The 57,447-nt window shown below is 70.0% G+C and carries 48 protein-coding genes (1 of these 48 only partly in view); 28 read left to right on the forward strand and 20 right to left on the reverse strand.

The window, feature by feature from the left end; all coding sequences use genetic code 11:
• A protein-coding gene (locus tag QIT00_RS17905; protein ID WP_282536337.1) for a WhiB family transcriptional regulator crosses the window boundary here: on the forward strand, positions 1-47 show its final stretch. Its footprint begins 325 nt before the window's first position; the window shows 47 of its 372 coding nt (coding positions 326-372); its start codon lies beyond the left edge, outside the window; its stop codon occupies positions 45-47.
• A gap of 29 nt (positions 48-76) precedes the next feature.
• Here the strand turns inward: QIT00_RS17905 and QIT00_RS17910 are convergent, their stop codons facing one another.
• Positions 77-1,453: an ArsA family ATPase gene (locus QIT00_RS17910; RefSeq protein ID WP_282536289.1), complete on the reverse strand. Its 1,377-nt coding sequence runs from the start codon at positions 1,451-1,453 to the stop codon at positions 77-79.
• On the reverse strand, positions 1,450-2,418 hold the full coding sequence (locus tag QIT00_RS17915) for an ArsA-related P-loop ATPase (protein WP_282536290.1): 969 nt from the start codon (positions 2,416-2,418) through the stop codon (positions 1,450-1,452). Before QIT00_RS17915 ends, QIT00_RS17910 begins: the two co-directional genes overlap by 4 nt.
• A gap of 142 nt (positions 2,419-2,560) precedes the next feature.
• On the opposite strand from QIT00_RS17915, the gene QIT00_RS17920 reads away from it, so the two are divergent.
• The 4 genes from QIT00_RS17920 (at position 2,561) to QIT00_RS17935 (ending at position 5,015) form a co-directional block, all read left to right on the forward strand.
• Positions 2,561-2,722, forward strand: coding sequence for a DUF4177 domain-containing protein (locus QIT00_RS17920; RefSeq protein WP_003975360.1), 162 nt, complete (start codon positions 2,561-2,563; stop codon positions 2,720-2,722).
• Positions 2,719-3,186, forward strand: coding sequence for a RidA family protein (locus QIT00_RS17925; protein ID WP_282536291.1), 468 nt, complete (start codon positions 2,719-2,721; stop codon positions 3,184-3,186). The genes QIT00_RS17920 and QIT00_RS17925 overlap by 4 nt, the downstream gene beginning before the upstream one ends.
• An 84-nt stretch (positions 3,187-3,270) precedes the next feature.
• Positions 3,271-4,188 carry an NUDIX hydrolase gene (locus QIT00_RS17930; protein ID WP_282536292.1) on the forward strand — a complete coding sequence of 306 codons (918 nt, stop codon included), beginning with the start codon at positions 3,271-3,273 and terminating at the stop codon, positions 4,186-4,188.
• Positions 4,185-5,015 (forward strand): MBL fold metallo-hydrolase, encoded by an 831-nt coding sequence (locus QIT00_RS17935; protein WP_282536293.1) that lies wholly within the window; start codon positions 4,185-4,187, stop codon positions 5,013-5,015. Before QIT00_RS17930 ends, QIT00_RS17935 begins: the two co-directional genes overlap by 4 nt.
• A 353-nt stretch (positions 5,016-5,368) precedes the next feature.
• On the opposite strand, the gene QIT00_RS17940 is transcribed toward QIT00_RS17935, so the two are convergent.
• Positions 5,369-6,043 (reverse strand): Crp/Fnr family transcriptional regulator, encoded by a 675-nt coding sequence (locus tag QIT00_RS17940; protein ID WP_282516665.1) that lies wholly within the window; start codon positions 6,041-6,043, stop codon positions 5,369-5,371.
• A 336-nt stretch (positions 6,044-6,379) separates the two neighbouring features.
• Between QIT00_RS17940 and nth the strand changes: the two genes are divergently transcribed.
• The 3 genes from nth to QIT00_RS17955 all read left to right on the forward strand — a co-directional run bounded on the left by nth (position 6,380) and on the right by QIT00_RS17955 (position 9,533).
• Entirely contained in the window at positions 6,380-7,396 is a 1,017-nt protein-coding gene (gene nth / locus QIT00_RS17945; protein WP_282536294.1) for an endonuclease III, read from the forward strand.
• A gap of 112 nt (positions 7,397-7,508) precedes the next feature.
• Positions 7,509-8,219 (forward strand): NUDIX hydrolase, encoded by a 711-nt coding sequence (locus QIT00_RS17950; RefSeq protein WP_282536295.1) that lies wholly within the window; start codon positions 7,509-7,511, stop codon positions 8,217-8,219.
• 114 nt (positions 8,220-8,333) lie between these two features.
• A complete protein-coding gene (locus QIT00_RS17955; protein ID WP_282536296.1) occupies positions 8,334-9,533 on the forward strand; it encodes a MarP family serine protease in 1,200 nt (399 codons plus the stop codon).
• A 36-nt stretch (positions 9,534-9,569) separates the two neighbouring features.
• Here the strand turns inward: QIT00_RS17955 and QIT00_RS17960 are convergent, their stop codons facing one another.
• The 6 genes from QIT00_RS17960 to QIT00_RS17985 form a co-directional block, all read right to left on the reverse strand.
• On the reverse strand, positions 9,570-9,761 hold the full coding sequence (locus QIT00_RS17960; RefSeq protein WP_282536297.1) for a hypothetical protein: 192 nt from the start codon (positions 9,759-9,761) through the stop codon (positions 9,570-9,572).
• A 162-nt stretch (positions 9,762-9,923) separates the two neighbouring features.
• Positions 9,924-10,880: an alpha/beta fold hydrolase gene (locus tag QIT00_RS17965; protein WP_282536298.1), complete on the reverse strand. Its 957-nt coding sequence runs from the start codon at positions 10,878-10,880 to the stop codon at positions 9,924-9,926.
• Positions 10,877-11,368: a phage holin family protein gene (locus QIT00_RS17970; protein ID WP_282536299.1), complete on the reverse strand. Its 492-nt coding sequence runs from the start codon at positions 11,366-11,368 to the stop codon at positions 10,877-10,879. Before QIT00_RS17970 ends, QIT00_RS17965 begins: the two co-directional genes overlap by 4 nt.
• Before the next feature lie 74 nt (positions 11,369-11,442).
• Positions 11,443-12,849 (reverse strand): Na+/H+ antiporter NhaA, encoded by a 1,407-nt coding sequence (gene nhaA, locus QIT00_RS17975; protein ID WP_282536300.1) that lies wholly within the window; start codon positions 12,847-12,849, stop codon positions 11,443-11,445.
• Positions 12,850-13,135: 286 nt separating this feature from the next.
• On the reverse strand, positions 13,136-15,151 hold the full coding sequence (acs, locus tag QIT00_RS17980) for an acetate--CoA ligase (RefSeq protein ID WP_282536301.1): 2,016 nt from the start codon (positions 15,149-15,151) through the stop codon (positions 13,136-13,138).
• A gap of 134 nt (positions 15,152-15,285) precedes the next feature.
• A complete protein-coding gene (locus QIT00_RS17985; RefSeq protein ID WP_282536302.1) occupies positions 15,286-17,613 on the reverse strand; it encodes a SulP family inorganic anion transporter in 2,328 nt (775 codons plus the stop codon).
• A gap of 388 nt (positions 17,614-18,001) precedes the next feature.
• Between QIT00_RS17985 and QIT00_RS17990 the strand changes: the two genes are divergently transcribed.
• Positions 18,002-19,291, forward strand: a complete 1,290-nt coding sequence (locus QIT00_RS17990) for a polysaccharide deacetylase family protein (protein ID WP_282536338.1) — start codon at positions 18,002-18,004, stop codon at positions 19,289-19,291.
• Here QIT00_RS17990 and QIT00_RS17995 read toward each other — a convergent pair.
• Positions 19,260-20,270, reverse strand: coding sequence for an ATP-binding protein (locus tag QIT00_RS17995; protein WP_282536303.1), 1,011 nt, complete (start codon positions 20,268-20,270; stop codon positions 19,260-19,262). The two genes, QIT00_RS17990 and QIT00_RS17995, sit on opposite strands and share 32 nt — an antisense overlap.
• A gap of 102 nt (positions 20,271-20,372) precedes the next feature.
• On the opposite strand from QIT00_RS17995, the gene QIT00_RS18000 reads away from it, so the two are divergent.
• Positions 20,373-21,188: a Fic family protein gene (locus tag QIT00_RS18000; RefSeq protein WP_282536304.1), complete on the forward strand. Its 816-nt coding sequence runs from the start codon at positions 20,373-20,375 to the stop codon at positions 21,186-21,188.
• Positions 21,189-21,601: 413 nt separating this feature from the next.
• Here the strand turns inward: QIT00_RS18000 and QIT00_RS18005 are convergent, their stop codons facing one another.
• A complete protein-coding gene (locus QIT00_RS18005; RefSeq protein ID WP_282536305.1) occupies positions 21,602-22,435 on the reverse strand; it encodes an HAD family hydrolase in 834 nt (277 codons plus the stop codon).
• Positions 22,436-22,933: 498 nt separating this feature from the next.
• On the opposite strand from QIT00_RS18005, the gene ssd reads away from it, so the two are divergent.
• The 4 genes from ssd to QIT00_RS18025 are packed head-to-tail and all read left to right on the forward strand — an operon-like array spanning position 22,934 to position 26,936.
• Entirely contained in the window at positions 22,934-24,025 is a 1,092-nt protein-coding gene (ssd, locus tag QIT00_RS18010) for a septum site-determining protein Ssd (RefSeq protein ID WP_282536306.1), read from the forward strand.
• Positions 24,022-25,170, forward strand: coding sequence for a TadA family conjugal transfer-associated ATPase (locus QIT00_RS18015; RefSeq protein ID WP_282536307.1), 1,149 nt, complete (start codon positions 24,022-24,024; stop codon positions 25,168-25,170). Before ssd ends, QIT00_RS18015 begins: the two co-directional genes overlap by 4 nt.
• The gene (locus QIT00_RS18020; protein ID WP_282536308.1) at positions 25,167-26,066 is read left to right on the forward strand and encodes a type II secretion system F family protein; all 900 of its coding nucleotides are present in this window, start codon (positions 25,167-25,169) and stop codon (positions 26,064-26,066) included. Before QIT00_RS18015 ends, QIT00_RS18020 begins: the two co-directional genes overlap by 4 nt.
• 42 nt (positions 26,067-26,108) lie before the next feature.
• Positions 26,109-26,936, forward strand: a complete 828-nt coding sequence (locus tag QIT00_RS18025; protein ID WP_282536309.1) for a type II secretion system F family protein — start codon at positions 26,109-26,111, stop codon at positions 26,934-26,936.
• Between the two features lie 378 nt (positions 26,937-27,314).
• On the opposite strand, the gene QIT00_RS18030 is transcribed toward QIT00_RS18025, so the two are convergent.
• From QIT00_RS18030 to QIT00_RS18050, 5 genes are read right to left on the reverse strand one after another with little or no spacing between them, the layout of a single operon-like run.
• A complete protein-coding gene (locus QIT00_RS18030) occupies positions 27,315-28,574 on the reverse strand; it encodes an MFS transporter (RefSeq protein ID WP_282536310.1) in 1,260 nt (419 codons plus the stop codon).
• A 28-nt stretch (positions 28,575-28,602) separates the two neighbouring features.
• Positions 28,603-29,508 carry a class I SAM-dependent methyltransferase gene (locus QIT00_RS18035; RefSeq protein WP_282536311.1) on the reverse strand — a complete coding sequence of 302 codons (906 nt, stop codon included), beginning with the start codon at positions 29,506-29,508 and terminating at the stop codon, positions 28,603-28,605.
• A gap of 43 nt (positions 29,509-29,551) precedes the next feature.
• Positions 29,552-30,493, reverse strand: a complete 942-nt coding sequence (locus tag QIT00_RS18040) for a hypothetical protein (RefSeq protein ID WP_282536312.1) — start codon at positions 30,491-30,493, stop codon at positions 29,552-29,554.
• Positions 30,477-31,502, reverse strand: coding sequence for an aKG-HExxH-type peptide beta-hydroxylase (locus QIT00_RS18045; protein WP_282536313.1), 1,026 nt, complete (start codon positions 31,500-31,502; stop codon positions 30,477-30,479). Before QIT00_RS18045 ends, QIT00_RS18040 begins: the two co-directional genes overlap by 17 nt.
• Before the next feature lie 50 nt (positions 31,503-31,552).
• Positions 31,553-32,572 carry an aKG-HExxH-type peptide beta-hydroxylase gene (locus QIT00_RS18050; protein ID WP_282536314.1) on the reverse strand — a complete coding sequence of 340 codons (1,020 nt, stop codon included), beginning with the start codon at positions 32,570-32,572 and terminating at the stop codon, positions 31,553-31,555.
• A gap of 730 nt (positions 32,573-33,302) precedes the next feature.
• Between QIT00_RS18050 and QIT00_RS18055 the strand changes: the two genes are divergently transcribed.
• From QIT00_RS18055 to QIT00_RS18065, 3 genes are read left to right on the forward strand one after another with little or no spacing between them, the layout of a single operon-like run.
• Complete coding sequence (locus tag QIT00_RS18055; RefSeq protein ID WP_282536315.1) at positions 33,303-34,139, forward strand: hypothetical protein; 837 nt, start codon at positions 33,303-33,305, stop codon at positions 34,137-34,139.
• Positions 34,139-35,110 carry a hypothetical protein gene (locus tag QIT00_RS18060; protein ID WP_282536339.1) on the forward strand — a complete coding sequence of 324 codons (972 nt, stop codon included), beginning with the start codon at positions 34,139-34,141 and terminating at the stop codon, positions 35,108-35,110. The genes QIT00_RS18055 and QIT00_RS18060 overlap by 1 nt, the downstream gene beginning before the upstream one ends.
• Positions 35,107-35,679, forward strand: coding sequence for a hypothetical protein (locus tag QIT00_RS18065; protein WP_282536316.1), 573 nt, complete (start codon positions 35,107-35,109; stop codon positions 35,677-35,679). Before QIT00_RS18060 ends, QIT00_RS18065 begins: the two co-directional genes overlap by 4 nt.
• A 58-nt stretch (positions 35,680-35,737) precedes the next feature.
• Here the strand turns inward: QIT00_RS18065 and QIT00_RS18070 are convergent, their stop codons facing one another.
• Genes QIT00_RS18070 through QIT00_RS18080 form a run of 3 tightly spaced genes read right to left on the reverse strand, consistent with a single transcriptional unit; the run spans position 35,738 to position 39,869 of the window.
• Complete coding sequence (locus QIT00_RS18070) at positions 35,738-36,304, reverse strand: DUF6262 family protein (RefSeq protein ID WP_282536317.1); 567 nt, start codon at positions 36,302-36,304, stop codon at positions 35,738-35,740.
• The gene (locus QIT00_RS18075; RefSeq protein ID WP_282536318.1) at positions 36,301-38,832 is read right to left on the reverse strand and encodes a tyrosine-type recombinase/integrase; all 2,532 of its coding nucleotides are present in this window, start codon (positions 38,830-38,832) and stop codon (positions 36,301-36,303) included. Before QIT00_RS18075 ends, QIT00_RS18070 begins: the two co-directional genes overlap by 4 nt.
• A complete protein-coding gene (locus QIT00_RS18080; RefSeq protein ID WP_282536340.1) occupies positions 38,829-39,869 on the reverse strand; it encodes a tyrosine-type recombinase/integrase in 1,041 nt (346 codons plus the stop codon). Before QIT00_RS18080 ends, QIT00_RS18075 begins: the two co-directional genes overlap by 4 nt.
• 183 nt (positions 39,870-40,052) lie before the next feature.
• Here QIT00_RS18080 and QIT00_RS18085 point away from each other — a divergent pair, with 183 nt between their 5' ends.
• From QIT00_RS18085 to QIT00_RS38745, 3 genes are all read left to right on the forward strand, one after another.
• A complete protein-coding gene (locus QIT00_RS18085) occupies positions 40,053-40,193 on the forward strand; it encodes a DUF4244 domain-containing protein (RefSeq protein WP_282536319.1) in 141 nt (46 codons plus the stop codon).
• Positions 40,194-40,359: 166 nt separating this feature from the next.
• Positions 40,360-40,731 (forward strand): TadE family type IV pilus minor pilin, encoded by a 372-nt coding sequence (locus QIT00_RS18090; protein WP_282536320.1) that lies wholly within the window; start codon positions 40,360-40,362, stop codon positions 40,729-40,731.
• Positions 40,683-41,318 (forward strand): Rv3654c family TadE-like protein, encoded by a 636-nt coding sequence (locus tag QIT00_RS38745; protein WP_349017188.1) that lies wholly within the window; start codon positions 40,683-40,685, stop codon positions 41,316-41,318. Before QIT00_RS18090 ends, QIT00_RS38745 begins: the two co-directional genes overlap by 49 nt.
• Here QIT00_RS38745 and QIT00_RS18100 read toward each other — a convergent pair.
• Positions 41,287-43,749, reverse strand: coding sequence for a DEAD/DEAH box helicase (locus QIT00_RS18100; RefSeq protein ID WP_282536321.1), 2,463 nt, complete (start codon positions 43,747-43,749; stop codon positions 41,287-41,289). The genes QIT00_RS38745 and QIT00_RS18100 overlap by 32 nt on opposite strands.
• A 77-nt stretch (positions 43,750-43,826) precedes the next feature.
• On the opposite strand from QIT00_RS18100, the gene bldG reads away from it, so the two are divergent.
• The 8 genes from bldG to tmk all read left to right on the forward strand — a co-directional run bounded on the left by bldG (position 43,827) and on the right by tmk (position 57,289).
• A complete protein-coding gene (gene bldG / locus QIT00_RS18105; protein WP_005475923.1) occupies positions 43,827-44,168 on the forward strand; it encodes an anti-sigma factor antagonist BldG in 342 nt (113 codons plus the stop codon).
• Positions 44,169-44,272: 104 nt separating this feature from the next.
• On the forward strand, positions 44,273-44,716 hold the full coding sequence (locus QIT00_RS18110; RefSeq protein ID WP_282536322.1) for an ATP-binding protein: 444 nt from the start codon (positions 44,273-44,275) through the stop codon (positions 44,714-44,716).
• Positions 44,717-45,249: 533 nt separating this feature from the next.
• Positions 45,250-47,652: a sodium-translocating pyrophosphatase gene (locus tag QIT00_RS18115; RefSeq protein ID WP_282536323.1), complete on the forward strand. Its 2,403-nt coding sequence runs from the start codon at positions 45,250-45,252 to the stop codon at positions 47,650-47,652.
• Positions 47,653-47,869: 217 nt separating this feature from the next.
• On the forward strand, positions 47,870-48,445 hold the full coding sequence (locus QIT00_RS18120; protein ID WP_282536324.1) for a small secreted protein: 576 nt from the start codon (positions 47,870-47,872) through the stop codon (positions 48,443-48,445).
• 196 nt (positions 48,446-48,641) lie between these two features.
• Positions 48,642-50,168 (forward strand): DUF7059 domain-containing protein, encoded by a 1,527-nt coding sequence (locus QIT00_RS18125; RefSeq protein ID WP_282536325.1) that lies wholly within the window; start codon positions 48,642-48,644, stop codon positions 50,166-50,168.
• Between the two features lie 169 nt (positions 50,169-50,337).
• Positions 50,338-50,535 (forward strand): hypothetical protein, encoded by a 198-nt coding sequence (locus tag QIT00_RS18130; protein WP_282536326.1) that lies wholly within the window; start codon positions 50,338-50,340, stop codon positions 50,533-50,535.
• 368 nt (positions 50,536-50,903) lie between these two features.
• Positions 50,904-53,777, forward strand: a complete 2,874-nt coding sequence (gene topA / locus QIT00_RS18135; protein WP_282536327.1) for a type I DNA topoisomerase — start codon at positions 50,904-50,906, stop codon at positions 53,775-53,777.
• 188 nt (positions 53,778-53,965) lie between these two features.
• Complete coding sequence (gene tmk / locus QIT00_RS18140) at positions 53,966-57,289, forward strand: dTMP kinase (RefSeq protein WP_282536328.1); 3,324 nt, start codon at positions 53,966-53,968, stop codon at positions 57,287-57,289.
• Positions 57,290-57,447 lie beyond the last annotated feature (158 nt).

Here is a 57,447-nt window from a genome sequence, read left to right on the forward strand (position 1 = left end):
AGGTCCACGAGCAGGAGCACTACGAGACGTACGCCGCCGTGGGATAACCGGGCCGGGGGAAGGCCTGGGCCCCGGCTCAGGCGGCCCCGGCCGGGCGGTCGCCGGATGCCAGGCGATCGCCGATGTCACGCAGGCCGGCGAGGTCATGGACGTCGCCGGGCAGAGCGGCCACTTCGGTCACCGGGACTTCCGGGTGCAGCGCGGTGAAGCGATCGCGCGTGCGCTGCTCACGAGCGAGCAGCTGCATGCGTTCCGCGTGCAACCGCAGGAGCCCGGCGGCGAGTTGCTGGGCCTCGGACGGCTGCGTGGAGTTCAGGGGGTCCGTGGAATCCGTGGAATCCGTGGGATCCGTCGTAGGGGTCGAGGGAGCCCTGGAGGAGCTCGAAGGAGCCGTGGGAGAGCTCGAAGGAGCTGTGGAAGGGCTCGAAGGAGCCGTTGAGGAGCTCGAAGTGGCCGTGGATTCGGGGGAGTTACGCAGTTCTTCCTTCCCGTCCTCCTGATCCACAATGCGAGGCTCGTCAAGATTTTCCGCAGCGGCGAGCGCCCGCTCGGCCGACAGCCGGGCGGCGCCGCTGCCGTGCACACGGTTCAGCACCAGCCCCGCCAGCGGCATCTCCTCCGCGGCGAGCCGCTCTACGAAGTACGCGGCCTCCCGCAGCGCGTCCCGCTCCGGCGCCGCCACCACGAGAAACGCCGTGCCCGGAGCCTGCAACAGGCGGTACGTGGCGTCCGCGCGCGTGCGGAACCCGCCGAACATCGTGTCCATCGCGGCCACGAACGTCTGCACGTCCCGCAGGAACTGACCGCCGAGCAGCTTGCCGAGCGTGCCCGTCATCACGGACATGCCGACGTTCAGGAACTTCATCCCGGCCCGCCCGCCGACCTTCGCCGGAGCCATCAGCACGCGGATGAACTTCCCGTCGAGGAACGAGCCCAGGTTCTTCGGCGCGTCCAGGAAGTCCAGCGCCGAACGCGACGGCGGAGTGTCGACGACGATCAGGTCCCACTCGTCCCGGGCCCGCAGCTGGCCCAGCTTCTCCATCGCCATGTACTCCTGCGTGCCCGCGAAGCCCGCCGAAAGCGACTGGTAGAAGGGGTTGCTGAGGATGGCCTCGGCCCGCTCCGGGTCCGCGTGCGCCTCGACGATCTCGTCGAAGGTGCGCTTCATGTCCAGCATCATGGCGTGCAGCTCGCCGGCGCCGTCTCCGTCGAGGTCCTTCACCCGCCGAGGCGTGTTGTCCAGCGAGTCGATGCCCATGGACTGGGCCAGCCTGCGCGCCGGGTCGATGGTGAGCACCACGACCTTCCGGCCGCGCTCCGCCGCCCGCAGGCCGAGGGCCGCCGCCGTCGTGGTCTTGCCGACGCCGCCCGCGCCGCAGCACACGATGATCCGGGTCGTGGGGTCGTCGATCAGCGGATCGACATCGAGCACCGGTACCGGATCCAACGTCATGCGACCCCCTGCTTGCGCAAGTCCGTGGCCAGGCGGTAGAGCCCGGCCAGATCGATGCCCTCGGTGAGCAGCTCCAACTCGTGCACGGGCAGGTCCAGTTCGGTGAGCAGCCCGCGCTGCCCCCGCTCCAGGGCGACCCGCTCCTCGTACTCCGCGGCCTGCGCGAGCAGCGGATCGACCAGCTGCTCCGCGTGCCCGCCCTTGCGCGCCCCGCCGAGCCCGGCGCTCGACAGCGCCTTCGCCAGATCCGTACGACGCACATCCGTCCGGACCGGAACGTCGACCACCGAGGGGCGCACCATGTTGACCAGGATCCGGCCCACCGGAAGCCCCGCGGCCCGCAGTTCGGCGAAGCCGTCGACGGTCTCCTGGACCGGCATCTCCTCAAGGAGCGTCACCAGGTGCACCGCCGTCTCGGGGGACTTGAGGACCCGCATCACGGCCTGTGCCTGATTGTGTATCGGGCCGATCTTGGCGAGGCCCGCCACCTCGTCGTTGACGTTCAGGAAGCGCGTGATGCGGCCCGTCGGGGGCGCGTCCATCACCACGTAGTCGTAGATGTACCGCCCCTTCTTGTCCTTGCGGCGGACCGCCTCGCAGGCCTTGCCGGTCAGCAGGACGTCCCGTACGCCCGGGGCTATGGTCGTCGCGAAGTCGACCGCGCCGAGCTTCTTCAGGGCGCGGCCCGCGCTGCCCAGGCGGTAGAACATCTGGAGGTAGTCGAGCAGGGCCAGCTCGGCGTCGATGGCGAGGGCGAACACCTCGCCGCCGCCCGGCGCTACCGCCATCTTCCGCTCCTCGTACGGGAGCGCCTCCGCCTCGAAGAGCTGCGCGATGCCCTGCCTGCCCTCGACCTCCACCAGGAGAGTCCGCTTGCCCTCGGTAGCGAGCGCGAGCGCGAGAGCGGCGGCCACCGTGGTCTTACCGGTACCGCCCTTGCCACTGACGACCTGGAGCCTGCTCACGTGATCGAGCCTAATTCCTCGACCCGCGCGGCGGAGGCTTCGGGGCGGATCGCCGCCGCGTTCGGGCAGTGAGGTCCGTTACGCCGCCTACGCGGTGCCCGCCCGCGCGGGGCTGTCGGAGGCAGGCATTACAGTCGGCCGTATGACCAAGTGGGAATACGCGACCGTGCCCCTCCTCGTGCACGCGACGAAGCAGATTCTGGACACCTGGGGCGAGGACGGCTGGGAGCTCGTCCAGGTCGTCCCCGGCCCCAACAACCCCGAGCAGCTGGTGGCCTACCTGAAGCGGGAGAAGCAGGCATGAGCGGCGCCGTCGAAGCCAAGCTCGCCGAGCTGGGCATGACCCTCCCGGAGGTCGTCCCTCCGCTCGCCGCGTACCAGCCGGCGGTCCAGTCCGGGGTGTACGTGTACACGGCCGGGCAGCTGCCCATGGTGGAGGGCAAGCTTCCGCAGGTCGGCAAGGTCGGCGGCGAAGTCACCCCCGAGGACGCCAAGGCGCTGGCCCGCACCTGCGCGCTGAACGCCCTCGCGGCCGTCAAGTCGGTCGCCGGTGACCTGGACCGGATCAAGCGGGTCGTGAAGGTCGTCGGCTTCGTCGCCTCGGCCACCGACTTCACCGGCCAGCCCGCCGTGCTCAACGGCGCGAGCGAGCTGCTCGGCGAGGTCCTCGGCGACAAGGGCGTGCACGCGCGCAGCGCGGTCGGCGTCGCGGTCCTGCCGCTCGACGCGCCGGTCGAGGTCGAGCTCCAGGTCGAGCTGGAGGACTGACCGCCGCCGCAGAGCAGGTCGAGGGGCGGTCGTGATCCACGTCCGCCCCTCGAACATCCGCGCCACAGCGGATAGCCTCCGGCCATGGCGAATGGGCAGTGGTATCCCCCCGAGTGGCCGGACCGTATTCGCGCACTCGCGGACGGCACCCTGACGCCGGTGCAGCCGCGCAGGGCGGCCACGGTCATGCTCCTCAAGGACATCGAGGGCGCCGAGGACACCGAGGGCGCCACCGGCGGCATCGCCGTCCACATGCTGCGCAGACGCGCCTCCATGGCTTTCGCCGGAGGCGCGTACGCGTATCCGGGCGGCGGCGTCGACCCGCGCGACCACGAACGGCTTGTCGCCTGGGCGGGGCCGAGCCGCGCCGACTGGGCCGCCCGGCTCGACGTCACCGAGACGGAGGCCCAGGCGATCGTCTGCGCCGCCGTGCGGGAGACGTACGAGGAGGCGGGCGTGCTGCTCGCAGGCCCCACGGAGGGGTCCGTGGTGTCCGACACCACGGGCGCCGACTGGGAGGCCGACCGGGAGGCGCTCGTGCGCCGCGACCTCTCCTTCGCCGCGTTCCTCGACCACCGCGGCCTGGTCCTGCGCAGCGACCTGCTCGGCGCCTGGACCCGCTGGATCACCCCCGAGTTCGAACCCCGTCGCTACGACACCTGGTTCTTCGTCGCCGCGCTCCCCGAGGGCCAGCGCACCCGGAACGTCTCGACGGAGGCCGACCGCACCGTGTGGATCGCCCCCGCCGACGCCACCGCCGGATACGACCGCGGCGAGCTCCTGATGATGCCGCCGACCATCGCGACGCTCCGCCAGCTCGGCGCGTACGACCAGGCAGGCGCCGCGCTCGCCGCCGCGTCCGGCCGCGACCTGACCCCCGTACTGGCCCAGGCCCGCCTGGAGAACGGCGAGTTGGTGCTCGCCTGGCCCGGCCACGACGAGTTCACCCAGCACCTCCCGGCCGCGCACGGCGGCCCGAACGCCCAGGGACCCTCCGCATGACCGAAGCCGCCGCCCTTCCCGGCCAGCCGCGCGGCGGGGTGCTCTCCGGCCCCGCCACCGCCCGCACGATCAACGTCCTCGCCCCGAACCCCTCGGCGATGACCCTCGACGGCACCAACACCTGGATCGTCGCCGAACCGGACTCCGACCTCGCCGTCGTGATCGACCCGGGTCCGCTCGACGACGACCATCTGCGCCAGGTCATCGGCGTCGCCGAGCAGGCGGGCAAACGGGTCGCCCTCACGCTCCTGACGCACGGTCACCCCGACCACGCGGAGGGCGCGTCCCGCTTCGCGCACCTCACCCGTACGAAGGTCAGGGCCCTTGACCCGGCCCTGCGCCTCGGCGACGAGGGCCTCGGCGCGGGCGACGTCGTCAGGACCGGCGGCCTGGAGCTGCGCGTCGTACCGACCCCGGGCCACACCGAGGACTCGCTGAGCTTCCATCTCCCCGCCGACCAGGCGGTGTTGACGGGCGACACGATCCTGGGACGCGGTACGACGGTGGTGGCGCACCCCGACGGCCGCCTCGGCGACTACCTCGACTCGCTGCGCCGGCTGCGCTCCCTGACGGTGGACGACGGCGTGCACACGGTGCTGCCGGGCCACGGTCCGGTCCTGGAGGACGCGCAGGGCGCCGTCGACTTCTACCTCGCGCACCGCGCCCACCGCCTGGCCCAGGTCGAGACGGCCGTGGAGAACGGCTACCGCACCCCGTCGGAGGTGGTCGCCCACGTCTACGCGGACGTCGACCGCTCCCTGTGGCCCGCGGCAGAACTCTCCGTACGGGCACAGCTGGAGTACCTACGGGAGCACGGGCTGATCTGAGGCCGGTCTGGAGGGCGCGCTTGAGGGGGTCCTGACAGGGGCGCGGGGAACTGCGCGAAAGCCCGGCCGCGACGGCGGGTCAGTCGAACGAGGCCTTGATCAGGGGCGCGGGGAACTGCGCGAAAGGCCCGGCCGCGATGGCGGGTCAGTCGAACGAGGGCTTGATCAGGGGCGCGGGGAACTGCGCGAGAGCCCGGCGACGATGGCGGGTCAGTCGAACGAGGGCTTGATCAGGGGCGCGGGGAACTGCGCGAAAGGCCCGGCCACGACGCAGCGTCAGACGAACGAGAACGGGGCCCCACCGGCAACCGGACCGGTGGAACCCCGCAACCTTCGAGCAAGCAACCCCGCGGCTAGCGAGACCGCTTGGCCAACCGCTCCACGTCGAGCAGAATCACCGCACGAGCCTCAAGCCGCAGCCAGCCGCGCCCGGCGAAGTCCGCGAGGGCCTTGTTGACCGTCTCGCGGGAGGCGCCGACGAGCTGGGCCAGCTCTTCCTGCGTGAGGTCGTGCACCACGTGGATGCCCTCCTCGGACTGCACGCCGAAGCGGCGCGACAGGTCGAGCAGCGCGCGGGCCACACGGCCGGGCACGTCCGAGAAGACCAGGTCGGACATCTGGTCGTTGGTCTTGCGCAGGCGCCGGGCGACGGCGCGCAGCAGCGCCGAGGCGACCTCGGGGCGTGCGTTCAGCCAGGGCTGGAGGTCGCCGTGGCCGAGGCCGAGGAGCTTGACCTCGGTGAGGGCTGATGCGGTGGCGGTGCGCGGGCCCGGGTCGAACAGCGACAGCTCGCCGATCAGCTCGCCGGGGCCGAGGACGGCGAGCATGTTCTCGCGCCCGTCGGGTGAGGTGCGGTGCAGCTTCACCTTGCCCTCGGTGACCACGTACAGGCGGTCACCGGGGTCGCCCTCGTGGAACAGCGCTTCGCTGCGTGCGAGGGTCACCTCACTCATGGAGGCGCGCAGCTCCGCCGCCTGCTCGTCATCGAGCGCCGCGAAGAGCGGGGCGCGCCGCAGAACGTCGTCCACGAGTTCTCTCCTATGTCGACCTGCTCAGGGGACCGTGGTCCCCATGATGCCGGACGGTCCAAACAGTGTGATCAGTCACAAGTTTGCCGTACCGGCATGGCGTCCTGTGCGACAGGGGGCCCAATCGGGGTCTGTTCACCGGGGTCAGCGGCGGATGTCAGTGCCTGGCTTTACTCTGGCCGAGTGTCCATTGGGCCGGTGAGAGGGCAGGACAAGGGGGCTGGGACGGTGGCGGAGCGCAGCGATTCCGCTGTGGGCGAACAGCCTTCAGGGAGCGCGAAGAAAGCGGCAAATCGGACAGATGGGGAGGGTGTGGAGAGAGTGTCAGAAGCGCCCATGAAGTCGACGCCATCGCCCAGGAAGGCGACAGCCAAGAAGGCGACGGCGAGCAAGCAAGCGGCGGGCAAGAAGCCGAAGCCCTCAACTGCCAAGAAGGCGACGGCCGCGAAGAAGGCCACGCCCGCGAAGAAGGCCACGCCCGCGAAGAAGGCGACAGCCGCGAAGAAGGCCAAGCCCGCCACGCCCGCCACGCCCGCCAAGTCGGCCAAGCCCGCCACGCCAGCCAAGCCCGCCCTGAAGATCCCTCAGCCCGAGTCCCGCCTCTCCCTCGTCCGCCGCGCCCGCCGCATCAACCGCGAGCTCGCCGAGGTCTATCCGTACGCCCACCCGGAGCTGGACTTCGAGAACCCGTTCGAGCTCCTCGTGGCCACGGTGCTCTCCGCGCAGACCACCGACCTGAGGGTGAACCAGACGACGCCGCGCCTCTTCGCCGCCTACCCGACCCCCGAGGACCTGGCGGCGGCCAACCCGGAGGAGGTTGAGGAGCTGATCCGGCCCACCGGCTTCTTCCGCGCCAAGACCAAGTCGATCATGGGCCTCGCGGCCGCCCTGCGGGACCGGCACGGCGGCGAGGTGCCCGGCCGCCTGGAGGACCTCGTCAAGCTCCCGGGCGTCGGCCGCAAGACGGCGAACGTCGTCCTGGGCAACGCCTTCGGCGTCCCCGGCATCACCGTCGACACCCACTTCGGCCGTCTCGTGCGCCGCTGGAAGTGGACCGACTCCGAGGACCCGGAGAAGATCGAGGCGCTGATCTGCGACATCTTCCCGAAGAGCGACTGGACCATGCTGTCGCACCGGATCATCTTCCACGGCCGCCGCATCTGCCACGCCCGCAAGCCCGCCTGCGGAGCCTGCCCCATAGCCCACCTCTGCCCGGCGTACGGAGAGGGCGAGACGGACCCCGAGAAGGCCCGCAAGCTCCTGAAGTACGAGAAGGGCGGCCTGCCGGGCCAGCGCCTGAAGCCCCCGCCGGACTACCCGGGCGAGGCCGCGCCCCCGCTGGCGGCCGGATGAGCCGTCCTCGCCCGGAGGGGAAAGCGGAGGAGATACGGCGCCGAGCGCCCCGGCCGCGGAACGAACGGGGCGCTCCACGACGTTGTGCAGCCATGGACGGACGGGGGTGCCCATGACGCGTGGGCCACATGCAAGCAAGACGTACGAGACCGCGCTGACGGTGACCGCCGACGGCCTGCCCGAGTGGCTGGAGCCGGTGGCGCACGCCGCCGCCACGGTGCGCCCGACCGAGCTGAGCCGCTTCCTGCCGCCCGAGAACGGCGAGGGCAGGCAGTCCGCCGTGCTGATCCTGTTCGGCGCCGGCACCCCCGAGACGGGGCCCGAGCTGCTGCTGATGGAGCGGTCCAGCGCGCTGCGCTCGCACGCCGGCCAGCCGTCCTTCCCCGGCGGCTCCCTCGACCCGGAGGACGGCGACCCGCAGACCACCGGCCCGCTGCGCGCCGCGCTGCGCGAGGCGGAGGAGGAGACCGGCCTCGACCCGTCCGGCGTGCAGATCTTCGGCGTGCTCCCGAAGCTGTACATCCCGGTGAGCGGATTCGTCGTCACCCCCGTACTCGCCTGGTGGCGGCGGCCGAGCCCGGTCGGCGTCGTCGATCCGGCCGAGACCGCGCGCGTCTTCACGGTCCCGGTGGCCCATCTCACGGACCCGGAGAACCGTGTGACGGCCGTGCACCCGCGGGGACACAAGGGGCCGGCGTTCCTCGTGGGATCCGCTCTGGTCTGGGGTTTCACGGCCGGAATCATCGACCGGCTCATGCATTTCGCCGGCTGGGAGAGACCCTGGGACCGCTCCAACGAGGTCCCTCTCGACTGGCACGCATGACAGGCTTGGCCCCCGTGCCGCGCGGGCGGACCCACTGCGGGACGGACCACAGCGGGCGCACGCGAACCAGGGCACGGAACGGGGACGGACAGATGCGAGGCGAGGACTGAATCGGTGAACGTGCTGGACATACTGCTGCTCGTCGCCGCCGTGTGGTTCGCCATCGTCGGGTACCGCCAGGGCTTCGTCGTCGGCATCCTCTCGGTGATCGGCTTCCTCGGCGGCGGTCTCGTCGCCGTGTACGTACTGCCGGTGATCTGGGACGCCCTCACCGACGAGCAGGAAGTGGGCACGACGGCCGCGGTCGTCGCCGTCGTCGTGGTGATCGTCTGCGCCTCCGTCGGCCAGGCCTTCACGACGCATCTGGGCAACAAGCTCCGCAGATACATCACCTGGTCCCCGGCCCGCGCCCTGGACGCCACCGGCGGCGCCCTCGTCAACGTCGTGGCGATGCTCCTCGTCGCCTGGCTGATCGGCTCCGCCCTGGCCGGTACGACACTGCCCACGCTCGGCAAGGAGGTGCGCAACTCCAAGGTGCTGCAGGGCGTCTCCGCGGCGCTGCCCAGCCAGGCCAGCACCTGGTTCGCGGACTTCTCCTCCGTCCTCGCGCAGAACGGCTTCCCGCAGGTCTTCAGCCCGTTCTCCAACGAGCCGATCACCGAGGTCCGGCCGCCCGACCCGAAGCTGCGCAACAGCCCCGTCGCGGAGCGCGCCAAGGACTCCATCGTCAAGGTGATGGGCACGGCCACGAGCTGCAACAAGGTCCTGGAAGGCACCGGCTTCGTCTTCGACCAGCGCCGCGTGATGACCAACGCGCACGTGGTCGGCGGGGTCGACGAGCCCACGGTCCAGATCGGCGGCGAGGGCAGGCGGTACGACGCGACGGTCGTGCTCTACGACTGGGAGCGCGACATCGCCGTACTGGACGTGCCCGACCTGCGGGCCAGGCCGCTGGAGTTCACCGACGAGGACGCGACGAGCGGCGACGGCGCGATCGTCGCGGGCTTCCCGGAGAACGGCGCGTACGACGTCCGCTCCGCCCGCGTCCGCGGCCGCATCAACGCCAACGGCCCGGACATCTACCACCGCGACACCGTCCGCCGCGACGTCTACTCGCTGTACGCGACGGTCCGTCAGGGCAACTCCGGCGGCCCGCTGCTCACCCCGGACGGCAAGGTCTACGGCGTGGTCTTCGCCAAGTCCCTCGACGACCCCGAGACCGGGTACGCGCTGACCGCCGACGAGGTCCGTACGGACATCAGGCTCGGCCGCACGGCGAACCAGCAGGTCGACACGGAAGGCTGCGCCCTCTGAGGCGCTGAGCGGGTCGCCGCGGGCCGGCCGGACCGGTCAGTCGCGAGTGGTGTGCCGCAGCCGCGCCGAGACCCAGCGGGCCCTGCGGCGGAGGATGCGGGGAATCCCCATGCCCGCTTGCGCGGGGTGCTCGGGCCGGCCCGACGGGCCACCCCTCTGCTGAGAGCTCAGCGCTGCGGCCGAGCGGCGATTGCGTGCTGCGTCACTGTAGTCGTGCGTCCAGCCCATACCGGGACGTCTGCCCGTGGCTCATGGTCGGTAACCGCACCGGCCGCCCCCAATTGGCCTATGCGCCGGGCAAGTGGCCGTTCGAAGAACGGCAGTTCGCTTCCGCGGTGCGGTAGAGCGACCACCCCGAACGGCCGTCCGGCTCCCTACCGGTCCTGCTCCCTACCGGTCCGGCTCCGGGTCCTGCAGCCAGTTCACCAGCTCCGTGGAGAACGCGACAGGGTCCTCCTCGTGCGGAAAGTGCCCGAGCCCGTCGAACAGCCGCCAGCGGTAGGGCGCTTCGACGTACTCACCCGAGCCCGCCGCGCTGCGCGTACGCATCACCGGGTCGAGCGAGCCGTGCAGATGCAGCGTCGGCACCCGCACCGGCCGCTTCATCCGCCGGTTGAACTGGATCCCGTCGGGCCGCGCGAGCGAGCGCACCATCCAGCGGTACGGCTCGATCGAGCAGTGCGCCGTCGACGGAATGCACATCGCCCGCCGGTACGTCTCCACCGCGTCGTCCTCCGGCAGCCGAGGCCCCGACCAGTCCCGCATCAGCCGGCCCACCAAGGCCCCGTCGTCCGCGACCAGTTGACGCTCCGGCAGCCACGGCCGCTGAAAGCCCCACACGTACGAACCGGCGGCGGTCTGCTTGACGTCGGAGAGCATCGCCGAGCGCCAGCGGCGCGGGTGCGGCATCGAGGAGACCGCGAGCCGGCGCACCAGCTTGGGCCGCATCACGGCCGCCGTCCACGCGAGATAGCCGCCGAGGTCATGGCCGACGAGCGCCGCGTCCGGCTCGCCGAGCGAGCGGACCACACCGGTGATGTCGAGTGCGAGGTTCGCCGGGTCGTAGCCGCGCGGGGTGCGGTCGCTGCCGCCCACCCCGCGCAGATCCATCGCGACGGCCCGGAAACCCGCGTCGGCCAGGGCCGTCAGCTGGTGCCGCCACGTCCACCAGAACTGCGGGAAGCCGTGCAGCAGCAGCACGAGTGGCCCGTCGCCGACCTCCGCGATGTGGAAACGCGCGCCGTTGGCCGCCACGTCCCGGTGGATCACCTCCCGGTCGCCGGGGATGTCGATCCGTACGACCGAGGGCGGAGGGGAGGATGCGGCAGGTGTGGCGGGTTCCGTCATGAGGACGAGCGTGCCACAGGCGTCGCGTCCGCAGCTTTGTCCATGCTCAGGCCACTGGTCGCAGCGGGGACGGGACGCGGATGCGGCTTGACGTTCTGCAGGACGGCAGCCGTCTCCTTGGCCGAAGCGACCGTCTTCTGCGGGCCCTTGCCCTTCTTCGCCTTCTTGAACATGACGAGCCCGATCAGCGCGAGCAGCGCCGCGACGAGCACATTGGCGGCGAAGGAGAGCAGGAAGCAGACGGACAGGTGCCAGCCGCTCCACGCCCGGATGCCGTACGCCAGGGCGAAGCTGAGCATCGGCAGCGAGAAGATCAGCACGGCCACGGCCGCGATGAACGCACCGCTGCCCATTCCGGCTCGCTTGACGTCCTGCCGCAGTTGAGCCTTGGCCAGGGCGATCTCGTCGTGCACCAGTGCGGACATCTCGGCGGTCGCCGAGGCGACCAGCTGCCCGAGGCTGCGGTCGGCGCCATCGGCTGCGCTCATCGCTGTCTCCCTCTGCTTTTCTCGACGGTGGCTGTCTGTACCGGCGCCCTGTTGTTGCAGCGGCCTGTGTCAGATCATGCCGGACGGTCGCCCTGCTCGCTTCCCCCGGTGGTCAGTTCGGCGATACGGCGGTGTTCGGCGGCCCTCTTCTCGAGGATCTCGGCCATCCGGAGGTGGTACTCGGGGGAGTCCTGCTCGTAGATGTCGGGGATGCCGGAGTGGTCCTCGTCGCGCTCCTCTTCCTCCCACAGCTTGCGGTACTTGGCGTTGCGCAGCCTGAGCAGGACGGCCGCGAGGAAGGCGGCGATCAGGGAGCCGATGAGGACGGCGGCCTTGATCTCGTCGGTCATCGTCTCGTCGCCCACGAAGGCGAGTTCGCCGATGAGCAGTGAGACGGTGAAGCCGATGCCGGCGAGTGTGGAGATGGCGAAGACGTCCGGCCAGGCCAGTTCGTCGCTGAGCGAGGCGCGGGTGAAGCGGGTGGCGAGCCAGGTGCCGCCGAAGATGCCGAAGGCCTTGCCGAGGACGAGGCCGAGGACCACGCCGAGCGTCTCGGGCTGCGTGAAGACATCGCCGAGCGCGCCGCCGGAGATGCCGACGCCGGCGGAGAACAGGGCGAACAGCGGTACCGCGAGACCGGCGGAGAGCGGTCGCACCAGGTGCTCGATGTGCTCGCCGGGGGAGTGCTCCTCGTCGTCCCGTCGGCTGCAGCGCAGCATCAGGCCCATGGCGACACCGGCGATGGTGGCGTGGACGCCGCTGTTGTACATCAGGCCCCAGATGACCAGGGCGAGCGGGAGGTAGATGTACCAGCCGCGGACGCCCTTGCGGAGCAGCAGCCAGAAGACGACGAGGCCCGCGACGGCGCCGCCGAGCGCGGCGAAGTTCAGGTCGCTGGTGAAGAACACCGCGATGATCATGATCGCGAAGAGGTCGTCGACGACGGCAAGGGTGAGCAGGAACGCCCGCAGTGCCGACGGCAGCGACGTGCCGAGCACCGCGAGGACGGCGAGGGCGAACGCGATGTCGGTGGCGGTCGGCACGGCCCAGCCGTCCATCGACCCGCCCCCGGCCACGTTCGTGAGGACGTACACGAGGGCCGGGACGGCCATACCGCAGATCGCGGCGACGACCGGCAGGATCGCGGCCTTGGGGTCGCGCAGGTCGCCGGCGACCAGTTCTCGCTTGAGTTCGACACCGGCGACGAAGAAGAAGACGGCGAGGAGTCCGTCGGCGGCCCAGTGCTGGACGCTCAGGTCCAGGCCGAGCGCCGAGGGGCCGATGTGGAAGTTCCTGACGGTCTCATAGCTGTCGCTCAGCGGGGTGTTGGCCCAGACCAGGGCGGCGACCGCGGCGACCAGGAGGAGCACGCCGCCGACCGTCTCGGTCCGCAGCGCGTCGGCTATGTAGGTCCGCTCGGGCAGCGAGAGGCGGCCGAAGGCCTTGCGGTTCTGGTTGGGGGAGTCGGTGTGCGCGCCCACTGGTGGGGACCTCCGGTCTCGTTCAGCAACTTGGGTCGTTGAAGCAGTTGCCGACCAGACTTCCCGGCGCACCTTTTGCGTCATTTGCTTTGTCGTGTTCTTGACGCGGCCCCTACTCTAACCCGGCGGCCACGAGACTGCGTCTGGTGATCCTCACCATACGTACGACGAGGGCACCCGGCTCGTCGCCAGGTGCCCTCCGGGGATGTACGCGGTCGGTCTCCGTGCGGGCGGCCGTCCGTACGCGGAATGGTGCTTCGGGCCGTACGCGGAATGGTGCTTCGGGTCAGTCCTCGGAGCCCGCCGAGGGCAGCTTGGTCTGGATCAGGTCCATGACCGAGGAGTCGGTCAGCGTGGTGACGTCTCCCAGCTCGCGGTTCTCCGCGACGTCCCGCAGCAGGCGCCGCATGATCTTCCCGGAGCGGGTCTTGGGCAGCTCGGCCACCGGCAGGATCCGCCTGGGCTTGGCGATCGGGCCGAGGGTGGCGCCGACGTGGTTGCGCAGCTCGCCGATCAGGTCCTCGGACTCGTCCGCTCCGCCGCGCAGGATCACGAACGCGACGATGGCCTGGCCGGTGGTCTCGTCGGCGGCGCCCACCACGGCGGCCTCGGCGACCGAGGGGTGCGACACGAGCGCCGACTCCACCTCGGTGGTCGAGATGTTGTGGCCGGACACCAGCATCACGTCGTCCACCCGGCCGAGCAGCCAGACGTCTCCGTCCTCGTCCTTCTTCGCCCCGTCACCGGCGAAGTACATGCCCTCGAAACGCGACCAGTACGTGTCGAGGAACCGCTGGTCGTCACCCCAGATGGTGCGCAGCATCGACGGCCACGGCTCGGTCAGGACGAGATAGCCACCGCAGCCGTCCGGGACCTCGTTCGCCTCGTCGTCCACGACGGTGGCGGAGATGCCCGGCAGTGCGCGCTGGGCGCTTCCCGGCTTCGTCTCGGTGACACCGGGCAGCGGCGAGATCATCATCGCGCCGGTCTCGGTCTGCCACCAGGTGTCCACGATGGGGCATGTGTCGGCGCCGATGTGCTTGCGGTACCAGATCCACGCCTCGGGGTTGATCGGCTCACCGACCGAGCCCAGGACCCGCAGCGAGGACAGGTCGAACTTGGCGGGGATGTCGTCGCCCCACTTCATGAACGTACGGATCGCGGTGGGCGCGGTGTAGAGGATCGTGACGCCGTACTTCTGGACGATCTCCCAGAAACGGCCCTGGTGCGGGGTGTCCGGGGTGCCCTCGTACATGACCTGCGTCGCGCCGTTGGCCAGCGGTCCGTACACGATGTACGAGTGGCCGGTGACCCAGCCGACGTCGGCCGTGCACCAGTAGACGTCGGACTCCGGCTTGAGGTCGAAGACGGCGTGGTGGGTGTACGCGGCCTGCGTCAGGTAGCCACCGGAGGTGTGCAGGATGCCCTTCGGCTTACCCGTCGTCCCCGAGGTGTAGAGGATGAACAGGGGCTGCTCGGCGTCGAACGCCTCCGGCGTGTGCTCGGCGCTCTGCCGTCCGACCGCATCGTGCCACCAGACGTCGCGGCCCTCGGTCCACTCGACCTCCTGGCCGGTGCGGCGGACGACGAGGACGTGCTCCACGTTCTCCACGCGCGTGAGGGCCTCGTCGACGGCGGGCTTGAGGGCGGCGGGCTTGCCGCGGCGGTAGCCGCCGTCGGAGGTGATGACGACCTTGGCGTCGGCGTCCTCGATGCGCTTGGCGATGGCGTCCGCGGAGAAGCCGCCGAAGACGACGGAGTGCGCGGCGCCGATACGGGCGCAGGCCAGCATGGCGACGGCCGTCTCCGGGATCATCGGCATGTAGACCGCGACCCGGTCGCCCTTCTGAACGCCCAGCTCAAGGAGGGCGTTCGCGGCGCGCGAGACCTCGTCCTTGAGCTCGGCGTAGGTGATCGCGCGGCTGTCGCCGGGCTCGCCCTCGAAGTGGATGGCGACCCGGTCCCCGTTGCCGGCCTCGACGTGCCGGTCCACGCAGTTGTACGCGACATTGAGCCTGCCGTCGGCGAACCACTTCGCGAAGGGCGGGTTCGACCAGTCGAGCGTCTCGGTGGGCTCGGTCGCCCACGTCAGGCGCCGCGCCTGCTCGGCCCAGAAGCCGAGCCGGTCAGCCTTGGCCTGTTCGTACGCCTCCGCCGTGACGTTGGCGTTCGCGGCCAGTTCGGCGGGGGGTGCGAACCTGCGTTCTTCCTTGAGCAGGTTGGCCAAGGATTCGTTGCTCACGACATCTCCCTTACGGTGCTTTGCCAGGGGGCGACCGTTGTGTTCCAGGCCACAGCTCATCAGACGGGCCCACCCGGTGACAAGGGCGAGCCGCAAAGTGGTTTAGACCTGTGTGGGTGCGGCCCCGGCAGAGCGGGTGCCGCACCCCTGGGCGGGCGGGGAAGGGGAGCGGCGTGGGCCGCGCCCGCCCGCGCTCAGACCGGCGATCTTCTCAGGTCGGCCGGTGTCTCCGGTGCCGAACTCCCCGCCGCCACGCGGTCGAAGAGCTGCTCCGTGTCGGTGAGCAGATAGGCCTGCGCCTCGCCGACGTGGAAGTACATCCCGTGCAACGTGAGCCGCCCGTCGGCAACCCCCCGCCGTACCGAATCGTGCTGCCGCAGATGCTCCAGCTGCTGCACCACATTGGTCAGGCACAGCTGCTCCGCCGCGTCCGCGGGCGCCCGCCCCGCGATCCGGGCCCACGCCTGACCCTTGTCGGCCATCCGCTCCAGGCTCGGCCGCCCGTGCCGCAGCCAGCGCCGCAGGGGTGTCTGCCCGCCTTCGGCAGGGGAGCTGAGAAGCGCCTGCATCGCGCCGCACCCGGAGTGCCCGCACACGGTGATCGACTCGACCTTCAGCACCTCCACGGCGTACTCGATCGCCGCCGCCACCGAGTCGTCCCCGTTCTCCGACCCCGGCAGGGGGACGAGATTGCCGACGTTGCGCACCACGAACAGGTCACCCGGGCCGCTGGACGTGATCATCGACGTCACCAGGCGGGAGTCCGCGCAGGTCAGGAAGAGCTGCGAGGGCTGCTGCCCCTCCCGCGCGAGCCGCGCCAGCTCGCTGCGCACCAGCGGCGCGGTGTTGCGCTGGAACGAGCTGATGCCGTCGGCGAGGCTCTGTCCGCTGCGCGCCACCTCCGTCGACTCGTGGCAGCTGTGGTTGCGCCATGCCGTCCAGGGGCGGCAGCAGGAGTGCGCCGCGGACGCGGGCTCCGCGATCCGGCCGCCGGACCGCCCGGTCAGCGTGACCCTTCCGCCGTGCGAGGTGTGCCCGTCCTGCCAGTTCTGCAACGTCTCGTACGCGGCGTGGTCCATGAAGGAACCGTCCAGTTCCACGATGGTGTCGGCCTTGTGGGGGACGTGGTGCAGCGCGCGCGTCAGCCGGGGCACCGCGAGGAAGGTCAACTGGCCCCGCACGTGCACCCGGTGGGTGCCGTCGTGCTCCTCGTGGGTGATCCGCGTACGGGTGAGGCGGTGCAGCGCGACCCCGACGGCGACGGCGATGCCGAGGGCGACTCCCTCCAGGACGCCGAGCAGGACGACGCCGAGCGTGGTGACGCAGTAGACGAGGACTTCCCGGTGACGGGTCACCGTACGGATGTGGTTGATGCTGACCATCCGGATGCCGACAGCCATGACCAGTGCGGCGAGTGACGCGAGCGGGATCAGCTCGATGGCGGCGACCAGCGCGAAGGCGGCCACGGCGATCCATGCGCCGTGCAGCATCGTGGAGTTGCGGCCGACGGCGCCCGCGCTGACGTTGGCCGTGCTGCGCACCGCGACCCCGGCAACCGGCAGGCCGCCGAGCGCCCCGGAGGTCACGTTGGACAGGCCCTGGCCGAACAACTCCCGGTCCAGGTCGGCGCGTCGCGGCGGATTCGTGTCGTCCGAGCGCCCGGCGGTCAGCTTGTCCACGGCGACCGCGCCGAGCAGTGACTGCACGCTGCACACGAGCGTGGTGGTGAGTACGGCGGCGACGAGTGCGAGCACGGGCCCTTCGGGCAGGCCAGCGAGGGCGTGACTCTTCCACGAGGGCAGGTCGACCTTGGGGAGCGTGAGCCCGGCGACCGCCGCGACCGCCGTGGTGCCGGCGACGGCGATCAGCGGCGCGGGAGCCTTGCGGGCGAGCTGCCCGGCCCGCCCGGGAATCCGGGGCCACAGCAGGATGAGCGCGATGGTCAGCACGCTGATCCCGAAGGCCGCGGGGTGTACGCGGGCCAACTGGGCGGGCAGTTCACGGAGGTTGTCCAGGACGGAGCTGTGCGGGGTGCCGCCGAGCATGATGTGCACCTGCGCGACCGCGATGGTGATGCCGATGCCGGCCAGCATGCCGTGCACGATGGCGGGGCTGACGGCCAGCGCCGATCTGGCCACCCGCAGCGCTCCCAGGCCGAGTTGGGCGAGACCGGCGCAGATGGTGATGGCGCACGTGGTGCGCCAGCCGAACTGCTGGATCAGATCGGCGGTGACCACGGTGAGCCCCGCGGCCGGACCGCTCACCTGGAGCGGTGCGCCACCGAAACGGCCGGCCACGAGCCCGCCGACGGCGGCGGCCACGAGGCCGGCCTGAAGCGGCGCCCCGGTGGCGAGGGCGATGCCGAGGGACAGCGGCAGTGCGATCAGGAAGACGGCGATCGACGCGGACAGATCGGCACCGGCGATACGGAAGCGGCGCTTGCCGGGTGGCGGTCCGTGGGGCCGGCGGTCGTCGGCGGGTTCTGCGACGTCGTCGGTGCGGGTGTGGGTGCAGGCAGACATGGTTCCCGTCTCCTCCGGGGCTACGCGGTCGCTGGGACTGCCCCGGTCTATGCCGGGGGCATGTGGGGACGCGGCCGTGGGTCACGGCGTACAGCAGCGGGATTCATCAACTCTCGGTAAATGAATCGTAATAGAGAGTAAAGGCTTTGCCCGGACTTTAGGGGCAAATGGGGCAAGTGTTCACCCCGGAGAGTGATTAGTCATTTAGTACGGCTTGTCGCGCCACCGTGCTCGGGTGGGCGTGCGACTTTGGCGACGCCGTCGCTTTTTAGGGCGGATTTTCCGTTTTTGGCGCTTACGCCTTTCAGCCGGAATTCCCGCTGAAGGCCGCCGCGCCGGGCCCTCGCACGCCGAAGAATCACGACCCGAAGGAAGAGGTGGGCGGATGATGGCCGCCACCAAGAAGCTCGCCGCGGGCGTCGCCGTCGCGGCCTGCGCCGTCACACTCGCCGGTTGTGGAAGCGGTGAATCCGGCTCCAAGGAAGGCGCCCACGGTCCCAAGAAGGCACAAGCCGCCCCCGCCCCCAAGAGCGCGGTCCGGCTCATCGGCGACGGATCCACCTCGTACACCGGAGCGCAGCCCAACCTGCCGAAGCCCAAGCGTCTGAAGCCCGGTCAGAAGCCCCCGCAGTTCGTGGTGTTCTCCTGGGACGGCGCCGGCGAGGACAGTCAGAAGCTGTTCTCGCACTTCCGCAAGGTGGCGAGAGAGAACAACGCCACCATGACGTACTTCCTGAGCGGCGTGTACATGCTCCCCGAGGACAAGAAGGAGCTCTACGACCCGCCGCAGCACGCGTCCGGCAGCTCCGACATCGGCTTCAACGACGCCGAGGGCATCGAGAACACCGTGACCCAGCTGCGCGGCGCCTGGCTCGAGGGCAACGAGATCGGCACCCACTTCAACGGCCACTTCTGCGGCGAGGGACGCGGCGTCGGCGAGTGGTCCGTCGACGAGTGGAAGTCCGAGATCAAGCAGGCCAAGTCGTTCGTGAAGCGCTGGAAGACCAACACCGGCAACACCAAGGCCCCCGCCCTACCCTTCGACTACGACAAGGAACTCATCGGCGCCCGCACGCCCTGCCTCGAAGGGCAGAAGAACTTCACGCGGGCCGCCCGTGAGCTCGGCTTCCGGTACGACACGAGCGGCGTCAACAACCAGGTCTGGCCCAAGAAGAAGGAGGGCCTCTGGGACCTGTCCATGCAGCTCGTCCCCGTGCCCGGCCGCGACTTCGAGACGCTGACCATGGACTACAACTTCATGGTCAACCAGTCCGGCACCACCTCACAGGGCGACCCCTCCAAGCACGAGTACTGGGGCGACCAGATGCGCGACGGCCTGCTGCAGGGCTTCGAGCGCGCCTACAACGGCAACCGCGCCCCGCTGATCATCGGCAACCACTTCGAGTCCTGGAACGGCGGCACCTATATGCGTGCCATCGAGGAGACCATCGAGCGGGTCTGCACCAAGAAGGAGGTCCGCTGCGTCTCCTTCCGTCAGCTCGCCGACTGGCTGGACGCCCAGGACCCGAAGGTCCTGGAGAAGCTCACCACCCTGCCCGTCGGCAAGGCGCCGAAGCAGGGCTGGCCGGCCTTCCTCTCCGACAAGCCCGCTCCGGCGCCCAAGGGCGTACCGGGTGCCCCCGAGGTCAAGCCGGCTGAGGAGCACTCGAAGGACTGACCTGCGCGGTCTCGGCGATCTCGCGCAGTACGAAATCGGGGTCGACCTGGTCCGCCAGGTCGGCCCCGGTCCGTTCGTTCCCCCAACTCGCCGCGTTCTTGCGGTGGAAGTGCACCATCTGCCGCGTGTACCGCTCCCAGTCCCTTCGCTCGTACGACGCGTCCGCGACGTCGAGCATCGTCGCAAGGGCCTCGCGGTTGGCCGACTCCAGGAGTGCGAACCGCGGCGGACGGCCCTTCTCCATCGCCCGCACCCAGTCCGAGTGCCCGACCGTCACCAGCAGGTCCTCACCGACCTCCTGGCGCAGGAAGTCGATGTCGTCCTGGCCCTGGACCTTGTTGCCCACGACGCACAGGGAGACCCCGAAGTCCCGTGCGTACTCCTTGTACTGGCGGTAGACGGAGACACCCTTGCGGGTCGGCTCGGCGACCAGGAACGTCATGTCGAAGCGGGTGAACATGCCGGAGGCGAACGAGTCGGACCCCGCCGTCATGTCGACCACGACGAACTCGTCGCGGCCGTCCACGAGGTGGTTGAGGCACAGCTCCACGGCGCCCACCTTGGAGTGGTAGCAGGCGACGCCGAGATCGGACTCCGTGAAGGGGCCTGTGGCCATCAAACGGACGGCGGAGCCGTCGAGTTCCAGGGGGTGCGCACACGCGTCGTAGACCGGGTTGTCCTCGCGCACGCGGAGCAGGCGCGAACCGCTGCCCGGCGGCGTGGTCTTGATCATCGTCTCGGCGGAGGCGATCCGCGGGTTGGTGCCGCGCAGATACTCCTTGATGAGCGGCAGCTGCGCTCCCATCGCGGGCAGCGCGGCGGCCTCCTCGTCGGCTAGGCCGAGGGCGGCGCCCAGGTGCTGGTTGATATCGGCGTCGACGGCGACGACGGGCGAACCGGTGGCGGCGAGGTGACGGATGAAGAGCGAGGACAGCGTGGTCTTTCCGCTGCCGCCCTTCCCGACGAAAGCGATCTTCATGTTCACGAAGGGTAGTGCCGTGATCGCTGTGCGCGGTCGCACTACGTGAAGAAGACCACTCCATCGTGGGGCGGCCCGCCGCAGTGCGTAGGCTGCCTACTTATGGGTACGTCAGCCGATCCGCTCGCCGTGCTCGGCTCGCTGCCGGGCGTCGCCGAGTCCGTGGAGTCCGTGCGCAAGAGTGTCGACCGGGTCTACGGGCACCGCGTCATGCGCCGCCGCAGCAACGAGATCACCTCTGAGGCGGCACTCCGCGGAGCGCGCGGTTCCGCGGCGCTCTCCGGTGCCGACTGGGCACTCGAAGAGGTGCGCAGGCGCACCGACTTCAGCGGCGACGACGAGTCCCGCGCGGTCGGCGCCGCCCTGCGGCTGACCGCGGAGGCCGGGCAGCTGCTCTCCATCTGGCGTCAGTCGCCGCTGCGCGTGCTCGCGCGTCTGCACCTGGTCGCGGCCGGCGTCCAGGACGACACGGTCGGGCGGCCGCGCCTCGCCGGTGAGCCGGTCGACGAGCCGGTGGTGGAACTTCCGCTTCCGTCCGCGGACGAGGTGGCGGGCCGTCTCGAAGGCCTCTCGCAGTTGATCATCTCGGGCAGCGCCGCTCCCGCCCTGGTGACCGCGTCCGTGGTCCACGGTGAGCTGCTCGCCCTGCGCCCCTTCGGCTCGCACAACGGGCTCGTCGCACGCGCGGCGGCGCGGCTCGTCCTGGTGGGCAGTGGTCTCGACCCGAAGTCGATCTGCCCGGCGGAGGCGGGGCACGCGGAGCTGGGGCGCGCTGCCTATGTGGCGGCGCTCGACGGCTACGCGGCCGGTACGCCGGAAGGTATGGCGGCGTGGATCGCGCACTGTGGCAAGGCGGTTGAGCTCGGGGCGCGCGAGTCGACCGCTGTCTGTGAGGCGCTGCAGCGCGGTGCGGCCTGACGCGAAAACCGGCACCTTATAGAGCCTGATTTCCGGGTGTGCACCGGCGGCTCTCAGAGGTCCTGAACAGGGTTGCGGCGGTACCAGTCCTGGTACCGCCGCTGGCATGTCCGCCCAGTTACCAAGCGTCCTCGAAATATTGCCCATCAGGTCGGGGAACTTTGCCCGTTGCCTGGTGCGGCTGGCCCGTAATCGACGGGTCGACGTCGCGTGGGTGCTTGACGACCATGCTTCGGTCCGTGGGGCCTTCGGTTGCGTTAAAGGTGATCCTCTCGGATGTCCTTGGTCTCGCGGGCCGTTGACTCCTTTGTACTCCTGTCATGGGTGATGCGAAAGTCCTGGGCTGACTTCTTTACTTTTAGGTTCAAATACGGGCGAAACGTCCGCTCTGTGGGGCCTCCGAGCGCCCGAATTCAGGAGGCGAGCGAACGCCGCCTACTCGCGAACCAGACAAGGCCGGCGGTGGCCGCGGCGGCGCCGACCGCGGCCGCGGCGACGAGCGCGGGCCTCGGCGGGGCGGACAGTGACGGCACCCGCTGCTTCAGGCGGACCGGCCGGTGGAAGTCCAGAATCGGCCACTCTCGGGAGACCGCCTCGCGGCGCAGCGCACGGTCCGGGTTGACCGCGTGCGGGTGGCCGACGGACTCCAGCATCGGCAGGTCCGTCGCCGAGTCGCTGTACGCGAAACACCGCTCCAGGTCGTACCCCTCGGACTCGGCCAGCTCCCTGATGGCCTCGGCCTTCGTCGGCCCGTACGCGTAGTACTCCACCTCGCCGGTGAAGCAGCCGTCCTCGCCGACGACCATGCGGGTGGCCACTACTCGGTCCGCGCCCAGGAGTTCACCGATGGGCTCGACGACCTCGGCGCCCGAGGTGGAGACGATCACGACATCACGGCCGGCCGTGTGGTGCTCCTCAATGAGGGAAGCGGCCTCGTCGTAGATGATCGGGTCGATCAGGTCGTGGAGCGTCTCGGCGACGATCTCCTTGACCTGTTGCACGTTCCATCCCCGGCAGAGTGCCGAGAGGTATTCGCGCATACGCTCCATCTGGTCGTGATCCGCACCGCCCGCGAGAAAGACGAACTGGGCGTATGCGGTACGCAGCACGCCTCTGCGGTTGATCAGTCCCCCTTGGTAGAAGGACTTGCTGAACGTGAGCGTGCTCGACTTCGCAATGACCGTCTTGTCCAGGTCAAAGAAGGCGGCTGTGCGGGGCAAGGAGCGGTTTTCCACACGCCCGAGCATAGGGGCCAACCATTCGGCGTAAGGTGTGGCGCGTGGGTTTGCCTGAGAAGGCTCTCGGGTACACCATGGAAGTCACGGATCGTTCGCGACCGTGCTAACCCGGTCTGGCTCCTCCCCCCCCGAGTCGGACCGTGGGGACGACCCCCGCTCTCCCCCCCGGCGGGGGTCGTCGCATGTCCGGGCCCGTTTCGGGCCCTTCTTTCTGCCCGCTTCACGCCGCTCGGTGCCCGCTTGGCGCCCGAGTGCGGCAGACCAAGATCCGTGACTGTGCGTAGTGGTCGGGCTGCTCTGCGGCAGTTTTCGGTCCGTCACCGGTTTGGGTGACGGAGTTATTCACAACCGCCGAGTTATCCACAGTTCTTGACCAAGATCCACACGATTTCCCGCTCCCGCCCATCGTGATTCCAGCCGCGAAGTCCGAGACCCGTTCATGGGCTCGATCGCGGCCTGCGGGATTCACGACGTTCGCCACGTTTCAAGGGAGAGGGGGGCCGAGTCATGACGGGTTCGATCGCGCATGACCGGGGGCCGGCCGAAGGAGAAGAGCGGGCCGGACCGCTGATCGTCACCGAGGACGCGCAGTTGCTCGACGACCTGCTGAGGCTGTGTGCCGCGGCGGGTGCGCGACCCGAGGTGCACCACGCGGTGCCCGAGCGCGGGGGCGGCTGGGACACGGCGCCACTGGTCCTCGTCGGGGACGACGCGGTGCACCGGGTGCGCGGCGCCGCACGCCGACGAGGGGTGTGCCTCGTCGGCCACGACCAGGACGATCCGCGGGTCTGGCAGCGGGCCGTGGAGATCGGCGCCGACCATGTGCTGAGGCTTCCGGACGCCGAGGACTGGCTCGTCGACCGGATCGCCGACGTGGCGGAGGGTGTAGGCCATCCGGCCCTCACCGTCGGCGTGCTCGGCGGCCGGGGCGGCGCCGGAGCGTCGACGCTCGCCTGCGCCCTCGCGCTGTCGGCGGCGCGAGCAGGGCGGCGCACGATGCTCGTCGACGCGGACCCGCTCGGCGGCGGCTTGGACGTCCTGCTCGGCGGCGAGACCGTGAAGGGACTGCGCTGGCCCGCCTTCGCGGAGTCCAAGGGGCGGGTCGGGGCCGGAGCCCTGGAGGAGTCGTTGCCGCGCCTGCACGACCTGAGGGTGCTCAGCTGGGACCGCGGGGACACCGTGGCGATCCCGCCGGGTGCCATGCGGGCCGTCCTCGCGGCGGCACGCCGGAGGGGCGGAGCGGTCGTGGTGGACCTGCCGCGCCGCATGGACGACAGCGTCGTGGAGGCGCTGGCCCAGGTGGACCTCGGGCTTCTCGTGGTGCCCGCCGAGCTGCGCGCGGTGGCGGCAGCGGGCCGGGTCGCGGCAGCGGCGGGAATGGTGCTCCGGGACCTGCGCGCCATCGTCCGCGCCCCGGGCACGGCAGGGCTCGACAGCGACGAGGTGGCCGGACTGCTCGGCCTGCCGCTGGCCGGTGAGCTGCCCGCCGAGCAAGGCCTCGGACGCGCCGGCGGTCCGCCCGGCGCGGACGCGCGCAGTGCACTCGCCCGGTTCTGCTCGGCCTTCTGGGCACGCGTTCCCGCGGAGGGCACGTCATGACGGCCGATCTGCTCGACGGCGTACGGCAGTGGCTCGCCTCCTCCGGCGCCGAGCCGACACCGGCCGGGGTGGCGCGGGCCCTGCGCGAACAGGGCAGGGTCCTCGGGGACGCCGAACTGCTCGGAGTGGTGCGGGACTTGAGGTCCGAGCTGGTCGGCGCAGGTCCGCTGGAGCCCTTGCTGGCCGATCCCGAAGTGTCCGACGTGCTGGTGACGGCGCCCGACCAGGTCTGGGTCGACCGGGGCCGGGGGCTGGAGCTCACCCGGGTCTCTTTCGCGGACGCGGGCGCCGTGCGACGCCTTGCCCAACGCCTCGCCGCGGCCGCCGGGCGCAGGCTGGACGACGCCCGGCCGTGGGTGGACGCGCGACTGCCGGACGGCACGCGGCTGCATGCGGTGCTGCCGCCCGTCGCCGTCGGGTCGACATGCCTGTCCCTGCGGGTGGTGCGGCCCAAGGCCTTCTCCCTGGACGAGCTGGTCGCGGCGGGAACAGTGCCGCCCGGAGGCGACCGGATCCTGCGTGCTCTGGTCGACGCCAGGCTCTCCTTCCTGATCAGCGGCGGCACGGGCTCGGGCAAGACGACGCTGCTGTCCGCCCTCCTAGGCCTGGTCGAGCCCACCGAGCGGATCGTCCTCGCCGAGGACTCCGCCGAGCTGCGCCCCGACCACCCGCACGTGGTCCGCCTGGAGGCCCGGCCCGCCAATCAGGAGGGCGCCGGCCTGGTGAGCCTGCGGGACCTGGTCCGCCAGGCGCTGCGGATGCGGCCCGACCGGCTGGTCGTGGGCGAGGTGCGCGGTGCGGAGGTCGTGCACCTCCTCGCGGCTCTCAACACGGGCCACGAGGGCGGCTCGGGCACGCTCCACGCCAATGCCGCCACCGATGTGCCGGCCCGCCTGGAGGCACTGGGCACGGCGGCGGGACTCGACCGGGCGGCGCTGCACAGCCAGTTGGCGGCCGCCGTCTCGGTGGTCCTCCATCTCGTACGGGACCGTGCGGGCCGGCGCCGCATCGCCGAGGTGTGCGTCCTGGAGCGGAACGACGCGGGCCTGGTGGTCGCGGAGCCCGCCCTGCGGTGGGACGCCGAGGCGTTCGCGTACGAGCGGGGCTGGCCGCGGCTGCAGCGGCTGTTGGGCGGTGCCACATGAGTGGGGACGCGATGGTCGCGGCGAGTGGGCAGGCGGCGCCGGTGTACGCGGCGGCGGTGTGCGCGGGTGCGGCCGCCTGGCTGTGCGTCGGGCAGGACCGGGGGCTGCGGCGGGCCCGGATGCTGCTCGCGGGAGCGGCGCTGCGCGAACCGGTGGCCGTGCCTCCCTGGGAGCGCCTGTCGGCGCGGGTGCGGGGACGAGTCGGGCATGAATGGTGGTGCCTGGCGGCCGGGCTGGTGGTGGCGGTTGCCGGGCAGTCGGTGCTGCCGCTGGTCCTCGGGGCGATCGGGGTGCCGTTGCTGAAGCGGGTGTTGCGCGGCCGGGAACGGCGCAAGGAGCGACAGGCCCGGGCCGATGCGGTGATCGCCCTGTGCGGTGCGCTGGCCGCCGAGGTCCGCGCGGGACGGCAGCCGGGGGAAGCGATGCTCGCCGGCGTCCGATCGGCGGATGCCCACGCCGGGTCCGGCCTCGGCGCGGCGGAAGGGGTGGTGCTCGCGGCGGCCCGGTTCGGCGGCGATGTGCCGCAGGTGCTGCGCGACGCCTCGGTGGAGCCGGGGGCCGAAGGGCTGCTCGGACTCGCCGCGTGCTGGCGGGTGGCGGTCGACCGGGGCGGCGGACTCGCGGCCGGCCTCGCCCGGCTTGAGGGCGCGCTGCGGGCCGAGCGGGACCAACGTGCCGATCTGCGCGTGCGGTTGTCCACAGCCCGGTCCACGGCGGCGCTGCTCGCGGCCCTGCCGGTGGTCGGCCTCCTCATGGGGACGGCCCTGGGTGCCGACCCGCTGCGCGTACTGCTGCACACCCCCGCCGGCATCGGCTGCCTGCTGGTCGGCGGCGCTCTTGAAGGTGCGGGGATCTGGTGGGCGGTGCGCATCGTGCGCCGCGCGGAGGGGCGATGACTCGAGGTGGACATGGCGGGGGCGGGGGAGCGGTTCGTGTCGATGAGCGTGAACGGAGTCGCGGCGGATGCCTCCCACAGGCTGGGGGTGACGGTGCTGATCGCGGTGGCGGTGTTCGTCGTCCTAGGGACGGCCCTGGCGGAGTGGAGCGAACGCCGAGCGCGGCGGCGGGCCCGCGCGCTGCTGGGGCAGGGGGAGGCGCCGCGACGCTCCCGGAAGCGGCTGCCCAGACCCGAACTGGGCCGATGGATACCGGTGTTGGGCTCGGCATGCGGCGGCTTCGTGCTGGTGGGCGGCGTCCTGGGCGCGGGCCTCGGTGGCCTGGCCGGATACGCCGTGCGGCAGTGGCTGCGGCGGCGCGAGCGATCCTTGGGCGGCGGGGGCGGGGAAGGCACCGGCGGAGCCGCGGCGGCCGCGGAACGCGCCGGGGCGGAGCGTCAACTTCCGCTGGCGGCAGACCTGATGGCGGCTTGCGTGACGGCGGGCGCGGGTCCCGTGGTCGCCGCGGAGGCTGTGGGCGAGTCGCTGGGTGGGCCGGTGGGCGAACGGCTGGCGCTGGCGGCCGTGGAGTTGCGGCTCGGCGGTGAAACGGCCGAGGTATGGGGGCGGTTGGGCGCGATGCCGGGCGCCCGCTCCCTGGCCCGCTGCCTCGCGCGGGCCTGCGAGGCGGGTGCGCCTGCCGCCGAGGAGCTGGCCCTGATCGCCGCGGACTGCCGAGCGGCGTGGACCCGTACGGCCGCGGCGCGGGCGCACAAGGCGGGCGTCCTGATCGCGGCACCGGTGGGGCTGTGTCTGCTGCCCGCGTTCCTCGCGGTGGGAGTGGTGCCGGTGGTCATCGGGCTGGCCGGCGGGGTTCTGAACATCAACTGACCTGAGAGATAAGGGGGTTCACCACACATGCGATACGTGAGGAAGCGGGGCGACGGCCTCGGGGGTGGTTGCCGTGCGGCGCTGCGGACGGTGCGCGGCCGGGTGCGGTCGGCGGGCGACGCGGGGATGACGACATCGGAGTACGCGTTGGGCACGACCTTTATCTAGTGCTGTCAAGTGCCTGAGCAGGTCAACGCGTTGAAGAGACATAAGGCAAGTTAGGCACATCCCGCCAGGGCCTTGCCGGTGCGGTCTTTCACGCGATCCCGTTGAGGTGGCCCTTCGGTCGCCCAATCGTCTCAGGCCCGAGGATGCGGGCAGCGACTGCTGGACGAACTCCCACTCTTCAACGGACAGTTCATGGCCACACCCCACATCTCAACTCGCATCCCCACTAGCGTCAGGCGCAGGCACTGCCTGAGATTCTTCGGAAGTGATCTCGGCCCATCTGAACATCGCAGGTATGGCGAGCAGGCAGCCAGCCATGATCCAGGGGAGTGCGACGCTTACCGAGATGGCAATACCGCCAAGAGCCGGCCCAACTATGAGTCCAGCTTTGCCCGCGAAGACATGGAGCGCGAGAATCCGCGACCTTTCGGCTTCTGAGACCGCGTCACGCAATTGAGGGACAAGGCAAGCGGTATGCAGACACTCCGCCATAGAGAAGAGCACCACCGCGGACCACACGAGGGCAAGGCTTTGCCAGCGGGCACCTGCCTGTGAAGCTAAAGCCACGAGTGCCCAGGAAAATGCTGCACCAGCGAACAGCAGACGAACGGCTGCGGGGCGCCTGATATGCCGTACGAGTCGAGTCACAGTGAGCTGGCAACAGATAATGATCAGTGTGTTGGCAGCAAGGAGGGCGGCTGCCTGACGCATCGAGAGCATGTGCGCCTGGCTCGCGAGGAGCGGCAGTAGAAGAAGGAAGCCTATCCCGAACGTGAAGAAGATCATGTCGCCGACAACAAGCTGGCGCGCAGGGCGCTGCGTCAGCAAGCTGAGGTAGGAGCCACTGGGCTGCTGTTGCGTGCGGGATCGCGAGGGTGATCCTCCAGGAAGCGTAAACCTTGCAATCAGCGCGAAGACAGCAAAGCTGAACGCGTTTAGAAGGAATACGGGTTGCATTTTCGCGACGAGATCACCGGATACCAGATAGCCGCCCCCAAGAATGCCGATTCCCTGGCCGACATTGAACACGACTTGCAGATGGGACCACACGCGGTCTTCACCGCCCGCGGTGAACTTGAGGGTTCCCAGTGCCGTCGCCTGCGCGGCTGAGGCGATTCCCTGCGACAGTCCCAGGGTGAAGAGAGCGGCAGCCGCGAGAGCTAGGCCGCGCGCCTCCGTGAGGAGGGCCGCGGATGCGGCAGAGAAGGACAGTCCGACAACGAGGACCGTTCGGGGCGGGCGCACGGTGAGTATTCGCCCGGCGTACAGGGTGGCAAAGAGCTGTCCCGCTCCTGTTGCGCCGAACAGGATTCCTGCCACGCGTACGGATCCATGAGGAAGCGCCGCCAGCCAGCTCATCACGTAGGGCGACATCAGCCCGTTCCCGAAGGCATTGACGGTGATGCCGGCCAGCGTTGCTCGGTACCTGGCTTTCGGGAAGTAGGGCGGAACTGCGCCTCCTTCCTTCACGGCGCTCTGCCGTCTGAGAGTGTCCTTTTCACGGCCTACGGTTGGCGGCGAGCCCAACGAGGGCGAAGGGGCGTTCGATGGAGTTCTGGCATTCAGCCTCGACGTAGGTGCGGACCGCTTCCTTCAGGGCGATCCGAGCGTCTTCATTCATGCGCCGGAAAGCGCCATACGACTCCAAGGCCGCAACGAATCTGTCCGCATCGTAGTGGCGAAGCTGCAGTTCCAGCTGCACCTTTACTGGATCGAACATTTCCGACACGGGCACATTGGCAGCCTCCAAAGGTTTTCCGAATTCCACGAACTCTAGAGCCTGGCCGATCGACTCCGCATACCCCTTCAGGCCGGTGGAAATTTCCGCGGCGGTTCGAGTTCCGAAACGTGGGCCTTTATGGTGTGGAGCGTGGGCGGTGAACATCTTCCTGATATCCGCACAGCGCTGTTCCCACACGTCGTCTCCGACCAGCTCGGAATAGGTCACAAAGGCCATTTTCCCGCCCGGCTTCAAGAGGTTTTTGGCCAAAGAGTAGGAGCGAGTGGGGTCGGTCCAGTGAAAGGCTGAGGCAGAGAAAACACAGTCGTACGGACCGGGGCCTTCCCAATTCTCGAAGTAGGACTGATGCACATCTACGTTGGATCGGTCGGACAGGCGTTGCTCAGTCTGTTGGGCCAGGTTGTATCCCGGCTCGATGGCTGTCACTCGGCTGAACAGTTCCGCCAAGCGGACTGTGGCCTGTCCGGTCCCGGCGCCCACCTCAAGGACATGTGTGTCTGGCAGAGCCGTGACGGGGCGGATCAGGGACTCAATGAACTCTTTCGGATAGGAAGGCCGGCCAGCCGAGTAGACGTGCGAAAGGGTTTCGAAGGAGTCTCCGCGCTCGCGCCGGTCCAAGCCAAGTTCGATAGGGGGGGCTGGCTGGCTTTCTACGTTGGTCATTGTCGCTTCCTGGTGATCTCGTTGATGCGTTGACGCTTGCTGGTCAGGTGAACGGGTCTGCGGGAACCTCCCCTACCCTGCTCCGGAGGGTGCCGGGTGTCGGTAGGCGGCCCGAGACCGCGCGGACCAGGCATACGTCCTCCCAGTCGATGAGCCGGTAGAACACCATGTCGTCGTCGGCCACATCCAGCGGGTAGCTGACAGAGCCCCGGCCTCCCGTGAGCCTGGTTTCCAGGTGCTCTGCGCGAGCAGTGTGAAGGTCTCCCCGTAGGGAGGCATATCGATCGCGCGATGTGTGAGTGGAATAGCGTGGGGTCCTGCCCTGCCACACGCCGTCGAACACCATCACTGCCTCGCCCGCCGCATGTTCTATTGCTTCGTCCAGGCTGTCGCGGACCGCAGATCCGGCGACGAGGATCTGGCTGCGTGGGTCGTGCCATGCCGCAAGAGAGAAGTAGCCCAGGTGACACGGGAAGCTGTACGTCCGAAGGCGGCCTGTGGTGACGAAATTGTGGTCGGCGGCCTCGCTACGGATGGGTGTGGTGCCGTACCAGAGGGCGGCGAGAAGTGCTCTTTCCGTCAGCTCACGTTCGGCGGCGCGTTCAGCAGCCACGCCGGTGGTGTGGATGGCGAGGCCGGTGGCGTCCTGGCCCTCGCGGTAGGTGTCGTGCCAGGGCCGGGGGACGATGTGCTGAAAGGGTCGGCTGTCGGCTTGGGTGCCGCCTTTGCTGCGGCCCTCGACGGGGCGGCCAAGGCTTCCGGAGAGCTCAGCAACCATGAGTAGACGTTCGTAGGTCTCCCACAGGGCCGAGCTGTTTGCCTTCTCCTCTTGGCGTGAGCATCCGAAGCCGAGGGCACTGAACTGCTCATCGCTGATGGAGAATTGCAGACCGGCGGAAACGCTGAGGAACTCCGGCGCACAGACTGGGGCGTGTTCGTGCCGCCGGACTGGGAGCCTGTCGAGGTCCTCAGCGCTGCGCAGCAACGAGCTCCTTGCATGATTCGGCAACAGCACGGCCTGCCGGGGTGAGTTCGGCGTGATTCATGACGGTGTCGTACCCGTGCAAGAAGCGTTTCAGGGCGAGATCTCGTGCTGCTCGGGCTGTGGATGTGGCGCCGCTGTCCGCATAACGGGACAGCACCCGGTACACGCGGCTGAGCACGAACATGGCGTGGTAGACGCCGTACAGCGGACGGCGGTCGTTTCGGATGGGCGCCTGGTGTCGGGTCTTGAAGCCGTTGGTCAGGAGAGCGTCCCGGCCCATGATGCCGTGCAGCAGGATGTGTGAGGACTCGTGGACCAGGTGTTCAAGGAGGAAGGCTGTCCAGTCGCCCCTCTCGCCCGGGTCGGGGTACCGCAGATACATCTGTCCCCAGTACCGCAGACTGGAGATGCCGGTGGTTGTTGAGCCGGTTATGGTCCCACGGTTGAACAGGCGCACTGTGGCGACCAGTTCGTCAAATTCCGCGTGCATGGCAGGGTCGATGACGCGTAGAACCGAGAGGGCGTCGTCAATGCGTAAACGCCCCTCACTGAGCTCCTCCGCTGAGACCTTGGCGATCTCGACCACCTCTCCACGCTTGGAGCGGGGACCATCCTTGCTCAGAAGAAACGCGGAGGCTTCGACGTCAATGAGGTCCCAGGCCACCGTGTCGATCGCCAAGGTCTGGCGGTAACAGTCCCCTCTGTCCCGCATATGAGCGAGCTGTCCCAGAGCCAGCAGGACGCCGCCTGGCTGCTGAGTGCGCAGAGCGCCGCCCAACAGCCAGTGGAGCGTGAACAACTGCGGGTTGACCCGGTGACCGAGGACGACCTGACGGACAGTGCGGGATGCGGCCGCCGAAGTCCGAGGCAGCAAGGAGGAAGCCGCAGCGATGTATTGGCCAAGGTCACGGACCAGCGTCTCATTCACGTGGTACCGCAATGCCTGTACCCGTGTGGCCTCAGGCCGCGCTTGGAACAGCAAGTCCGCATTGTGTTGGACGATGCTCACGCCAGACCTCCAAAGAGCTCGATGCTCGGCTGCCGAAGGGGACTTGGGCCTTACAGCTCTGCCTCGACGATCTCCTGACAGGAGGCGAGGACTGCCTCGCCGGCGTCGGTGAGCTCAGCGTGCTCACGAATCGTGGCGTATCCCTTGCGGAATCGCGCCACCGCCTCATCCCGCACCGCCTTCGTCACAGCGCGTGGGTCCGCTTTGGCGTGCCGGGAAAGAACCCGAGAAATGCGACTGAGTACGAAAGTCGCATGGTAAATCCCGTACAAGGGGCGGGCGTCCTTGCGGATGGGGGCCGAGTGGCGGGCTTCGAACGGATTCTGCAGCAGCGGGTCCGCGCTCATGATGGCGTGCAGCATCAAGTGCGAGGATTCGTGGACCAAGTGGTCCAGAAAGTAGTTCATCGGTTCGGCGGATTCAGGCCCGGAGCCCGGGAAGCGCAGGAAGTTCATGCCCCAGCAGCGCGAACTAGTTGCTCCCCGAATCACGCTGCCGTGCACGAGACGCAGGCGAGCGACCAGCTCGTGGAGCTCGTCGTGCAGGTCTGGGTCCAACTCGTGCAGTGTGGTCAGTGCTTGGACTACCCATGCACGGCCGGTCTCCAGCTCGTCGGCGCTGACGGGAGCGACTTCGACGAGTTCGCCCCGGTCGGACCGCGGCCCGTCCGCCCCCGTGAAGAAGTTCGCAGCTTCCGCGTCGACTATGTCCCAGCTCATGGTCTCGACCTGGAAACGGTCGCCATAGCAGTCATCCTCGCGCCCAGCCTGGGCCAGGCGCCCGAGGGCGGCGGAGACGGTGCCGGGTTGCTGGCCCAGGAGCCCGCTGTTCAGCTGCCAGTGGAGTGTGAACAGCAGAGGGTTGAGCTTGCGCGCGACATCCAACTGGTCGATCACCCGGGAGGCGGCGGCAGCGCTGTGGGGCAGTTGTTGAGAGGCAGCCGCCACGTAGATACGAAGGTCGCTCACGAGGACTTCGTTGATGCTCTGACGCAGGCGTGCTGCTCGAACGCGGTCAGGCTGTGCCCGGAATAGTGCCTCGGCGCCGAGGGGAGCTACCAGAGTGCTCATAGATCCTCCAAAAGGGGATGGATGGCCCGGCAGTGCTGGGTGGCGCGAGACGCACTCGCGCCACCCAGCCTGATTCCGCTGCTCAGTCGGCCTGCATCAGCTGCGACGAGTGAGACAGGTAGCTCTCCGGGATCTCGCCGAACGTGATCTCCGCCTGCTCAACGGCCTCGACCTGCTCGGCCTGGATCTCGTTGTTCTCCATTTGGGGTTCACCTCCCTCGACCATTCGTTTTAGCGAACGAGGGAAGTGAAACAGCATGCAAGGGTGAATGGCATATTCCGACAGTAAATGAAACGTAAAATTAAAAGCCTCAATTCTGGATTATTTGCGCACGGCGACTGCAGCCCCAGGTCAGGTGACCTGGAGCTTGAAAACATAACTTCCCATGTTTGACTGAAATCCTTCAATCGTTGGCTCGAATATTCATTCAGGTCGGCCCGCAGTTGCAACGTGTTCGCCCCTGCGGCAGGCGACGGGGACGTCATCGTCCATGCCGGAGGCCTGAACGCACTCGTGACGACGCTGGATAGCGCCCGCTGAATCCCGCCAGGAGCTCACCGGGCCGTCACTGGCGCGAGTGCAGTTGCGCCCGGACTCGATCTCGGAGCGTCGCAGTTCAAGAGGTGTGGGCGTCAACTCGGCGCCCCCAAAGGCATTTTAAGGATCATGTGGAGCGCGTTCGCTTGCTTACGCTGTGCGCTCGTCCTATCGGTTCAGTAAGGAATCCGTATGAGCTACACAGATCAGGACGTGCGCGAGGGTCGGCGGCTGATGGACGACGGCCGTGAGAACCGGCTGGTGATCGGGGACAAGTTGCTGGCCGTCTCGCCGGCGAACCCCGACGGTGCCTTCGATCGGTTTTGCGACGAGATCAGCCTGAATCCGCGCACAGCCCGTCACTACCGGCATACCGCCCGGTTGTGCACCGCGCCTGTGCGGCGGCTCGTGGCCGACAGCGGCGTACACGTCAGCTACAGCGCGCTGCGGGAGGGCGCCCGCCTGGCGCCCTCCGGCAAGCCGTACGACGAGGGTTACAGCACCCTGCGCTCTCTGCTTGCCGAAGCGAGCGAGGCCGGTATCGGCCGTATCAGCGCTCCTCAGTACCGCCGTGCCCTGGGGATCGGCCCCGGGTTGCAGGACCTGCTCGACCCCGCCAGCGACGTATCCGTGGCCCAGTACCTCGGGGCTCTGCCGCCCGCCGAACGAGACAAGGTGCTGCGGGAGTTGGTGGAGGAGGACGACGCCTTCCGCGACGCGGTGAAGCGGGCCATCGACGACAAGCGCCGCCGTGACCGTGAAGACCGCACTGGCCGCGGAGGGGAGAAGCCGAGCAAGGCCCAGTCCCTGGCCCGTGACCTGGTGCGGCTGAACGACCAGATCACCGGCCTCATGCACCGGTACCCGCCGTCCACCGCCCTGGACTTCACGGAAGAACAGTCGACCGCCTGTGCCGAAGCGCTCGGGACCGTGGAAGTCCTCGCGACGTGGATCAGGTTCCGGGTCAAGAACGATGAATCTGTCACTGCCCATGGGCGGGTCGCCACACCGGATCTGGTGGCCGTGTGATGCAGCCACCCCGGGACGACGGTGAAGACCATCTCAACGCTGACATCGACGAGTTCACCACCCACGACCGCAAGGGCGGCTGGGCCCGTGCACTCCTGATCGCCCGCCGCGTCGAGCCCGACGAAGGCCACGGCGCATCGTTCGAGCAGCAGTCCAAACGTTTCGGTCGAAACGTTTACCGGCGGATCAGCGCACGGGAGTTCGCCCGCCGGTCCGGGGCCGCCGCCAAACGCATTCTCGCCTTCTACCGGGCGTGGGAGCGGGCCGCCGCGGACGGGATCGTCCCTCCGGCCCACGAACTCGCCCCCGGCGTCCACGTTGATCTGCCGGATGAAGCTGACGTTCCCTTCTTCGGTGAGCACGGCTATTACCGCAGCTACGACGCCCGCTTGAACATGAAAGAGGAACGGCGGCAGGCGATCGAGGCCGAGGCCGATCGGGTCGGGGTCAAGCCGAGCAGTCCGCTGTTCATCGCCGAACACCCCGGCGCGCTGACCGCGGCGGTGGTGGCCGATGCCTCGGCCCGCAGCGCAGCACGGAAGGGCATCGAAGAGTTCGAGCGGCGCCAGGAGGCGGTGGACGCCGAGGACCGGGCAGCAGCCGGCCGGGCCGCCGAGGAACCGTTCGGCCCGGACCAGGCGGCGCCGGACGCGTCGGCGGGCGGCACCGGAGCCGTTGATGTCGAGCAGGCGGTGCGGGCCGTCTCCCGCCACCGGCCGGAGACGGACGTGGCCCTGCAGGTTTTCACCGAGCTGTCCGAGGTCCGCCTTGCCACGCTGCGGGCGCTGTCGCTGCTGCAGCGTCACCAGGTGCAGTTCACCGGCGACCGCAGCCAGGCCATCACCGACCTGTGCACCGCGTCGGAGGCGGCCATCGCCTTCATCCGCGACCTGGCCGCCGGTCCCTACACGGCGTTGAACGACCACGCCCTGCAAGCGTTCCTGGACGAGAGTGAGAGGAAGCTTCGGTGAGCCCCAATCGCGACAGTGACACCCCCTCCCGGCTGGAGCGGGACGCCATCGACGTGCTGCTGTGGCTTGACCACAACGCTGGCCGCGAGCTGTCCTACACGGACATCGCGCGCGGCACCGGCATCCCCGACTCCAGCCGCCTGCGGCGGGCCGTTCCACGGGCCCGTGCCGCCGCCCACGTGCTCGGCCACCGCCTGGAGCAGTTCATGCCCTCCCGCGACCCGCTCAAGCGCGGGGCCAGGGTGACCCGCTTCCACAAGAACGGGCAAGGCGACGAGTTCGGCGCCCGCGACGCGTTGCTGGCCTGCCGCAAGACCGTGGCCTACATGGGCGACATGCACCGGGCCTGCACGTTTGAGGCCAACAATCCCAACAGCATCGACGCCGAGGCGTTCGGGCAGATGGCCGATGCCGCCGAAGGCGGTATGAGGACCATCAGCGGGGTGGAGAGGCTGGGCAGCAGGGCAGTCCAGAACCAGGGGACGATGCGGCGCCAGGCGGAGCGGATCGCCGATCTGGAGGCCCAGATCGCTGAGCTGACGGCGCAACAATCTGCCGCCTCGGCCTGAGGCTGCCGCTGCACGGCCCGGCGCCGTAAGGCGCCGGGCCGTTTCATGTCCTGCCGTCTCAGGCCCGGTTGATCCGCTTGAACATCTCCTTGCCCGCGGCCCGCGCGGCGGCCAGGTCGTCCTCGACCTCGGCGATTCTGCGCCGAAGGGTGTCGCGCTCGGCACGTATCTCGTCGCGCTCCAGAGTGATCCGTTCCACGGCCCCCAGAAGCTCGTTGACCCGCGCGGTCAGTTCCTTGTTCCCGGCCTGGTCGAGTTGGGCGCCCAGCGAGCGCTGGACGGCCTTCTTGAGGCGGTCACGGTCGTCGCGCAGAGCCTTGTTCTCCTCGCGGACCAGGGCCAGATCGGTGGCCAGGCTCGCCGCGGAGGCGTCCCGGCCAACCTGCTTCGTTCGGCGGTCGGACTTGGTCTGGCTCTTCATGGCGGCCTCGATGTGCTCACGGACGCCTTCGGCGTAGACAAGCCACCTGGACACGCCGGCCGCGCGGGCGACGGCAAGGAAGGTGACCGTCTCGCCCCTGGCCTTCATCGCGTCCACCGTGGCCAGCACCTTGGCCCGCTTGGCCTGGCTGTCCTTCTTGCGGGTCTCGCGCAGGACGTCGCCGGGGGTCCGTTTGACGCTCATGCCGTGCTCCCCCCACGCTGGCCGGGGAAACCGGGCATGGGCAGCGACACGGAGCCGTTCCCCTGGACGGCCCGCACCTTGCGCAGGACGGCCGACGCCTGCTCGACCTCGTCCCGCTCGTCCTGTCCCATGGTTTCCATCAGCTTCCGCAGTGTCTCTACGGTCCCCTTGAAGGCCGTGATCTGGTCGTCCAGGTTCCTCACCACGAACTCGTCCGCCTCTATCATGACTGCCATCTCCTTGTCGGCCTTCAGCGAGCGGATGTGGTCCTCGATGACGGGCAGATAGGACGGGTCCGGCCGGTAGAAGGGGCAGGCGGCGCACTGGAACCGAATCGGACATGCCTTTCCTCCCGCCTTGACGTTGGAGGGTTCGGTACAGTTGCCGAACGGCACCGCCACCGAGCGGGCCTCGTACGCGGTCGCCGACGCCATCGGCGCGGACTTGCCCCTGCGGTCCACGGTGTGCAGGCGCATCACGTTGACCGCCTCCCGCTTCCGCTTGTGACTGATCTTGTAGTACCGCTGGGTGGTTTGCATGGATTTGTGATCCATGAGCTCCCGCAGCACCTCGATGCGTACCCCGGCGTCCGCGTACCGCTGGCAGAACGAGTGGCGGAAGGCGTACGGGTAGATCAGCGAGCGTTCGAACGGCACCCGGTCACCGTTCCTGTCGAACTCCTCGGACAGCAGGACGGGGACGCTGTCGGCCCACTTGCGGATCATCGAGGAGATCTGCTCGGGTACCAGATGACGGATGATGCCGTTCTCACCGGCCGGCGGGAACAGGAACCCCTCGCTGCCCGTGGGCAGGTCGAGCGTGTCGCGCACAGCCCGCCACGTACGGATGGTCTCCACGGTGTCGTGCTCAAGCTCCAAGCGCCGGTTCAGGCGCCGTCCCTTGCGGTTGTCCCAGATCAACAGCCATTCACCGTCGGCATGTTCGAGGCACTTCGTCCGCAGCTCGGCGATCTCGTACGGCCGCCGACCGGTGTCCCGCAGCAGCTCGTAGACCGCGCGGGCCATCGCTTGGACCTGCTCGGGCGTCATCTTCCCGTGCGTCATGCCCTGACCCATCAGGTCCACGTAGTCGTCGAGCTGGGCGATGACGGACTCCGGCAGGGCCTTGCCTGCCTCGTCCTCATCGACCTCTTCGGCCTTGATGACGTGGCTGGAGTGCCTCGCGAAGCTCGCGGACATGCCGTCCAGGTGGCCCGCGGCCCGGTTGTAGTCGAGGATCTTGAAGAAGAACGACAGCAGGGCCCCGCGCTGCTTGCTGGACATGGCCCCGCCGTCCAGCTTGGGCAGCACTCGGAAGGTGTCGACCACGGCGTTCATGTCGGCGAATACCAGCTTGGCCGGGTTCATGCCGCCCCCGACCCGCGCGTCCAGGGCCCGGGAGGCCGCCTCGCACACCCGCAGACCCCGTCTGGCCTCGGTGGTGTTCGGCTTCGTCTCAAAGATCCAGGTGACCAAGATCTGCCGCAGCCACGGCTGGCGGATGTCCCTCACGTCCAGGCCGAGCGGCCGCTGGGTGGTGCCCCCGCGCAGGCTCTTGACGCCGAGTTCGGACAGGTCCAGCACGTCCCTGCTGGTTGGGTCGACGCCCTCGAAGCGGTCGAACGCTGAGCGCAGGATGCGGTGCGTCTCCCGAAGGAGCGCGTCCACGTTCGCCTGTGTCCCGCTCGGCAACCGCTCGGCCTCGGCGATGGCGACGGAGTCGACCCGGTCCGCGAGGTGCGAGACGGCCTGGCGCACGGCCACGGGGTCGATCTTCTGGCTGCGTCCGTCGCGCTGCTGCAGCGCGTACAGCATCTCCAGGCGGGCCACCGGATGCAGCGGGGCCAGGGAGAACTGGTGGACGTTCAGGAACGGCGCCTGGCGGTCCAACCACGCCGGCGTCGGCGCGGACCGACGCCCCCGGGAGGCGGCCGTGGCCTTCTTCCAGCGGCTCTGGTGTATGCCGCACAGACCCCAGGTGGCCCGAGCGTCGTAGCGGCAGCCCGTCACCCGGCAGGCGGGCGACGGCCCGTAGGGCGTCTGCCGCTCGATCCACGCCTCCAGTTCGGAGTCGGGGTCGCGCTGCAGATCTTTGTGCCGCAGCGAGCCGTGCGCGTTGCACAGGCCCCACAGGACCGAGTCCCGTGGGCACCCCGTCACGCGGCAGTCGTCCCGCTCACCGGAGATCACCCGGTTGCGGTCCGGCACGTAGGTGGCCTTGAACTCCTTCAGCCCCAGGCTGCCGGCGCGGTGGGTCTTCTCGCAGGTGGCGCACATGCCCCGTCGGGTGCGGGTGAGCGCGTCACAGGCGGCCACATCGCACTGGTAGACGGCCGTGCCCGCGTGGTCGACGTCACCGCTGAACAGGAGGGCGTCGCGGTCCCATTCGCTGGGCCGCCAGACTGGTTCGATCCGCTCACGCAGCCACGCGGTCCACTCGGTGAGGACCTTCGGCGGCAGACCGTGAGCCGCCTGGTCAGCGTCCCGCCGGGGCTGGTGGAGCGGGACGACGTTGCCGGACACCGTCACTGACGGGCTTCCTTCCTCTTGGCGGCCACCAGCTTGACGGCGTCGCGTTTGTCCTGGTCGGTTGCGTGGGTGTAGGGGTCCATCGACTGAGGCGACTGGTGTCCGGCCATGTTCTGGGCCACATCGCGGTCCACCCCGGAGCGGAGCCACCGGGTGATCGCCGAGTGCCGCAGCATGTGCGGCCGGGCACGGAACCCAGCCCGGGTAGCGAGCCGCTTGAACAGCTCATACGTGCTGGGGTACTTCATCGGCTCGCCGAGCGGGGCCCGGAACAGGTTCACGAACACCATGTCGCAGCCCTCGGCCTCCGGTACCGCGTCGCGCTCGTAGCGGTAGGCGGCGTACAGCTCCACGGTCTCGGCCTCCACCGGAATCCACCGCGGATAGTGCGACTTGGCGTACGCGTTGTTGCTGTTCAGACGGCGCCGCACATGTACGTGCGGTCCCTCGACCCGGCAGCCCAGCGAGGTGGAGTCGGGCAGGAAATGCATGTCCTCGCGCCGCAGCCCCAGGCCCTCGCCAATACGCATACCGGTGACCGCCAACAAGGCCACCAGGAACCTGTCGCGGGCGTGCGTCGTGGAGTCCAGGACCTTCTCGATCTGGTCGTCAGACAGCCACTCGTAACCCGGCACCGCGACGCGGTACTTGATCCTTCGGGCCTGGATCGTGAGGTGCTGGCCGTCCTCGCCCGGATCGAACCCGGGCGGGGCGTAGTGCAGGAACTTCGGCTGCACGAGCTGGCTGACCACACTCGGCGGGACCCAGCCCTGAAGCGCGGACCACGTCAGGAACTCCCCGACCGTGCCCATGATCTTGTTCGCCGTGCCCTTGTCCCGGAAACGCGGCTCAGGGTTCGGGCGGCGGCCCTTCGGCGGCAGCGGCTCATCGATCAACCACCGCATCATCGCCATGAGTTGCGCCAAGGAGGGACGGCTCCAGTCGACCGCGTTCTCGGTGCAGTGCGAGAGGTACAGGGCGATCCGGCCGGCGTACGTGCGTTGGGTGTTGTAGGCCCGGTCCTTGCGCCCTGCCAGCCAGGCGCACGCCTCGATGTGCAGCTCGAAGGCTTCGTTGACGACGACCCAGTACGTAGACCCGTCCCCCGATATGGCCCGCTCAGCTCGGTAGTGCCGGTGCAGAACAGCAGACGTAGCCAACGTGCCTAACACCCCTTGGATACCGTTAAGGCAAGTACAGAACTACCCTACTTGCCTTACATGCCTGACGTCATTCAGGTACCCAAGATAACGGTCGCGGCGTGCGGCTTCGCGGCGTTGCTCTACAAGGTCGTGACGTCCGACGCCGTGCGGGCGGCCTTGGAATCGATCGTCGGGAAGGCGCTCGGTGTCCAGGTCTGAGGCCGGGGCTGAGGCCAGGTCTGAGGCCGGAGCTGAAGCCAGGTCTGAGGCCGGCTCTGAGTTCGGGGCAGCCGAGTCCGGGGCCGAGTCCACGCCTGAGCCCAGGTCTGAGTCCAGGTCTGGGTGGGGCGCCCACGGGGCCCGTGGGGCGAGGGACGGCGGGTATGTGACCGCCGAGGCGGCCACGGTGATTCCCGCGCTCGTTCTGCTCGGTGTGGCGCTGCTGTGGGCGTTGATGGCGGCCGTCGCGCAGATCCAGTGCGTGGACGCGGCTCGGGCCGGGGCCCGTGCGGCGGCCAGGCAGGAACCGGAGCACGCGGCCGTCGCCGCGGCGAAGCAGGCCGCGCCGGAGGGAGCGCGGGTGGAGGTGAGCAGAGAGGGCGACCTGGTCCGGGTGTCCGTCGCCGCCCATGCGCCCGGCCCGCGTGCGCTCACGTTGGAGCTGGAGTCGCAGGCGGTCGCCCTGGCCGAGGAGGCGGTGGGGCGGTCATGGCCGCGGGCGCGAGGGGCGGAGGAAGAGCGGGGGCCGGAAGAGTGAGGGCCGACGGAAGGAGTGCGTGGGCGGACCGTCGTACGCGGCGATCGCCCTGGAGCGGGCCGGGCGGCGAGCGGGGCTCGGCGACGGTCTGGGCCGTGATGGTGGTCGCCGCGCTGTGTGCGGTCTTCGGCGGCGTACTGCTGCTGACACAGGCCGTGTTGGCCCGGCACCGGGCGGGTGGGGGCGCCGACCTGGCGGCCCTCGCCGCGGCGGACCGTGCGCTGCGCGGCAGGCAGGAGGCGTGTGCCGGGGCCGAGCGGGTGGCGGCGGAGCAAGGGGCGGAGGTGGTGCGGTGCGCTGTGCGCGGGGAGATCGCCGATGTGACGGTGCGGGCGCGAGCCGGGAGCTTCCGGGCGCAGCTGCGGGCACGTGCCGGGCCGCCCTGGGCGGGGCCGCCCGGGGCGGGGGCGTCCGCGGACCCGGGCCCCACGTCGCCTGATCGGGCTAAGCCTGCCCGGCGCCCCACGTCGCCTGATCGGGCTGAGCCCGCCCGGGCAACACATGGCGGGGCGGCGCCCGGCCGCCCGTCGCCCCGCCGGGAGCGCGGCGGCGCCCCTAAGGAGCCGGTGCCGCAGGTGCCCCCTTGAGCAGCTCCGTGAGGAGGCGTACGGCTCCGCGTTTGTGCAGCGGGTCGTTGCCGTTGCCGCACTTGGGGGACTGGACGCAGGACGGGCAGCCGGCCTCGCACTCGCAGGAGGCGATGGCCTGCCGGGTCGCGGCCAGCCACTCGCGCGCGGTGTGGAAGGCGCGCTCGGCGAAGCCCGCGCCGCCCGGGTGGCCGTCGTAGACGAAGACGGTCGGCAGCAGGGTGTCGGGGTGCAGGGGCACGGACACGCCGCCGATGTCCCAGCGGTCGCAGGTGGCGAAGAGCGGCAGCATGCCGATGGACGCGTGCTCCGCGGCGTGCAGGGCCCCGCCGAGGATCTCCGGGTTGATCCGGGCCGCGTCCAGCTGGTCCTCGGTGACCGTCCACCACACGGCGCGGGTGCGCAGCGTACGAGGAGGAAGGTCGAGCTTGGACTCGCCCAGGACCTCGCCGGTGATCAGGCGGCGGCGGAGGAAGGAGACGACCTGGTTGGTGACTTCGACGGAGCCGTAGCAGAGCCGGCCGTCACCCCACGGGATCTCCACGTCCGTCTCCAGGACGGAGATGGCGGTGGTGTCGCGCGCGGTGGTCGAGTAGGGCGGGCTGGCCTGCTCGACGAGGGCGACCGACTCCTCCAGGTCGAGTTCGCGCACCAGGTAGGTGCGGCCCTGGTGGAGGTGGACGGCCCCGGTGTGCACCGCGGTGTGGGCGGCGGAGGCGTCGACGGTGCCGAGCAGGGTGCCCGTGCCGGCCTCCACGACCTGGACGGGGGTACCGCCCTCGCCGCGGATATCGGTCAGGTCGGCGGCGCGTTCGCGGCGGGTCCAGTGCCAGGCGTTGGTCCTCCGGCGCAGCAGCTTCGCGGCCTCCAGCTGCGGAAGCAGCTCCTCGGTGGTCGGGCCGAACAGCTTCGAGTCGTCGTCGGTGAGCGGAATCTCGGCCGCGGCGGCACAGAGGTGGGGCGCGAGGACGTACGGGTTGTCGGGGTCGAGGACGGTGGACTCGACCGGCTGCCGGAACAGCGCCTCCGGGTGGTGGACGAGATACGTGTCCAGCGGGTCGTCGCGGGCGACCAGGACCGCGAGCGCCCCCTGGCCCGAGCGCCCGGCGCGGCCCGCCTGCTGCCACAGGGAGGCGCGGGTGCCGGGGTAGCCGGCGATGACGACCGCGTCCAGGCCGGAGATGTCGACGCCGAGTTCGAGGGCGGTGGTGGCGGCGAGCCCGAGGAGCTCGCCGGAGTGCAGGGCACGCTCCAGGGCGCGCCGCTCGTGGGGCAGATATCCGCCCCGGTACGCGGCGACGCGCCGGACCAGCGAGCGGTCGACCTCGGCCAACCGCTCCTGGGCGATGACGGAGATCAGCTCGGCGCCGCGCCGGGACCGTACGAAGGCGACCGAGCGCACGCCCTGGACGGTGAGGTCGGTGAGCAGGTCGGCGGTCTCGGCGGTGGCGGTACGGCGGACGGGGGCGCCCTTCTCGCCGTGGACTTCGGTGAGCGGCGGCTCCCACAGGGCGAAGACGACTTCGCCGCGGGGCGAGGCGTCGTCGGCGACCTCCTTCACGGGCAGGCCGGTGAGCCGGCCCGCGGCTATGGACGGGTCGGCGGCGGTGGCGGAGGCGAGCAGGAAGACCGGATCGGAGCCGTAGCGGGCGCAGAGGCGGCGCAGCCGGCGCACGACCTGGGCGACGTGCGAGCCGAAGACGCCCCGGTACGTGTGGCACTCGTCGATGACGACGAAGCGCAGGGCACGCAGGAAGGAGGACCAGCGGGGGTGGGAGGGCAGCATGCCGCGGTGCAGCATGTCCGGGTTGGTGAGGACGTAGTTGGCGTACTGGCGCACCCATTCGCGTTCCTCCACCGGGGTGTCGCCGTCGTAGACCGCGGGCCGGATCGCGTTGCCGAGCGGGGCGGCCAGCTCCTTCACGGCCCGGCACTGGTCGGCCGCGAGGGCCTTGGTGGGGGCGAGGTAGAGGGCGGTCGCGCCCCGCCCGTTGGGCGCCTCGGAGCCGTCGAGGAGCGCCGAGAGGGTGGGCGTCAGGTAGGCGAGGGACTTGCCGGAGGCGGTGCCGGTGGCGACGACCACGGACTGGCCGTCGAGGGCGTGCTCCGCGGCCTCTGCCTGGTGGGCCCAGGGATGCTCGATGCCCGCTCGCTGAACGGCCGAGATCACTTCTGTCCGGATGCGATCGGGCCAGACGGCATGGCTGCCCTCTCTCGGGGGCAAGTGCTCCACATGAGTGATGCGCGAAGCCCGGCTTCCCCCGGCGGCCAGGCGGTCGAGGACCGTGCGCGGCGAGGGTCGTTCGGGTCCGCCCGCAGAGGGGCGATCGGGTCGGTGATTCTTGGCCATCGGCACCGAGTGTGTCACTGGCGTGACGGACAATGGTCCGAAGGCGTCGTGCACGCCCGCCGGTAAGTGATTGAATGCCATCGCGGCTGGCGACCGTCCCAGGCCTGACATCAGGTGTCCGAGGGGCGAGCGCTCGATAGCAAGGTGCTGGAGGATCCGTGGACCTGTCCCTGTCGACCCGTACCGTCGGCGATCGTACGGTCGTCGAGGTCGGTGGCGAAATCGATGTATATACCGCGCCCAAGCTGCGCGAGCAGCTAGTCGAGCTGGTGAACGACGGCAGTTTTCACCTTGTCGTCGACATGGAGGGCGTGGACTTCCTCGACTCCACCGGACTCGGCGTGTTGGTTGGCGGTCTCAAGCGAGTGCGGGCCCATGAGGGTTCGTTGCGACTGGTGTGCAACCAGGAGCGCATTCTGAAGATCTTCCGCATCACCGGTCTGACCAAGGTGTTCCCCATCCACACCTCGGTCGATGAAGCGGTGGCGGCCACCGACTGAGGGCCGGTGCCCCCGGGCCGGTGGCCCGGGGTGTCAGGAGCAGGGGGCGCCGGGCCGATCGGCCCGGCCCCTTGAAAGCACGCTCACATGTCCGAGGGGGATGCATGGCCACCGTTGAGCTCCGCTTCAGCGCGCTGCCCGAGCACGTCCGGACCGCCAGACTCGTGGCGGCCGCAGTGGCGCGCAGGGCCGGAGTGGACGAGGCCGTACTCGACGAGGTGCGGCTCGCCGTGGGCGAGGCATGTTCGCGCGCCGTCGGGCTGCATCAGAGTGCCGGCGTCACCGCGCCGGTGCGAGTGGCCCTCATCGAGGAGGAGAAGCAGTTCTCCATCGAGGTGGGTGACGAGGTGGCGCATGCCGACACCTCGTCCGGCGACGGATCGGCCCCGGGCTCGCCCGGGGCGGACGCCCCGGACGCCGACGGCGAGGACGACATGGGCCTCGCCGTCATCAGCGGCCTGGTCGACGACGTCGAGGTGTCGGCGGGGCCGGAGGGCGGGCTCATCAAGATGAGCTGGCCGACGGCCACGGCGACACTGCTTCCCTGAGCGAACCACGGCCGCGCGTGCGCGGCTGATCGAACGGCGCCGTCCCCGCGGGGGCGGCGCCGTTCTCGTGTCTCCGCTGTGCCTCCGTGTCTCCGCTGTGCCTCCGTCGCCCCCGCTGGGTCTCCGTCACCTCCGCAGGGCCCTGCGTTGCCTCCGCAGGGCCCTGCGTTGCCTCCACGGGGCCTCCGTCGCCTCCACGGGGCCTCCGTCGCCTCCACGGGGCCGCCGTCGCCTTCGCGGCGCCTCCGTCGCCTCCGCGAGGCCTCCGTTTTTCTCAAGTACCCGCCAGTCAGGGCCATTTCGCGTTCCGGGCCGGGCTGTGATGTTTATTGATCACTGCCGCGTATCCGTCGAGCGTCTCACCCCGTCAATGCCTTTGAAGCATTACCACTTTCGAGGGCAATCGTAGGACGCGATCATTTGCTGATGAGCAAGTGCGGGCCAATTCCGTTTGTCGCGCACTGTTTTGATCAGGTTCCGCTCCCTACAATCCGTCCACATCTTGAGCTCAGCCCAAGCGTCAAGGAGGACGAATGGCGGGGCTTTCTACCCCTCATCAGTTTGACCACCCCTCAACCCTCGCGGCAGCGGTACTCACCTCCGACAACCGAATGATCGTCATGGTCATCGGAGTCGTCGCGCTCGCCGCGCTCGCGGTCGCCGGAGTCCTGGTGCGCCAAGTGCTCGCTGCGGGCGAGGGCACCGACCGCATGAAGGAGATCGCCGGAGCGGTCCAGGAAGGCGCAAATGCCTATCTGGCACGCCAGTTGCGCACCCTCGGCGTTTTCGCCGTAGTGGTGTTCTTCCTGCTCATGCTGCTGCCCGCGGACGACTGGAATCAGCGCGCCGGGCGTTCGATCTTCTTCTTGATCGGCGCGCTCTTCTCCGCGGCCACCGGCTATATCGGCATGTGGCTCGCGGTCCGCAGCAATGTGCGGGTGGCGGCAGCCGCTCGTGAAGCCACACCTGCGGAAGGAGAACCGGCAAAGGATCTTACGGCCGTTTCCCACAAGGCCATGAAGATCGCTTTCCGCACGGGCGGCGTCGTCGGCATGTTCACGGTGGGGCTCGGGCTCTTCGGTGCTGCCTGCGTGGTTCTCGTGTACGCCGCCGACGCACCGAAGGTGCTCGAAGGGTTCGGCCTCGGTGCCGCGCTGATCGCGATGTTCATGCGTGTCGGCGGCGGCATCTTCACCAAGGCCGCCGACGTCGGCGCCGACCTGGTCGGCAAGGTCGAGCAGGGCATTCCGGAGGACGATCCGCGTAATGCCGCGACCATCGCCGACAACGTGGGCGACAACGTCGGCGACTGCGCCGGAATGGCCGCCGACCTCTTCGAGTCGTACGCCGTCACGCTGGTCGCCGCGCTGATCCTCGGCAAGGCCGCCTTCGGCGACGCCGGACTCGCGTTCCCGCTGATCGTGCCCGCGATCGGCGTGCTCACCGCGATGATCGGCATCTTCGCCGTGGCGCCACGGCGCTCCGACCGCAGCGGAATGAGCGCCATCAACCGCGGCTTCTTCATCTCCGCGGTGATCTCGCTCGCCCTGGTCGCGGCGGCGGTCTGGGTCTATCTGCCATCCACGTACGCCGAGTTGAAAGGCGTCACCGACGCCGCGATCCAGGCCAAGAGCGGGGACCCGCGGGTGCTCGCCGTCGTGGCCGTGGCCATCGGCATCGTGCTCGCCGCACTGATCCAGCAGCTCACCGGCTACTTCACCGAGACCAACCGGCGCCCGGTGAAGGACATCGGCAAGACCTCGCTGACCGGACCGGCCACCGTGGTCCTCGCCGGCATCTCCATCGGCCTCGAATCGGCCGTCTACACCGCCCTGTTGATCGGCCTCGGCGTGTACGGGGCGTTCCTGCTCGGCGGTACGTCGATCATGCTGGCGCTGTTCGCGGTGGCCCTGGCCGGTACCGGTCTGCTCACCACGGTCGGCGTGATCGTCGCGATGGACACCTTCGGGCCGGTCTCCGACAACGCCCAGGGCATCGCCGAGATGTCCGGCGACGTCGAGGGCGCGGGCGCGCAGGTGCTCACCGACCTGGACGCCGTCGGCAACACCACCAAGGCCATCACCAAGGGCATCGCCATCGCCACCGCGGTCCTCGCGGCCTCGGCGCTCTTCGGCTCGTACCGGGACGCCATCGCGGGTGCGGCCAGGGACGTCGGCGAGAAGCTCGGCGACGGTGCGCCGATGAACCTCGTGATGGACATCTCGCAGCCCAACAACCTGGTGGGCCTGATCCTCGGTGCCGCGGTCGTCTTCCTCTTCTCCGGGCTGGCGATCAACGCGGTCTCGCGCTCCGCGGGTTCGGTGGTCTTCGAGGTGCGGCGGCAGTTCCGCGAGCACCCCGGGATCATGGACTACACGGAGAAGCCGGAGTACGGACGCGTCGTCGACATCTGCACCAAGGACGCGCTCCGCGAGCTGGCCACCCCCGGTCTGCTCGCCGTGCTCACACCGATCGCCGTCGGCTTCACGCTCGGCGTCGGCGCGCTCGGCTCGTTCCTCGCGGGCGCCATCGGCACCGGCACGCTGATGGCGGTCTTCCTCGCCAACTCCGGCGGCGCGTGGGACAACGCCAAGAAGCTCGTCGAGGACGGCCACCACGGCGGCAAGGGCTCGGAGGCGCATGCCGCGACGGTCATCGGCGACACCGTGGGCGACCCGTTCAAGGACACCGCGGGCCCGGCGATCAACCCGCTGCTCAAGGTGATGAACCTCGTCGCGCTGCTCATCGCGCCCGCGGTCATCCAGTTCAGCTACGGCGACGACGCGAGCGTCGGCGTACGGGTGGCCATCGCGCTGCTCGCGATCCTCGTGATCGTCATCGCCGTCTACATCTCCAAGCGGCGCGGGATCGCCGTGGGTGAGGAGAGCGACGGCGACCGGGTCGCGAAGGCCACGGACCCGGCGGTGGTCTCCTGACGGAAGGTCACACCGGCTCAACAGGCGGGCGGGCGACGCGCTTTGACGCGTCGTCCGCCCGCCTTGTTGCGCCATGCGCCGACATTTTGTTTCAGTGACTCTCCTCTCCCTTGGTGCAAATGGCTGCAATGAGTGTCTAATCGGACGCCCGCCCCGCGGTTGTCGCCCGCTTGGCGTGTATGTTCCGGGGCCGAGAGCCATGGAAGGGACCAATCCGGTGAACAAGAAGCTCGCAGCCGCACTGTCCGGCGGTGCGGTACTGGTACTGGCCTTGTCGGGATGCGGTGACAGCGACGAAGAGAAGCTCGACAACTGGGCCAAGTCGCTGTGCGGCCAGATCCAGCCGCAGCTCGAGAAGAGCGTGAAGGCGCAGCAGAAGATCGTCTCCACGGCCGCCGACGGGAAGCCGGAGGAGATCCAGAAGGCCGACTCGGAGGCCTTCAAGGCCATCGCCGACGCCGACAAGGCGATCGCCGGAGCCCTGGAGAAGGCGGGCCCGCCGCCCGTCGACAATGGCGAGAAGATCCAGCAGGACGCCATCAAGGACCTCAACGAGGCGTCGAAGGCGTACGAGAAGCTGAAGAAGGACGTCGACGGACTGGACGCCAAGGACCAGTCGCCCGAGGGCCTGAAGGCGTTCTCGCAGGGCCTGCAGAAGGTCGCCGACGACCTGGGCAAGATCCAGCGGCAGGGCGACGGAGCACTCAACACGCTGCTCGAGGGCGACGTCGGCACGGCCATCAAGAAGCAGGAGGGGTGCAAGGCCGGCCCTTCCGCGGCCCCCAGCGCGTAACCCCTCCGCGTAACCCCTCCGCGCGCCCCCTCCGCGCAACCCCTCTCCGGGATGACGTCTCCCGGTCGCCCTCCCTGAGGCGCGGTTCTGAAAACGCCCTGCACGCACGCGTGCAGGGCGTTTTTGCTGCCTCCGCGCCGGGCCGGTCGGCGTAGGCGCGCGCGAAGCAACGGGCCGGGGAGAGGACAATGGACGGGTGAGTACGACAACGCTGCCCACGACCGACCGCCCCGAAGTCGCCGACCGCCTCAGGAAGGCCCTTCTCGACGCCGACTTCACCGCCGACGGACTGCTCGAACTCCTCGGCGCCCCGGCGTACGCCGCGCTCGCCAGAAGCGAGACGGTGCCCGCGCTGCGCGCCACGCGGGAGGACGGACCGCTGGCCGCGCTCGTCCGTCTCTTCCTGCTGCAGCAGGGCGTCCCGCACGCGCGCGTGGCGACGGTTCTGCCCGTCGACGACTGCCTGGCCGACGGCTGGCTGACCCAGGACGGCGACCAGCTGCGGGCCACGGTGGATGTACGGCCGTACGGCGGGCCCGACGGCGAGGACTGGTTCATCGTCTCGGACCTCGGGTGCGCGGTCGGCGGTGCCGGTGGCATCGGCGGCGGGGACCGCCGGACGGACACAGGGGTGGTGCTCGGCGTCGGCGGGGCCTCCACGACGCTCGCCGGGATCACCGTGCGTACGCCGGTCTCCGCCGCACTAGACCTCGGCGCGGGCTCCGGCATCCAGGCCCTGCACGCCGCCCAGCACGCGACGCGGGTCACCGCGACCGACCTCAACCCCCGCGCGCTGAACTTCACCGGCCTCACCCTCGCGCTCTCCGGCGCGGCTCCCGCGGAGCTCAAGGAGGGCTCGCTCTTCGAACCGGTCGAGCACGAGACGTACGACCTGATCGTCTCCAACCCGCCGTTCGTCATCTCCCCCGGCGCGCGCCTCACTTACCGGGACGGCGGGATGAGCGGGGACGATCTGTGCCGCTCGCTCGTTCAGGAGGCGGGAGAGCGACTGAACGAAGGGGGGTACGCGCAGTTCCTCGCCAACTGGCAGCACGTGGAGGGGGAGGACTGGCAGGACCGCCTCCGCTCGTGGGTGCCGCGCGGCTGCGACGCCTGGATCGTGCAGCGCGAGGTGCAGGACATCACGCAGTACGCGGAGCTGTGGCTGCGCGACGCGGGCGACCACCGCGGGGACCCGGAGGAGTACGACGCGCGGTACGAGGCGTGGCTGGACGAGTTCGAGTCCTCCAGGACCAGGGCCGTCGGCTTCGGCTGGATCACGCTCAGGAAGACGGGCGCGGAGAACCCCTCGGTGACCGTGGAGGAGTGGCCGCACCCGGTCGAGCAGCCGCTCGGGGACGAGGTGCGGGCGCACTTCGAGCGCCAGGACTATCTCCGGGACACCGACGACGCCGCGCTGCTCGCCGGGCACTTCAAGCTGGCCGCGGGAGTCGTGCAGGAGCAGGTCGGCCTGCCCGGCGCCGAGGACCCGGAGCACGTGGTGCTGCGCAGCCACCGAGGGATGCGCCGGGCCACTCAGGTGGACACGGTCGGCGCCGGTTTCGCCGGGGTGTGCGACGGCTCGCTCAGCGCGGGCCGGATCCTGGACGCCATCGCGCAGCTGGTGGGCGAGGACCCGGTGCTGCTGCGTGACCGTACGCCGCAGCAGATCCGTCTCCTTGTGGAGCAGGGTTTCCTGGACCCGGTGCCGCAGCCGACATAGCAGCCGGCATAGGCGCCCAGACCCGCCGCCTCCCGCCGCCTCCCGCCTCCTCCCGCCGCCTCTCGTTCTTCACGCCGGGTTCGCGCCCGGGACGCCCAGACGTGTTCACGGCGTGTTCCGGCCGTGTCAGCGTCCGAGCCCTGGGCATCCGGGGCGGGAGGATACGGGCATGGAGAGCGGACCGGCGATCTTCGCGGGAGCGGTGTTCACACTGTTCGGAGCCGCGCTGCTGATGTGGACCGGGGTGCGGGTGCGGCACCGCGCGCCAGTGGCGCAGGGTGTGAGCCCGGTCGCATCGGTGGCGCTCACGACCACGGTCGGCGTGGCGGCCCTGGCGCTCGGGGTGTGGTGCTTCTCGCGCCTGTGACCGGCGCTGGAACGCGGACAGGGCCTGACCTCGGGGTGGCGCTCCGGTGACCCGAGGGTGGATTCTGAGAGGCACGATTCCGGATATTGCCGAAAGGGCAGGTGGACACTCCGGGCGGCAGGAATGGCGGTAGTCGGGTTACCGTTCGAGTGGCCGTTGCGGACTTTTCCCGTTTGACACGGGGGCGGGCTGTACCGTCACACTCCGCAGCGTCACCGTATGAACGCATACGGCGTCACTGTATGAACACATACGGCGCCACCGTATGAAGGTGTACGAGCCCCCGTGCGAGGCCCGTGCAGACCGCAAGAGCGCCACCGCGGAGCCCCCGCAGAGCCACCGAGCGTCGACCGGAGAGAAGAGCCACGTTGTCCCCGACCAGCGAGACCGCACACGGCGGCCGCCGACTCGTCATCGTCGAGTCGCCTGCCAAGGCGAAGACGATCAAGGGCTATCTCGGCCCTGGTTATGTCGTCGAAGCGAGCGTCGGGCACATCCGTGACCTTCCGAACGGCGCCGCGGAGGTGCCCGACAAGTACACCGGCGAGGTGCGCCGCCTCGGCGTGGACGTCGAGCACGACTTCCAGCCGATCTACGTCGTCAACGCCGACAAGAAGGCGCAGGTCAAGAAGCTCAAGGACCTCTTGAAGGAGTCCGACGAACTCTTCCTCGCGACCGATGAGGACCGCGAGGGCGAAGCCATCGCGTGGCACCTGCTCGAAGTGCTCAAGCCCAAGGTCCCGGTCAAGCGCATGGTGTTCCACGAGATCACCAAGGCCGCGATCCAGGAGGCCGTGGCCAGCCCCCGCGACCTCAACAAGCGCATGGTCGACGCCCAGGAGACCCGCCGCATCCTCGACCGCCTCTACGGCTACGAGGTCTCGCCGGTGCTGTGGAAGAAGGTCATGCCGCGGCTCTCGGCGGGCCGTGTGCAGTCCGTCGCCACCCGCCTCGTCGTCGAGCGCGAGCGCGAGCGCATCGCCTTCCGCTCCGCCGAGTACTGGGACCTGACCGGAACCTTCGGCACCGGCCGCGCCGGGGACAAGAGCGACCCCTCGCAGCTGGTCGCCAAGCTGACCACCGTCGACGGCAAGCGCGTCGCGCAGGGCCGCGACTTCAACTCCGTCGGGCAGCTCAAGTCCGACACCCTGCACCTGGACGAGGCGAACGCCCGCGCGCTCGCCGCCGCCCTGGAGGACGCGCGGTTCGCGGTCCGCTCGGTCGAGTCCAAGCCGTACCGCCGCTCGCCGTACGCCCCGTTCCGTACGACGACGATGCAGCAGGAGGCCTCGCGCAAGCTCGGTTTCGGCGCGAAGGCCACGATGCAGATCGCGCAGAAGCTGTACGAGAACGGCTTCATCACCTATATGCGTACGGACTCCACGACGCTGTCGGACACCGCCGTGTCCGCGGCCCGTGCGCAGGTCACGCAGCTCTACGGCAGCAGCTACCTGCCGGACAAGCCGCGCACGTACGCGGGCAAGGTCAAGAACGCGCAGGAGGCGCACGAGGCGATCCGCCCCTCCGGCGACCGCTTCCGCACGCCCGCCGAGACCGGTCTGACCGGCGACCAGTTCCGCCTCTACGAGCTGATCTGGAAGCGGACCGTCGCCTCCCAGATGAAGGACGCGGTCGGCAACTCGGTCACGGTCAAGATCGGCGGCACCGCCTCCGACGGCCGCGACGCCGAGTTCAGCGCGTCCGGCAAGACCATCACCTTCCACGGCTTCCTCAAGGCCTACGTCGAGGGCGCCGACGACCCGAACGCCGAGCTGGACGACCGCGAGCGCCGGCTGCCGCAGGTCGGCGAGGGCGACGCGCTGTCCGCCGACGACATGTCCGTCGACGGCCACGCCACCAAGCCCCCGGCCCGCTACACCGAGGCCAGCCTGGTCAAGGAGCTCGAAGAGCGGGAGATCGGCCGCCCGTCGACGTACGCGTCGATCATCGGCACGATCCTCGACCGCGGCTATGTCTTCAAGAAGGGCACGGCGCTCGTCCCGTCCTTCCTGTCCTTCGCCGTGGTCAACCTCCTGGAGAAGCACTTCGGGCGGCTCGTCGACTACGACTTCACCGCCAAGATGGAGGACGACCTCGACCGCATCGCGCGCGGTGAGGCCCAGGCCGTGCCGTGGCTGAAGCGGTTCTACTTCGGCGAGGGCGACGACGAGGCCACCGCGGGCTCCGCCTCGGACGCCGGGAACGGCGACGGGGACCATCTCGGCGGCCTCAAGGAACTCGTCACCGACCTCGGCGCGATCGACGCCCGCGAGATCTCCTCCTTCCCCGTAGGGGAGGGCATTCTGCTCCGCGTCGGGCGGTACGGCCCGTACATCGAGCGCGGCGAGAAGGGCGAGGAGAACCACCAGCGCGCGGACGTTCCGGACGACCTCGCTCCGGACGAGCTGACGGTGGACTACGCCGAGGAGCTGCTCGCCAAGCCCAGCGGCGACTTCGCGCTCGGCAAGGACCCGCACAGCGGCAACGAGATCGTCGCCAAGGACGGCCGGTACGGCCCGTACGTCACGGAGGTGCTCCCCGAGGGCACCCCGAAGACCGGCAAGAACGCCGTCAAGCCGCGCACGGCCTCGCTGTTCAAGTCGATGTCCCTGGACACGGTGACCCTCGAAGAGGCGCTGCGGCTGATGTCGCTGCCGCGCGTGGTGGGCACGGACGCCGAGGGCGTCGAGATCACCGCGCAGAACGGCCGGTACGGCCCGTATCTGAAGAAGGGCACCGACTCCCGCTCCCTGGAGGCCGAGGAGCAGCTCTTCTCCATCACGCTCGAAGAGGCCCTGGAGATCTACTCCAAGCCGAAGCAGCGCGGCCGCGCCGCCGCCAAGCCGCCGCTGAAGGAGCTGGGCGAGGACCCGGTCAGCGGGAAGCCGGTGGTCGTGAAGGACGGCCGCTTCGGCGCGTACGTCACGGACGGCGAGACCAACGCGACGCTGCGCGCGGCCGACTCCGTCGAGGAGATCACCGCCGAGCGCGGCTTCGAGCTGCTCGCCGAGAAGCGCGCCAAGGGGCCGGCGAAGAAGAAGACCGCCAAGAAGGCCCCGGCCAAGAAGACCGCGGCGAAGAAGACGGCGGCCAAGAAGACCACGACCGCCAAGAAGACCGCGACCGCCAAGACGGCCGCCAAGAAGACGACGACGGCGAAGAAGGCCACGGCCAAGACCGCCGCGGCGAAGAAGGCCCCGGCCAAGAAGACGGCCTCCGCGACGGTGCCCTCCGAGGACTGACGCGACCGTACGACCCCTGCGGGGCGGACCGACTCGTTCGGTCCGCCCCGTTGTCGTACCGCTGCCCTGGCCCCCGGGCCTGGCCGCCCTGGCCGCCCCGGCCGCCCTGGCCCTGTGGCCTTGGTCGCATGCGGGCGTATGTTCGGCCGGGCCCCCGGGATGTCAGTCGTTCCCGATAGGCTGACGAAATGACGCGTGCCGAGCAGCCAACGGTCGTGAGCCACGACCCCGACGACGCCCTGGTCGCCGACTCCCGAGAACGCGCGGTACGCGCACTGCTGCGGTTCCCGCCGCTCAAGCGGCTGTGGAGCGCACACCTCGTGGGCAGTGTCGGCGACGCACTCGCGCTTCTCGTCCTCGTCGTCCTGGCCCTGCAGGCGGCGGTCGCGGAAGGCGCGTTCGGGAGCGGTTACCGCGGGGCGGCCTTCGCCGTCGCGGCGGTCTTCGGCGTGCGCGTCCTCGCCACGCTGCTCTTCGGCGCGGTCCTGCTCGGGCCGCTCACCTCGCTGACCTCAGGATCCGGGGGGAGAGCGGCGACTTCGAACAGGAGAGCAGCGACTTCGAACAAGGGTGGTGGCAGGCGACGGGCGGGCGGGCCGCTGGACCGGCGCTGGACGATGATCGGGGCGGACGGCCTGCGCGCCGCGCTGCTGATCATCGCGCCGCTGTGGATCGACTGGACGCCGGACAACGCCCTGGCCGCGCTGCTCGTCAGCGGCTTCGTCATCGGCGTCGCCGAGCGCTTCTGGGCCGTGTCCCGGGAGAGCGCCGCCCCGGCCCTGCTGCCCGCGCCGCCGCCCGAGGGCGCCACGGTGCGGCCGCTGCCGGACCACATGGAGGCGCTGCGCCGCCTCTCGCTGCGCACCGGGTTCGTCGCGGTGCCGCTCGCCGCGCTCGCCCTGATCGCCGTCACGCTGATCGGCAACCTGCTGGGCGCCGGGATCGACTGGTTCGCGCTGCACCAGGTCGCGCTCGCCTCGTACGTCGCGGCCGGCCTCTTCGCCGCCTCGCTCTCCGTCGTGTACTTCCTGGAGCTGCCCGACGCGCAGACGCCGCGGGCCCGTTCGCCGCTGGAGGGGCTGCGCCGTCCGAAGACCGCATCCGGTGTGGACAAGGGCCGCACCAACGCCGCCCCGCTGCTGGTCCTGGCCTGCGCCTCCGTCGCCGGTGCGATCTCCGCCGCCGTCGCCGTGGCCGTGCTGCACGCCGTGGATCTGGACGGCGGGCCGGTGCTCTTCGGCCTGCTCGTGGTCGGCCTGACCGGCGGCACCGTCGTCGGCATCCGCACGGCGCCTTCGGTGCTGCCCGGGTTGTCGCGCCGCAGGCTGCTCGCGCTCGCCGTCGCGGTCACGGGCATCGGCCTGCTCGCGGCCGGCCTGGTCCCCGACACCACCACGGTCCTGCTGCTCGCCACGCTCTCCGGGTACGCGGCCGGGGTCGCCGCCCACATCGGGCACGCCCTGCTCGACCTGGAGGTCGAGGACCACCGCCGCGTCCGGACCACCGAACATCTGCAGGCGGTCGTGCGCGTCCTGGTCGCGCTCGGCGCGCTCGCGGCGCCTCTGCTCGCCGCGGCGATCGGGCCGCACCGCCTTGAGAGCGGCAAGTTCGTGTTCGCGCACGGCGGTGCCGCGTTCACGATGATGCTGGCCGGCGCGCTGTTGCTGCCCGTCGCGGCGCTCGTCCTCGCCAAGACGGACGACCGCTCGGGGGTGCCGCTGCGGCGCGACCTCGGCGAGGCCCTGCGCGGGGCGGAGCCGGAGCAGGCGCCCGCCGCCACCGGCTTCTTCATCGCACTCGAAGGGGGCGACGGCGCGGGCAAGTCCACGCAGGCCGAGGCGCTCGCCGAGTGGATCAGGACCAAGGGCCACGAGGTCGTCCTGACCCGCGAACCCGGCGCGACCCCGGTCGGAAAGCGGCTCCGCTCGATCCTGCTCGACGTCTCGTCGGCCGGGCTCTCGCACCGCGCGGAGGCCCTGCTCTACGCCGCGGACCGCGCGGAGCACGTCGACACGGTCGTGCGCCCCGCCCTGGAGCGCGGCGCCGTCGTCATCACCGACCGGTACATCGACTCGTCGGTCGCGTACCAGGGCGCCGGGCGCGACCTGTCGCCGACCGAGATCGCCCGGATCTCGCGCTGGGCCACGGACGGACTCGTACCGCATCTGACGGTGCTGCTCGACGTCTCCCCTCAGACCGCGCGGGAGCGGTTCACCGAGGCGCCCGACCGCCTGGAGTCGGAGCCCGCCGAGTTCCACGCGCGCGTGCGCTCGGGTTTCCTCACGCTCGCCGCCGCCGATCCCGGCCGCTACCTGGTGGTGGACGCCGGCCAGGAACCGGAGGCGGTGACCACGGTCGTACGCCACCGTCTGGACCAGATGCTGCCCCTCTCCGACGCCGAGGTGAAGGCGCAGGAGGAGGCCCGCAAGGCCGCCGAGGAGGAGGCCAGGCGCAAGGCGGAGGAAGAGGCCGCGCGCAAGGCCGAGGAAGAGCGCCTGGAGCGTGAACGGCAGGAGCAGCTGGCCAAGTTGCGCGCCGAGGAGGAGGAGCGCAAGCGCCGCGAGCTGGAGGAGGCCCGCCGCCGCGAGGCCGAGCGCCAGGCCGAGGAGGCCAGGCAGCGCGCGGAGGAGGCCCGTCGCCTCGCCGAGGAGGAGCGCAAGCGCCGCGAGGCCGAGGAGAAGGTGCGGGCCGCCGAGCAGGAGCGGCTGCGCCAGCAGGCCGAGGAGGAGGCACGGCTGCGCGCCGAGGCCGAGGAGCGCCGCCTGGAGAAGCAGCGCAAGGCCGAGGAGGCGCTGCTCCGCGCGGAGGAGGCCCGCAGGGCGACGGCGTCCGGCCCGGCCCCGGCGGGACAGGCACCGCAGGAGCCGAGGCGCTCCGGCACGGGTGCTGGCGCTGGCATGGGTTCCGGCGCTGGCGCTGGCACGGGTTCCGGCACCGGCACTGGCGCTGGCACCGGCTCGGGCTCCGGCACTGGCTCCGACAGCGACTCCGGCACCGGCACCGGCACCGGCACCGGCACCGGCTCCGACAACGAGACGACGCTGCAGACGCCGATGGTCCGGCCGCAGTCGTCCGGCGGGTCTGGCGCGGACGCGGATTCCGACGCGACCACGGTCCTCCCGGTGGCGGGCGGCCCCGACTCCGAGGAGACCGCCGTCCTGCCGCAGCCGCCCGCCCCGCAGAGCGCGGCCGACGAGACGGCGGTGCTGCCTCCGGTTCGGGACGCCGGCCCCGCCGGCCCCACCGGCCCCGCTCAGGCACCGACCGACCGTGTGCCGCACGGCATCTTCCGCGACGAGCGGCCGGGCCCGTCCGCCGGCTCGGACAACGAGCGGACCGCCGAGCTCCCGCAGGTCGACCCGAACGCGCTCCCGCCGCGCGCATCCCGCCCCCGCCCGGACTGGGCGGAGGAGACCCCGCTGGACGACCTGCCGACCCTCGCGGACGAATTGCTCGGACCGCGGGAGGACGACGGAGAGGACCGCGGCGGTAAGCGCCGCGGGCGGCGGTAGCGGCTGCAAGTCCTGTGAGGGGGCGGTGGGTGCGGAGGTACGCATCCGCCGCCCCCTCGGCCTTGGGCGTGGGTGCGGGGGTACGCATCCGCCGCCCCCTCGTCCTTGGGGCCGACTGTCAGACCCCTGCCTCACAATGGACATCGCAGCGCAGGCAC

The organism is Streptomyces luteolus, assembly GCF_029968015.1.
In the GTDB taxonomy this organism is placed as follows: domain Bacteria; phylum Actinomycetota; class Actinomycetes; order Streptomycetales; family Streptomycetaceae; genus Streptomyces; species Streptomyces luteolus.

Bases quoted from the DNA above. Each gene is read 5' to 3' on its own strand.
- QIT00_RS18025 (WP_282536309.1), top strand. From the start codon at position 26,109: ATGAGCGTGAACGGAGTCGCGGCGGATGCCTCCCACAGGCTGGGGGTG.
- QIT00_RS38745 (WP_349017188.1), top strand. From the start codon at position 40,683: ATGGCCGCGGGCGCGAGGGGCGGAGGAAGAGCGGGGGCCGGAAGAGTG.
- QIT00_RS18035 (WP_282536311.1), bottom strand. From the start codon at position 29,508: ATGACCAACGTAGAAAGCCAGCCAGCCCCCCCTATCGAACTTGGCTTG.
- QIT00_RS18055 (WP_282536315.1), top strand. From the start codon at position 33,303: ATGAGCTACACAGATCAGGACGTGCGCGAGGGTCGGCGGCTGATGGAC.
- acs (WP_282536301.1), bottom strand. From the start codon at position 15,151: ATGAGCTGTGGCCTGGAACACAACGGTCGCCCCCTGGCAAAGCACCGT.
- QIT00_RS18015 (WP_282536307.1), top strand. From the start codon at position 24,022: ATGACGGCCGATCTGCTCGACGGCGTACGGCAGTGGCTCGCCTCCTCC.
- nth (WP_282536294.1), top strand. From the start codon at position 6,380: ATGAAGTCGACGCCATCGCCCAGGAAGGCGACAGCCAAGAAGGCGACG.
- QIT00_RS17920 (WP_003975360.1), top strand. From the start codon at position 2,561: ATGACCAAGTGGGAATACGCGACCGTGCCCCTCCTCGTGCACGCGACG.
- QIT00_RS17925 (WP_282536291.1), top strand. From the start codon at position 2,719: ATGAGCGGCGCCGTCGAAGCCAAGCTCGCCGAGCTGGGCATGACCCTC.
- QIT00_RS17930 (WP_282536292.1), top strand. From the start codon at position 3,271: ATGGCGAATGGGCAGTGGTATCCCCCCGAGTGGCCGGACCGTATTCGC.
- QIT00_RS18005 (WP_282536305.1), bottom strand. From the start codon at position 22,435: ATGCTCGGGCGTGTGGAAAACCGCTCCTTGCCCCGCACAGCCGCCTTC.
- QIT00_RS17965 (WP_282536298.1), bottom strand. From the start codon at position 10,880: ATGACGGAACCCGCCACACCTGCCGCATCCTCCCCTCCGCCCTCGGTC.
- QIT00_RS18110 (WP_282536322.1), top strand. From the start codon at position 44,273: ATGGCCACCGTTGAGCTCCGCTTCAGCGCGCTGCCCGAGCACGTCCGG.
- QIT00_RS17970 (WP_282536299.1), bottom strand. From the start codon at position 11,368: ATGAGCGCAGCCGATGGCGCCGACCGCAGCCTCGGGCAGCTGGTCGCC.
- QIT00_RS18130 (WP_282536326.1), top strand. From the start codon at position 50,338: ATGGAGAGCGGACCGGCGATCTTCGCGGGAGCGGTGTTCACACTGTTC.
- tmk (WP_282536328.1), top strand. From the start codon at position 53,966: ATGACGCGTGCCGAGCAGCCAACGGTCGTGAGCCACGACCCCGACGAC.
- QIT00_RS17960 (WP_282536297.1), bottom strand. From the start codon at position 9,761: ATGGGCTGGACGCACGACTACAGTGACGCAGCACGCAATCGCCGCTCG.
- QIT00_RS18085 (WP_282536319.1), top strand. From the start codon at position 40,053: ATGCCTGACGTCATTCAGGTACCCAAGATAACGGTCGCGGCGTGCGGC.
- QIT00_RS18070 (WP_282536317.1), bottom strand. From the start codon at position 36,304: ATGAGCGTCAAACGGACCCCCGGCGACGTCCTGCGCGAGACCCGCAAG.
- QIT00_RS17985 (WP_282536302.1), bottom strand. From the start codon at position 17,613: ATGTCTGCCTGCACCCACACCCGCACCGACGACGTCGCAGAACCCGCC.
- QIT00_RS18115 (WP_282536323.1), top strand. From the start codon at position 45,250: ATGGCGGGGCTTTCTACCCCTCATCAGTTTGACCACCCCTCAACCCTC.
- QIT00_RS17995 (WP_282536303.1), bottom strand. From the start codon at position 20,270: ATGAAGATCGCTTTCGTCGGGAAGGGCGGCAGCGGAAAGACCACGCTG.
- QIT00_RS18050 (WP_282536314.1), bottom strand. From the start codon at position 32,572: ATGAGCACTCTGGTAGCTCCCCTCGGCGCCGAGGCACTATTCCGGGCA.
- QIT00_RS17950 (WP_282536295.1), top strand. From the start codon at position 7,509: ATGACGCGTGGGCCACATGCAAGCAAGACGTACGAGACCGCGCTGACG.
- ssd (WP_282536306.1), top strand. From the start codon at position 22,934: ATGACGGGTTCGATCGCGCATGACCGGGGGCCGGCCGAAGGAGAAGAG.
- QIT00_RS17990 (WP_282536338.1), top strand. From the start codon at position 18,002: ATGGCCGCCACCAAGAAGCTCGCCGCGGGCGTCGCCGTCGCGGCCTGC.
- QIT00_RS18020 (WP_282536308.1), top strand. From the start codon at position 25,167: ATGAGTGGGGACGCGATGGTCGCGGCGAGTGGGCAGGCGGCGCCGGTG.
- QIT00_RS18060 (WP_282536339.1), top strand. From the start codon at position 34,139: ATGCAGCCACCCCGGGACGACGGTGAAGACCATCTCAACGCTGACATC.
- QIT00_RS18100 (WP_282536321.1), bottom strand. From the start codon at position 43,749: ATGGCATTCAATCACTTACCGGCGGGCGTGCACGACGCCTTCGGACCA.
- QIT00_RS18000 (WP_282536304.1), top strand. From the start codon at position 20,373: ATGGGTACGTCAGCCGATCCGCTCGCCGTGCTCGGCTCGCTGCCGGGC.
- QIT00_RS17935 (WP_282536293.1), top strand. From the start codon at position 4,185: ATGACCGAAGCCGCCGCCCTTCCCGGCCAGCCGCGCGGCGGGGTGCTC.
- QIT00_RS17910 (WP_282536289.1), bottom strand. From the start codon at position 1,453: ATGACGTTGGATCCGGTACCGGTGCTCGATGTCGATCCGCTGATCGAC.